51 protein-coding genes and 1 tRNA gene (2 of these 52 cut by a window edge) are annotated in these 56,355 nt (G+C 65.9%); 20 read left to right on the forward strand and 32 right to left on the reverse strand.

Annotated elements, in window-relative coordinates; all coding sequences use genetic code 11:
• The 5 genes in view from M5J20_RS05745 to M5J20_RS05765 are tightly spaced (at most 15 nt apart) and all read right to left on the reverse strand, a layout consistent with a single transcriptional unit that may run on beyond the window.
• Positions 1 to 80 carry the beginning of an HtaA domain-containing protein gene (locus M5J20_RS05745; RefSeq protein WP_253577428.1) on the reverse strand. Its footprint begins 907 nt before the window's first position, so the window shows 80 of its 987 coding nt (coding positions 1–80); the start codon lies at positions 78 to 80; its stop codon lies off the left edge, out of view.
• A 10-nt stretch (positions 81 to 90) separates the two neighbouring features.
• Complete coding sequence (locus M5J20_RS05750) at positions 91 to 906, reverse strand: heme ABC transporter ATP-binding protein (protein WP_253577430.1); 816 nt, start codon at positions 904 to 906, stop codon at positions 91 to 93.
• Between the two features lies 1 nt (position 907).
• On the reverse strand, positions 908 to 1,951 hold the full coding sequence (locus M5J20_RS05755) for a FecCD family ABC transporter permease (RefSeq protein WP_253577431.1): 1,044 nt from the start codon (positions 1,949 to 1,951) through the stop codon (positions 908 to 910).
• Positions 1,944 to 3,047, reverse strand: coding sequence for a heme/hemin ABC transporter substrate-binding protein (locus tag M5J20_RS05760; RefSeq protein WP_253577433.1), 1,104 nt, complete (start codon positions 3,045 to 3,047; stop codon positions 1,944 to 1,946). The genes M5J20_RS05755 and M5J20_RS05760 overlap by 8 nt, the downstream gene beginning before the upstream one ends.
• Positions 3,048 to 3,062: 15 nt before the next feature.
• Complete coding sequence (locus tag M5J20_RS05765; protein ID WP_253577435.1) at positions 3,063 to 4,976, reverse strand: HtaA domain-containing protein; 1,914 nt, start codon at positions 4,974 to 4,976, stop codon at positions 3,063 to 3,065.
• 91 nt (positions 4,977 to 5,067) lie between these two features.
• On the opposite strand from M5J20_RS05765, the gene M5J20_RS05770 reads away from it, so the two are divergent.
• Positions 5,068 to 5,610: a hypothetical protein gene (locus M5J20_RS05770; protein WP_253577437.1), complete on the forward strand. Its 543-nt coding sequence runs from the start codon at positions 5,068 to 5,070 to the stop codon at positions 5,608 to 5,610.
• Here the strand turns inward: M5J20_RS05770 and M5J20_RS05775 are convergent.
• The 4 genes from M5J20_RS05775 to M5J20_RS05790 all read right to left on the reverse strand — a co-directional run bounded on the left by M5J20_RS05775 (position 5,591) and on the right by M5J20_RS05790 (position 9,814).
• Complete coding sequence (locus M5J20_RS05775; RefSeq protein WP_253577439.1) at positions 5,591 to 6,727, reverse strand: glycosyltransferase family 4 protein; 1,137 nt, start codon at positions 6,725 to 6,727, stop codon at positions 5,591 to 5,593. The two genes, M5J20_RS05770 and M5J20_RS05775, sit on opposite strands and share 20 nt — an antisense overlap.
• Entirely contained in the window at positions 6,727 to 7,923 is a 1,197-nt protein-coding gene (locus M5J20_RS05780; RefSeq protein WP_253577441.1) for an NAD-dependent epimerase/dehydratase family protein, read from the reverse strand. The genes M5J20_RS05775 and M5J20_RS05780 overlap by 1 nt, the downstream gene beginning before the upstream one ends.
• 82 nt (positions 7,924 to 8,005) lie before the next feature.
• Positions 8,006 to 8,194 (reverse strand): hypothetical protein, encoded by a 189-nt coding sequence (locus tag M5J20_RS05785; protein ID WP_253577442.1) that lies wholly within the window; start codon positions 8,192 to 8,194, stop codon positions 8,006 to 8,008.
• 24 nt (positions 8,195 to 8,218) lie between these two features.
• Positions 8,219 to 9,814 carry an SWIM zinc finger family protein gene (locus M5J20_RS05790; protein ID WP_253577444.1) on the reverse strand — a complete coding sequence of 532 codons (1,596 nt, stop codon included), beginning with the start codon at positions 9,812 to 9,814 and terminating at the stop codon, positions 8,219 to 8,221.
• A gap of 156 nt (positions 9,815 to 9,970) precedes the next feature.
• Between M5J20_RS05790 and M5J20_RS05795 the strand changes: the two genes are divergently transcribed.
• Both M5J20_RS05795 and M5J20_RS05800 read left to right on the forward strand, forming a co-directional pair.
• Positions 9,971 to 10,192, forward strand: coding sequence for a helix-turn-helix transcriptional regulator (locus M5J20_RS05795; protein ID WP_253577447.1), 222 nt, complete (start codon positions 9,971 to 9,973; stop codon positions 10,190 to 10,192).
• Positions 10,183 to 11,334: a type II toxin-antitoxin system HipA family toxin gene (locus M5J20_RS05800; RefSeq protein WP_253577449.1), complete on the forward strand. Its 1,152-nt coding sequence runs from the start codon at positions 10,183 to 10,185 to the stop codon at positions 11,332 to 11,334. The genes M5J20_RS05795 and M5J20_RS05800 overlap by 10 nt, the downstream gene beginning before the upstream one ends.
• Here the strand turns inward: M5J20_RS05800 and M5J20_RS05805 are convergent.
• Positions 11,331 to 12,035, reverse strand: a complete 705-nt coding sequence (locus M5J20_RS05805) for a hypothetical protein (protein WP_253577452.1) — start codon at positions 12,033 to 12,035, stop codon at positions 11,331 to 11,333. The two genes, M5J20_RS05800 and M5J20_RS05805, sit on opposite strands and share 4 nt — an antisense overlap.
• Before the next feature lie 108 nt (positions 12,036 to 12,143).
• On the opposite strand from M5J20_RS05805, the gene M5J20_RS05810 reads away from it, so the two are divergent.
• The 3 genes from M5J20_RS05810 to M5J20_RS05820 are packed head-to-tail and all read left to right on the forward strand — an operon-like array spanning position 12,144 to position 18,448.
• A complete protein-coding gene (locus M5J20_RS05810) occupies positions 12,144 to 15,293 on the forward strand; it encodes an exonuclease domain-containing protein (RefSeq protein ID WP_253577455.1) in 3,150 nt (1,049 codons plus the stop codon).
• A 9-nt stretch (positions 15,294 to 15,302) separates the two neighbouring features.
• On the forward strand, positions 15,303 to 16,709 hold the full coding sequence (locus tag M5J20_RS05815; protein ID WP_367614897.1) for an ABC transporter transmembrane domain-containing protein: 1,407 nt from the start codon (positions 15,303 to 15,305) through the stop codon (positions 16,707 to 16,709).
• Positions 16,709 to 18,448, forward strand: a complete 1,740-nt coding sequence (locus tag M5J20_RS05820) for an ABC transporter ATP-binding protein (protein ID WP_253577458.1) — start codon at positions 16,709 to 16,711, stop codon at positions 18,446 to 18,448. Before M5J20_RS05815 ends, M5J20_RS05820 begins: the two co-directional genes overlap by 1 nt.
• On the opposite strand, the gene M5J20_RS05825 is transcribed toward M5J20_RS05820, so the two are convergent.
• Positions 18,406 to 18,795 (reverse strand): ASCH domain-containing protein, encoded by a 390-nt coding sequence (locus M5J20_RS05825; protein ID WP_253577461.1) that lies wholly within the window; start codon positions 18,793 to 18,795, stop codon positions 18,406 to 18,408. The two genes, M5J20_RS05820 and M5J20_RS05825, sit on opposite strands and share 43 nt — an antisense overlap.
• Before the next feature lie 85 nt (positions 18,796 to 18,880).
• Here M5J20_RS05825 and M5J20_RS05830 point away from each other — a divergent pair, with 85 nt between their 5' ends.
• On the forward strand, positions 18,881 to 20,389 hold the full coding sequence (locus M5J20_RS05830) for an SLC13 family permease (protein ID WP_253577464.1): 1,509 nt from the start codon (positions 18,881 to 18,883) through the stop codon (positions 20,387 to 20,389).
• Here the strand turns inward: M5J20_RS05830 and M5J20_RS05835 are convergent, their stop codons facing one another.
• On the reverse strand, positions 20,390 to 20,776 hold the full coding sequence (locus tag M5J20_RS05835; protein WP_253577467.1) for a hypothetical protein: 387 nt from the start codon (positions 20,774 to 20,776) through the stop codon (positions 20,390 to 20,392).
• On the opposite strand from M5J20_RS05835, the gene M5J20_RS05840 reads away from it, so the two are divergent.
• Genes M5J20_RS05840 through bioD form a run of 5 tightly spaced genes read left to right on the forward strand, consistent with a single transcriptional unit; the run spans position 20,775 to position 25,034 of the window.
• On the forward strand, positions 20,775 to 21,086 hold the full coding sequence (locus M5J20_RS05840; protein ID WP_253577470.1) for a DUF2200 family protein: 312 nt from the start codon (positions 20,775 to 20,777) through the stop codon (positions 21,084 to 21,086). The two genes, M5J20_RS05835 and M5J20_RS05840, sit on opposite strands and share 2 nt — an antisense overlap.
• A gap of 5 nt (positions 21,087 to 21,091) precedes the next feature.
• Positions 21,092 to 22,228: a YihY/virulence factor BrkB family protein gene (locus M5J20_RS05845; protein ID WP_253577474.1), complete on the forward strand. Its 1,137-nt coding sequence runs from the start codon at positions 21,092 to 21,094 to the stop codon at positions 22,226 to 22,228.
• A gap of 9 nt (positions 22,229 to 22,237) precedes the next feature.
• Positions 22,238 to 23,122 carry an SDR family oxidoreductase gene (locus M5J20_RS05850; protein WP_253577477.1) on the forward strand — a complete coding sequence of 295 codons (885 nt, stop codon included), beginning with the start codon at positions 22,238 to 22,240 and terminating at the stop codon, positions 23,120 to 23,122.
• Positions 23,122 to 24,384: an adenosylmethionine--8-amino-7-oxononanoate transaminase gene (locus tag M5J20_RS05855; RefSeq protein WP_253577480.1), complete on the forward strand. Its 1,263-nt coding sequence runs from the start codon at positions 23,122 to 23,124 to the stop codon at positions 24,382 to 24,384. Before M5J20_RS05850 ends, M5J20_RS05855 begins: the two co-directional genes overlap by 1 nt.
• Entirely contained in the window at positions 24,381 to 25,034 is a 654-nt protein-coding gene (bioD, locus tag M5J20_RS05860) for a dethiobiotin synthase (RefSeq protein WP_253577483.1), read from the forward strand. Before M5J20_RS05855 ends, bioD begins: the two co-directional genes overlap by 4 nt.
• On the opposite strand, the gene M5J20_RS05865 is transcribed toward bioD, so the two are convergent.
• Complete coding sequence (locus tag M5J20_RS05865; RefSeq protein ID WP_253577486.1) at positions 25,031 to 26,617, reverse strand: peptide chain release factor 3; 1,587 nt, start codon at positions 26,615 to 26,617, stop codon at positions 25,031 to 25,033. The genes bioD and M5J20_RS05865 overlap by 4 nt on opposite strands.
• A gap of 131 nt (positions 26,618 to 26,748) precedes the next feature.
• Positions 26,749 to 27,333 (reverse strand): aminoacyl-tRNA hydrolase, encoded by a 585-nt coding sequence (pth, locus tag M5J20_RS05870; RefSeq protein ID WP_437177622.1) that lies wholly within the window; start codon positions 27,331 to 27,333, stop codon positions 26,749 to 26,751.
• Between pth (M5J20_RS05870) and M5J20_RS05875 the strand changes: the two genes are divergently transcribed.
• Complete coding sequence (locus tag M5J20_RS05875; RefSeq protein WP_253577491.1) at positions 27,332 to 28,234, forward strand: NAD(P)H-dependent flavin oxidoreductase; 903 nt, start codon at positions 27,332 to 27,334, stop codon at positions 28,232 to 28,234. The genes pth (M5J20_RS05870) and M5J20_RS05875 overlap by 2 nt on opposite strands.
• Here the strand turns inward: M5J20_RS05875 and M5J20_RS05880 are convergent.
• Entirely contained in the window at positions 28,200 to 29,021 is an 822-nt protein-coding gene (locus M5J20_RS05880; protein ID WP_253577494.1) for a fumarylacetoacetate hydrolase family protein, read from the reverse strand. The genes M5J20_RS05875 and M5J20_RS05880 overlap by 35 nt on opposite strands.
• Before the next feature lie 199 nt (positions 29,022 to 29,220).
• Between M5J20_RS05880 and M5J20_RS05885 the strand changes: the two genes are divergently transcribed.
• Positions 29,221 to 30,732: an HNH endonuclease signature motif containing protein gene (locus M5J20_RS05885; RefSeq protein WP_253577497.1), complete on the forward strand. Its 1,512-nt coding sequence runs from the start codon at positions 29,221 to 29,223 to the stop codon at positions 30,730 to 30,732.
• Here the strand turns inward: M5J20_RS05885 and pth (M5J20_RS05890) are convergent.
• The 3 genes from pth (M5J20_RS05890) to M5J20_RS05900 form a co-directional block, all read right to left on the reverse strand.
• Positions 30,729 to 31,292 carry an aminoacyl-tRNA hydrolase gene (gene pth / locus M5J20_RS05890; protein WP_253577500.1) on the reverse strand — a complete coding sequence of 188 codons (564 nt, stop codon included), beginning with the start codon at positions 31,290 to 31,292 and terminating at the stop codon, positions 30,729 to 30,731. The two genes, M5J20_RS05885 and pth (M5J20_RS05890), sit on opposite strands and share 4 nt — an antisense overlap.
• Before the next feature lie 18 nt (positions 31,293 to 31,310).
• Entirely contained in the window at positions 31,311 to 31,982 is a 672-nt protein-coding gene (locus M5J20_RS05895; protein ID WP_253577502.1) for a 50S ribosomal protein L25/general stress protein Ctc, read from the reverse strand.
• A 167-nt stretch (positions 31,983 to 32,149) separates the two neighbouring features.
• The gene (locus tag M5J20_RS05900) at positions 32,150 to 33,505 is read right to left on the reverse strand and encodes an MFS transporter (protein WP_253577504.1); all 1,356 of its coding nucleotides are present in this window, start codon (positions 33,503 to 33,505) and stop codon (positions 32,150 to 32,152) included.
• A 39-nt stretch (positions 33,506 to 33,544) separates the two neighbouring features.
• Between M5J20_RS05900 and M5J20_RS05905 the strand changes: the two genes are divergently transcribed.
• On the forward strand, positions 33,545 to 35,014 hold the full coding sequence (locus M5J20_RS05905) for an NAD-dependent succinate-semialdehyde dehydrogenase (RefSeq protein WP_253577506.1): 1,470 nt from the start codon (positions 33,545 to 33,547) through the stop codon (positions 35,012 to 35,014).
• On the opposite strand, the gene M5J20_RS05910 is transcribed toward M5J20_RS05905, so the two are convergent.
• The 5 genes from M5J20_RS05910 to M5J20_RS05930 are packed head-to-tail and all read right to left on the reverse strand — an operon-like array spanning position 35,011 to position 41,355.
• The gene (locus M5J20_RS05910; protein WP_253577508.1) at positions 35,011 to 36,651 is read right to left on the reverse strand and encodes an alpha-keto acid decarboxylase family protein; all 1,641 of its coding nucleotides are present in this window, start codon (positions 36,649 to 36,651) and stop codon (positions 35,011 to 35,013) included. The two genes, M5J20_RS05905 and M5J20_RS05910, sit on opposite strands and share 4 nt — an antisense overlap.
• Complete coding sequence (locus M5J20_RS05915; RefSeq protein WP_253577510.1) at positions 36,648 to 37,679, reverse strand: histidinol-phosphate transaminase; 1,032 nt, start codon at positions 37,677 to 37,679, stop codon at positions 36,648 to 36,650. The genes M5J20_RS05910 and M5J20_RS05915 overlap by 4 nt, the downstream gene beginning before the upstream one ends.
• Before the next feature lie 17 nt (positions 37,680 to 37,696).
• Positions 37,697 to 38,674, reverse strand: a complete 978-nt coding sequence (locus tag M5J20_RS05920) for a ribose-phosphate diphosphokinase (protein ID WP_253577512.1) — start codon at positions 38,672 to 38,674, stop codon at positions 37,697 to 37,699.
• A gap of 3 nt (positions 38,675 to 38,677) precedes the next feature.
• Positions 38,678 to 40,117 (reverse strand): bifunctional UDP-N-acetylglucosamine diphosphorylase/glucosamine-1-phosphate N-acetyltransferase GlmU, encoded by a 1,440-nt coding sequence (glmU, locus tag M5J20_RS05925; RefSeq protein ID WP_253577515.1) that lies wholly within the window; start codon positions 40,115 to 40,117, stop codon positions 38,678 to 38,680.
• 17 nt (positions 40,118 to 40,134) lie between these two features.
• The gene (locus M5J20_RS05930; RefSeq protein ID WP_253577517.1) at positions 40,135 to 41,355 is read right to left on the reverse strand and encodes an MFS transporter; all 1,221 of its coding nucleotides are present in this window, start codon (positions 41,353 to 41,355) and stop codon (positions 40,135 to 40,137) included.
• A gap of 95 nt (positions 41,356 to 41,450) precedes the next feature.
• Between M5J20_RS05930 and M5J20_RS05935 the strand changes: the two genes are divergently transcribed.
• Complete coding sequence (locus M5J20_RS05935) at positions 41,451 to 42,878, forward strand: multicopper oxidase family protein (RefSeq protein WP_253577519.1); 1,428 nt, start codon at positions 41,451 to 41,453, stop codon at positions 42,876 to 42,878.
• On the opposite strand, the gene M5J20_RS05940 is transcribed toward M5J20_RS05935, so the two are convergent.
• Positions 42,875 to 43,126 carry a hypothetical protein gene (locus M5J20_RS05940; RefSeq protein WP_253577521.1) on the reverse strand — a complete coding sequence of 84 codons (252 nt, stop codon included), beginning with the start codon at positions 43,124 to 43,126 and terminating at the stop codon, positions 42,875 to 42,877. The two genes, M5J20_RS05935 and M5J20_RS05940, sit on opposite strands and share 4 nt — an antisense overlap.
• Before the next feature lie 226 nt (positions 43,127 to 43,352).
• Between M5J20_RS05940 and M5J20_RS05945 the strand changes: the two genes are divergently transcribed.
• A complete protein-coding gene (locus M5J20_RS05945; RefSeq protein WP_253577523.1) occupies positions 43,353 to 43,988 on the forward strand; it encodes a TetR/AcrR family transcriptional regulator in 636 nt (211 codons plus the stop codon).
• Positions 43,985 to 47,599, forward strand: coding sequence for a transcription-repair coupling factor (mfd, locus tag M5J20_RS05950; RefSeq protein WP_253577525.1), 3,615 nt, complete (start codon positions 43,985 to 43,987; stop codon positions 47,597 to 47,599). Before M5J20_RS05945 ends, mfd begins: the two co-directional genes overlap by 4 nt.
• Here the strand turns inward: mfd and M5J20_RS05955 are convergent, their stop codons facing one another.
• Entirely contained in the window at positions 47,600 to 48,049 is a 450-nt protein-coding gene (locus M5J20_RS05955) for a hypothetical protein (protein ID WP_253577527.1), read from the reverse strand.
• Between the two features lie 19 nt (positions 48,050 to 48,068).
• Complete coding sequence (locus tag M5J20_RS11500) at positions 48,069 to 49,448, reverse strand: HNH endonuclease signature motif containing protein (protein ID WP_253577529.1); 1,380 nt, start codon at positions 49,446 to 49,448, stop codon at positions 48,069 to 48,071.
• A gap of 184 nt (positions 49,449 to 49,632) precedes the next feature.
• On the opposite strand from M5J20_RS11500, the gene M5J20_RS05965 reads away from it, so the two are divergent.
• Positions 49,633 to 49,706 (forward strand) — tRNA-Leu (locus M5J20_RS05965).
• Here M5J20_RS05965 and crtI read toward each other — a convergent pair.
• The 4 genes from crtI to M5J20_RS05985 all read right to left on the reverse strand — a co-directional run bounded on the left by crtI (position 49,666) and on the right by M5J20_RS05985 (position 54,309).
• Positions 49,666 to 51,237 (reverse strand): phytoene desaturase family protein, encoded by a 1,572-nt coding sequence (gene crtI, locus M5J20_RS05970; RefSeq protein ID WP_253577589.1) that lies wholly within the window; start codon positions 51,235 to 51,237, stop codon positions 49,666 to 49,668. The genes M5J20_RS05965 and crtI overlap by 41 nt on opposite strands.
• Entirely contained in the window at positions 51,230 to 52,042 is an 813-nt protein-coding gene (locus M5J20_RS05975; protein ID WP_253577591.1) for a phytoene/squalene synthase family protein, read from the reverse strand. Before M5J20_RS05975 ends, crtI begins: the two co-directional genes overlap by 8 nt.
• Positions 52,043 to 52,141: 99 nt before the next feature.
• Entirely contained in the window at positions 52,142 to 53,314 is a 1,173-nt protein-coding gene (locus M5J20_RS05980; RefSeq protein WP_256478141.1) for a cryptochrome/photolyase family protein, read from the reverse strand.
• 32 nt (positions 53,315 to 53,346) lie between these two features.
• A complete protein-coding gene (locus M5J20_RS05985) occupies positions 53,347 to 54,309 on the reverse strand; it encodes a suppressor of fused domain protein (protein ID WP_253577531.1) in 963 nt (320 codons plus the stop codon).
• A gap of 120 nt (positions 54,310 to 54,429) precedes the next feature.
• Between M5J20_RS05985 and M5J20_RS05990 the strand changes: the two genes are divergently transcribed.
• Positions 54,430 to 55,269 (forward strand): Bax inhibitor-1/YccA family protein, encoded by an 840-nt coding sequence (locus M5J20_RS05990; RefSeq protein ID WP_367614899.1) that lies wholly within the window; start codon positions 54,430 to 54,432, stop codon positions 55,267 to 55,269.
• Positions 55,270 to 55,329: 60 nt separating this feature from the next.
• On the opposite strand, the gene M5J20_RS05995 is transcribed toward M5J20_RS05990, so the two are convergent.
• Together M5J20_RS05995 and greA are read right to left on the reverse strand one after the other, a co-directional pair.
• Positions 55,330 to 55,872, reverse strand: a complete 543-nt coding sequence (locus M5J20_RS05995; RefSeq protein WP_253577535.1) for a hypothetical protein — start codon at positions 55,870 to 55,872, stop codon at positions 55,330 to 55,332.
• A 44-nt stretch (positions 55,873 to 55,916) separates the two neighbouring features.
• Positions 55,917 to 56,355: the 3' portion of a transcription elongation factor GreA gene (gene greA / locus M5J20_RS06000; protein ID WP_253577537.1), read on the reverse strand. It continues 83 nt past the right edge of the window; only the last 439 of its 522 coding nucleotides appear in the window; its start codon lies off the right edge, out of view; it ends in the stop codon at positions 55,917 to 55,919.

The following is a 56,355-nucleotide window of genomic DNA, read 5'->3' on the forward strand; positions in this document are numbered from 1 at the left end:
GCGTGCGTGGCGGGGGTAGCAACCATGCCTGCCGCCAGCACGAAGACCGCGGCGGCGCTGGCGGAACGGATCTGGGACATACTTTTCTCCTTAGGTGCGGACGGGGAAGAGGAGGTCGCGTGCGCGGGCGCCGAGCGCGTCGGCATCGGTGCGCGCGGGGGACACGTGGATGGCGCCGCCGTGGCGGCGGACCTCGAGGGGGTACTCGTACACCGCGGAGAGCGTCTCGCTGGTGAACACTTGCTCAACGGGGCCGCTGGCTGCCACCCGGCCGTGGTTCAGGCAGGTCACCCGGTCGCAGTAATTGGCGGCAGCGTTCAAGTCGTGCAGCACGACGACGACGGTGCTGCCGCTGCGCGCGGCCTGCCGGATGAGCCCGAGTGCCCGCTCCTGGTGCTTCACGTCCAACGCCGCCGTAGGCTCGTCGAAGAATACCACCGGGGTGGTTTGGGCGAGCACGCGGGACATGGCCACGCGGGCGCGCTCGCCGCCCGACAGCGTCACGATTTCGCGCCCAGCCAGGTGGGACACGCCGGTCGCATCGAGGGCGGCATCGATGATTGCGTCGTTCACCTCCGGGCTCGTGATGCCTTCCCACGGGGAGCGGCCCATCGCCACCACATCGCGCACGAGAAACGCGAAGGAGACGGACACGTCCTGCAACATCACAGCGCGTTTCCTCGCCATTTCCTTCGGCTTCGTGTGCCGCGGCTCCACGCCGCCGATCTGCAAGACGCCGGACGCAACCGGGATGTCGCCGGACAACGCAGCCAGGAGCGTCGACTTGCCTGCGCCGTTCGGCCCGATCAGGCCGGTGACGGTGCCCGGTGCGGCGTGGAAGGAGACGTCGGAAAGCAGTTCAGCGTCGCCGATCCGGACTGTTATGTTGTGCGCTTCCACCGTCATGTCAGTGCACCCCCTTGCGCATCATCTGGCGCAGCAGAATGAAGAACGTCGGCCCGCCGACCAGCGCCGTGAAAATGCCGATGGGCATGTCCGCGTAGGCGATGAGGTTGCGCGCCACCACGTCCGCAACCGCGATCAGCGCCGCTCCGCCCAGCGCGGAAGCGGGGATGAGCACGCTATTCGACGGTCCGACTACAGTGCGGATGATGTGGGGAATCACAAGTCCCACGAACCCGATGAGGCCGGCGTAGGAGACAGCGCCAGCGGTGAGCAAGGTTGCGAGCAGTACACTGACGGTGCGCAGCTGCTGCACGTTGACACCGACGTGGGTCGCGGCGGATTCGCCTAGCGCCAGCAAGTCGAGCTTGCGGCCGAGGAACAGCGCGCACGCGATGCCGAACACCGCGATGCAGGCGACCGGCGTCACGTGCTTCCACTGCGCGCCGGCGAGGGTACCCATCTGCCAGAAGATGATCTGCTCACGGGCGGTGGAGGGTGCGAGAAAGACGAGGAAGGAGATGGCCGCGCCGGCGACCGCGTTGACCGCGATGCCCACCAGGATGAGGTTGACCACGGCGGTCTTGCCCCGGTGCCGCGCCAGCGTCCACACGAGGATAGTGGTGGCGACACCGGCGACGAAGGCCCCGAGGGGAATGGTCATGGTGCCGGCGAAACTCGCCCCGCTGACGATGAAGACAGCCGCGCCGACGCCGGCGCCCGAGGTCACCCCCATCACCGAGGGCTCAGCGAGCGGGTTGGCGAAAACCGCCTGCATGAGGGCACCGCCCACGCCGAGCGCAGCGCCGACGAGGATGCCTAGCACCAGGCGCGGGATGCGCACCTGCCAGATGACGGAAGCGTCCATGCCGTCGACGCCAAGCGGCCCGCCGGCGAGGATCCGCGGCAGGTCGCCGAGGCGCACGGTGTACTGGCCGACGCTCAAGGACACGACAAACGTTGCCGCAAGCAGGACGATGAGGCCGATGAACAGCGCGATGCGCCGCCGGTGCCGCCGCGCGAACGCCTGGTTTGAGCGGTTAACCATTCGCGCGCTGCTCGCTCTTCGTGTCCACCGAACCGGTGTATGCGTCCTCGCCGTAGAGCAGCTTCGCGGCGCGCAGCAGCAGCTCGCCGGTCTGCGGCCCGAAGGCCAGCGAGTCGCCGTCGTTCATGGTGATGGCCCGCTGGTTCTGGCCAGCAATCGTCTGCGCCACACCCGGCCGCTGCAGCAGGCCCTCGATGCCGCCGGCGGATTCGAGGCCCTTTGTCATGAGCACGAACATCTCCGGGTTGAGCTCGGCGAGCGCCTCCGGGCTCGCGGGCTTGAGGTCGGTGATGCCCGCCTCAGCCGCCATGTCGCGGCCGCCGAGCGCGGTGATCAGGCTCGTGGATCCGTAATCGTCGCCGATGATGTAGAAAATGCCGCCGGTGCCGCGGAGGTAGAGAAACGCCATGCGCAGCGGCTCGGCCGGCTTGATCTCGTCGATGACGGCGAGTGCCTCCTCGACCTCGCGCACACTGCGCTCGGCGAGCTTCTCGCCCTCCTCGGGGAGGCCGACCACCGACGCGACTAGGCGGATGTCGTCGCCGATGGTCTCCAGGGAGCGCTTGGGGGACATCATGACGGTGGTGATGCCCGCGTTGCGGATCTGCTCGATCACCTCCGGCGGGCCCACCGACTCATCGACAATCACCAGCGTCGGATTCAGCTCGAGGATGGCTTCCGCGTTGAGGTTGTGCCCGCCGACGGTGACCACGGGCCGGTCCGCCAGCGACGGCTCGGTGCTCGACACCGTCCTGCCGACGATATTCTCGTTCAGCCCGAGGCCGGTCAGGGTCTTGGTGTAGGTGCCGTACAGGTCAAGCGCCAGGATGCGGGAAACATCCGTGACCTCCACGTCGAAGCCCTTCGCGTCCACCAGCGAGACCGGGAGGGCTGGTTTCGGGTTCTCGGTCACAGGTTCAACGTCGGCAAGCGAAGGCACAGTTTTCACGCCCTGCGCCGCGCGCGGATCGACCTGGCCCGCCTCGGTGCGCAACTCGCTCGCGAGCTCCGCATTCACATTCGACGTGCCGTCCCAGCTCGCGCACCCGCCCAGGGTGAGCGCGCAGGCGAGCACGGCTGCTACTAGACGCCTCATTGCGGTGGAAGCTCCTTAGATGCTCGGGGCCTTGCGGCCGAAGTTGATGACGCTGCCGCCGCTGATCATCAGCGACGCAAGCAGCGCGAGTACCGACGGCACACTGTTGCCGTCGAGGTTCATGCCCGACGGCGATGCGCCGGAGGACTTGATGTGGAACTGGCTTTCGCCGTCTCCGGACTTTTCCTGGAACCCTCCGAGGGAAGAGTTGTCGCCCAAGCCCTGGGCGGTGCTTTCCGTGGCTGCCGCGCCAGGCGCAGCACCTGCGCGCAGCGCCGCGGCGGCGTCGGAGGGGCTGCTTTTGCCCTGCGCGTCGCCTGTCGACGCTCCGCCCTGCCCCTGCGCGCAGTTCGGCGCGCCGCTGAGGTTGACGGTGAAATCGATCGGATCGAGCGGGTCGCCGGCGGGGTAGAAGTTGGCGAAGGCTTCGGCGCCCACCGGCGTGAGACTCGTGGTCGCGGAGCCGGAAACGGACGAATCGGACACGTTCAGCGAGGTGAACATCAGATTCGCCATCGCGACGCGGCCGTAGTCGCCGGGGTTGCCTTCTACGTCGTTCGATGTGACATCCATGACCAAAAGGCCGGAGTTGCCCTTGAACTGCACTTCGATGTTGGAGAAGCGGGTCTCCAGAATGCCCTTGTGGCCGTAGAATTCGATGGTGCCGGGGAAGAGGATCGAGCCTTCCTTCGTCTGCGGGTTCACGGCACCGCCCTGCGCCTTGAAACGATACTGGCCGTCGGAGTACCCGACGTTGTTGGAGAGGTTCCAGCCGCCCTTCGCGATCTGCCCCTGGATGTACGCGCGGAAGGTGGAGCGCACGCCCCATGCGAAGTCGCCGCTGGTGACGCCTTTCGACGAAGGAGCGGAGCAGATGTCGTTCGAGACCGCCTGCGCCGCGGGGGCGGACCAGGCCGATGCCGACTGGCCGGTGCTCGCCGCGCGGTTCGCAGCGGGTGCTCCCCCAGAAGCGATCGCCCCGGGTAGTGCTGGTGCAGCGGCGCCGCCAGTCACGCCAGCGCCGCCGCCAGAGGTTGCCGCTGTGGCGAACTCGCTGGTATAAGCCGTGCCGCTCGCGCTCGGGGCGGCTGCCTGGGTGGGTGCTCCCCACACCCGGTCGTAGAACTGGCCGGAGTTGTCCATGAGCTTCTCGGTGTTGTCGATCAGCCCGTTGACTTCGATGAGCGTGTCGTTGACCTGGCCTAGCAGTCTCGCGGCACCTTCGGTGGCGTTCGAGCGGGGTGCTGCGCCTGTCGCAGCACCAGTACCAGTACCCGCGCCAGCGCCCATCTTCAACGAGAGGTTGAGCGGGGAGAGGGGCTCGCCGGCGGGGTAGAAGTCGGCGAAAATCTTGCTCGCGCCCTCCGGCGAGACTTTCGTTTCGCCGGAGAGCTGCACGGTGTCCTTTGTAAAGTCCGGCGCAGCGGAAAACGCGACGGTGGCGAGGACGGCGTCTTTGCCGGTGAACAGCGGGCCGACGTTTCCGGGAACGCCGGTGTTCTCGCGGCTTTCATAGTCCACACGGATCTCGCCGCTCGTGCCGTTGACCACCAACTTCATGTTGGTGAGCTTGAGGTCCAGGGTGCCCTTGTGGCCGTAGAAGCGGATGCCGCCGTTGAAGGAGATGGTGCCGGCGCTCGCGCCGGTGATCGCGGAGTTGCCGGCGGGGATGCTGAACACGCCGTTGTTCAGAGTGATCCCGCCGGTCGTCTGCACCTCGCCCTGAGCCACGGGGCCGACGATGTACTTCATGAAGGAATCGCGGATCGACCAATTCAGCTGGCCGGACTGCACCGAACGGTTGGCTTGGGCCTGCGCTGCGGGGGCTGCGATCAGCTCGAATCCCAGCGAGCCGCCGGCAGCCACAAGCGCCCCGGCGAGTGTGAGTGCGGCAATCCTGTGGACTTGGCGATTGGCAGCTTCCCGCATGTTGTGCGCTCCCTCTAGAATTCCATAAAGATTAGGCTACACTAATTTAGCAATGGCTTAGTTTAGAGCACAAGCAGGAGGAGGAAAGTCGATGCGCGACAAGATGGGTGAGGCGTTCGCCATGCTCTACCCGGACGTGGATCCGGGAACGCCGCTGCCCCCGTCAACCTGGGAGCGCGCCGCTATCGCAGTGAGTTCCGGCGTGCTGTTCTTCGGTGTGGCGGCCGGCAATCTCATCGTCGCCGGGGTCGGCCTGTTTATGGTCCTGGCGGCAACGATCATGCCCACCCAGCGCACCGACCGGCGCGTGCGCAACGAGGCGCGCTCCCGCTTCCCGCAGATGGAATGGGCGGAAAAGCAGGTCTCCCGCCAGTATGAATCGACGACGGTAATCGGCGTGACGTGGGCGGCCATCGCGATTGTGGCGGTTCTCGCGCTGTTGCTCGTCCCCGCCAAATTCAGCCTCGTCGCTGCGGGCGTCTGCGGCGTCGCCGCGGCGGCCATCATGTGGTTTGTCCCGGGCATCCATCCGTCCCGGCAGCCGGAGATTGCAGTCTACGAAAACGGGGACGATTCCCTCGATGTCTTACGCGACACCGAGGAAACCGCGACGTTTAGCCGCGTCGAGCAATAGCCTTCTCGTACACCTCGACCACAGCTTCGGTCGAGGTGTGCCAGTTCCAGCGCAACGCCTCGTCGCGGGCGGCGTGGGCCATGCGGGTGTGTAACCCATCGTCGGCAAGCAATTGCTCTAGGCGCGCAGCCCACACGGTCTCCGGTTCTGCGGGGTCGACGAGGAAGCCCGTCTCGCCGTCGGCGACGACGAAGGGCAAGCCGCCCGCGTTCGCCGCCACCACCGGCACGCCCGAAGCGAATGCCTCGAGTGCCGCGAATCCCAAGGTCTCCGTGGTGGAGGGGAAGAGGAGCGCGTCGCCGGAAGCGTAGGCTGCGTGCAGCTCGGCACCGGAGAGGTAGCCGGTGAACGTGATCCACTCGCGGTCGAAGCGGCGCTGCATCTCCTCGAATTGCGGGCCCGCGCCGATGAGCGCGAGGCGGGCGTCGGGGATGCGCTGGCGCAGCGCCTCCATGATCGGCAGCGTGCGCTCGACGGACTTCTCCGCGGAAATGCGGCCGACGAAGATTACCAACGGCGCCTCAGGGTGCCCACCGGTGAGACGTTCGCGCATCTCGCTTGAGCGCGCATCCGGCGTGAAGCTCACCGTGTCCACTGCCTTCGGCCACAGCTCCACGTTCTCGATCCCGTACTGCGCGGCCTTTTCCATCATCGGCCCCGACGTAACCAGGTTGTACTCGCACGCACCGTGGAACGTGCGTAGGCCCCACTCCGAAATCGGCTTTACCCATGGAATGCCCAGGTTGAGGCAGTATTCGGGGATGTCGGTGTGGAACGAACCCACGACGGGGAGGCCCTGCCGCGCCGCGATCAGCGTCGACCACCCAGCCGTCCAGATCGGGTTCACCGCATGCACCACGTCCGGCTCGAACTGCGCAAGCCGCCGCGGCAACTTGGGGCCGAGCAGGCCGAACTTAATCTCGGGGTAGACGGGCCGCAAGCTTAACGACGGCAACTTCACCACCTCAAAGCCCGCATACTCTGCGGGAGCATCGCCGGTGGCAAAGATCAAGACCTCATGGCCCATCTCCGCCAGCTGGTCGAGGTGGCGCGTGGTACGGGTGACAACGCCGTCGATCTTGGGCAGGAAGACCTCGGTGAGCAGCGCGACGCGCACTACTTCTCGCCCTCCGGCACACCCTCGTGTTGCTGCTTCGTCCACAGGGAACGCGCCGGGATCTTGGAGCGGTCCACGCGGTCGGCGTACTTGCGGGCCACGTCCTCCACCTCTTCGAGCAGGCCCTCGGCGAGGAAGGTCGGCTCGAGGCCGAGGCCGATGAAAGTATCGTTGGCTACGTGGAGCTCGTTCTCGGCGGCCTCGTTGCGGGGGTTCGGCACCATCTGCACCTCCGCACCAGAGATCTGGGCGATGAGGTTTGCCAGGTCGCGGACGCGGTGGGTTTCCGTCATTTGGTTGATGATCATGACTCGCTCACCCTTCGCCGGCGGATTCTCCACCGCCAGCTGGATGCACTTCGCCATGTCGCGGATGTGGATGAATGCGCGGGTCTGACCGCCGGTGTCGTGCACCGTCATCGGGTAGCCAACGGCGGCCTGCATGAGGAAGCGGTTGAGCACGGTGCCGTAGTCGCCGTCGTAGTCGAAGCGGTTGATCAGGCGCTCATCCCGCTCAGTTTGCGGCGTGTGGGTGCCCCAGATGATGCCCTGGTGCAGGTCAGTGATGCGCAGCTGGTCGTTCTTGGCAAAGTAGGCGAACATGTTCTGGTCTAGCACCTTGGTCATGTGGTAGACCGAGCCCGGGTTGGTGGGGTAGAGGATCTGCTGCTCCACAATGCCGTTTTCGCCGGCATCCACCTGCACGTCCAGGTAGCCCTCCGGGATCTGCATGCCAGCCGTGCCGTAGCCGTACACGCCCATGGTGCCCAGGTGCACGATGTGGATGTCCAGGCCAGACTCCACCACGGCGACCAGCAGGTTGTGGGTGGCGTTGACGTTGTTGTCCACCGTGTAGCGCTTAGTGCGGTGGTTCTTCATGGAGTACGGCGCGGCGCGCTGCTCGGCGAAGTGGATAATCGTGTCCGGCTGGTACTCGGTGATGAAGGAGTAGAGGCTCTCGTAGTCCTGGGCGACATCGATGTTCTGGAAGCCGATCTCCTTGCCGGAGACTTCCTTCCAGGCAGCGAGGCGGTCCTCGATGGAGGCGATCGGGGTCAGCGACTCAGCACCGAGCTCCTCATCGATCTTGCGGCGGGAGAGGTTGTCCACGATGACCACGTCGTGGCCAATATCCGACAGGTGCAGCGATGCGGGCCAGCCACAGAATCCATCCCCACCCAGTACTGCAATTTTCACGTGAACGCTCCAAGCTCCAAACGACAACAAACTTCCCGAATACGTTACCTGCGCACGCGCACCTCCGCCGGACAAGCGACGTTTAGAAGACCAACATCAATGCGCGCACGAGGGAATCCCACAGACCTGTCACCGAATAGGTCAGGTCGGTCACTGACTGCTGCCACGACGTAGGGAACCACTGCGTGGCCTGCTCGGTCCATGCGAGCCAGCGCACGTCCTGGGCGCCGAGGTGGAAGTTGACGTTCAATGTCGAGCTCAAAGGTGTCATAGTGGCAATGCTAGGCGCACGTGCTCACAGTTCGTGCGCCGCCAACGCCTCGGCCATGAACGGCCACTCGCCGAAATCCGCCTTGAACACCGCAAGCTGCCCCTCCCACTGGGCGAGGCCCTCCGCAGCGAGCAGCGGATCTTTCACATCGAGCAGCAGGCGGGTACGCAGCTGCCGCACTCTGAGCGCGACGTGGGCGGCACTCTCGCGGGTGCGCGGGAGGGGGAGCTCCGGCATGCCGGTCAACCACACCCGAAAGTAGGCATAGAGGCGGCGCACTGCGGTGACCGGGTCGCGCGGAAGCTCCACATCGACCGCCCATCTGCCCACTGCCAGCGAGTTCACGCTGTGATTTTCCACAATGAACAAGCCCTCGTCGTACAGCCCGAATTCCGTAGCGGCGGACAGCTCCCAATTGGGGTCGTTCAGCCCAAGCTCCGCCAGCGTCGTCATCACCTCGTGGTACGTCTGCCCGGGTGCCTCCAGGTACTCAAAGAACGTGCTTGTCGACGGTTGAAACCGCAACTCACGCCGCAGGAATCCGCGAACGGTATCCGCATCCACGTACTGCGCCGCCTGAAAACGAATCAGCGGGGCAGAAAGCTGCACGGGGTCGGCCGGATCGATCGCGCGCCTGAGCAACTCCTCGCACTCGGCATCGAAGTCGTTGCGTTCGAAGTACCAGAACAGCTTGTCGCGGTCGTTAAGAACCGCAGATAGCTGCTCGGCCTCGTACACGTCGTGGCGCGCCAGCGCTACATCGACTGCGACGTTCGCGTACCCCTTGGCGAATGTGCCGGTGGTGCCGCGCGCTGCTGCTGCGGCGAGGACGGCATCAAAGCCGCCGTCGTCAAGCAATGGCTCGTAATCCTCCAGATCGGGGTCGGGCAGGGTGGGCGTGAAATACTGCTTGACCAGGAAATCTGCGAGGTCGTCGACGGGCCGCTCCACCTCGCGCACAAGCTCGCGGTGCTGCTCGAGGAGCCGGGCGATGAGGCTGGTGAAGCGGTCATCGCGAAGAGCGGTCCCGTCTTCGAGCGCGAGGAAACCGATCGCCTGCTCAACCACGGTGAGCATGCTCGCGAGGTTTCCGTCACCCAGCTCGTGGCGCAGCATGCCGGCGGCGCGTTCCCAATCGGCCACCCGGTGCGTGCGGCGGGCCTCGTTCACGGCCACGATGGTGCGCCGGACGCCGCCCGGGTGATCCCGGTCAAACCACTCCGGCACCGCCAGCGTGGTGAGGAGCGGCTCTGCCTGCGGAAATTGGGAACGGAACGCATCGAGGAGCGTGACCAGCTCGGCCGCCGACATTCGGCCAAGCGCGGAGGTGAGCAGTGGATCGCGCCGTGGTGCGAGTTCGGGCAGATGCTTGACGACGGCGACCGCGTGTTTGCACCAGTCCCGTTTCACCGGGCAGGTGCAGCTCACGAACACGTTGACCGGGTCCGCCTTGAACGTGACCAGGTAAGGCTGCGTGCCGACGACCTGGGCGTGCAGCAGAGAGTCTTTCGCCTTCAAGAGGGTGATCGACTCGATAGGAATGGGTGTTACCAAGTCGCGAAAGTGCCGCTCCGCGTATTCCTGCAGCCTGCCGATGATCCACTGCTCGTCGTGTGCCATGCTTCGCACGTTATCGGGGTGCTCCGACATGGCTTGTGAGTTTGTCGAACGCGTAGGCTAGGAACGTACGCTCCGAAATGGTATTCCCTGCGCCATCTGAGTGTGCTAGTTTGGCTAAAAACGGAACGATCGATCTGAAATGAACTGGAATCCCGCATGACTCCCGCACAACTGGGTGAAATTATACGAGCCGAACGGCGAGCTAGGGGGCTCACGCAACTGGATCTCGCCGAACTTGCTGAAGTGTCCGACCGATTTGTTCGCGAATTGGAAAAGGGAAAAGCCACAGCAGAGCTCGGAAAAACCATGGCAGTGTTCGCGGTCTTGGGATTTGATCTGGTGCCGGTAGTACACCAAGGTGAGCGCGCATGGCAGTAGCAGATGTCTACGTGGCGAATGAGTGCGTCGGCTACCTCAAACACCTCGACGGAGGTCGAACAGAATTCGCGTACTTTGCCGGTGCCGCCATGCAGGTGGCGACCTCGCTTCCGATCAGCACTGAGCCAGTGATTTCTCATGGAGGAGCCCTGCCACCCTTTTTCTCGAACTTGCTGCCTGAAGGTCGCAGGCTTTCAACGCTGAAGCGCAGTGTGAAAGCTTCGCTGGATGATGAACTATCCCTGTTGCTCCCAGTTGGTTCGGACACTATCGGGGATGTGAGCGTGGTTCCCGTCGGTGAATCACCTAGCCCACCTCGAGCGAGCATTGACTTGACGGATGATCTCGACTTTTCTTCCGTCCTCTCCGAGGCGGGGGTCGTAGATCCGATTGCTCTGCCGGGTGTGCAAGACAAAGCTTCTGCGCGCACAATTGCGGCACCGGTACGCGGCGAGGAACGGAGTTACATCCTCAAAATCTCTCCGCCGGAATATCCGGCACTTGTGGAGAATGAAGCCGCCTGCCTCGACATTGTTCGCGCCGCTGGGAAAGGGTATCCAGTTGTTGAGTCAAAGCTGGTACGGGACCGGCACGGACGATCTGGGCTCTTAGTTTCCAGATTTGATCGTGTTCGGGGAACAAAGTTGCACGTCGAAGATGCTGCCCAGGTCATGGGGTTATATCCAAGCGAAAAATATGATCCCGCGATGGAAGACCTTGCTAATGCGCTCAGCCGGGTGAGTTCTTCCCCGCTGCTCACTGCTAGGTCCATCGCACTGCAGGTTGCCATAGCCTGGCTCACGGGCAATGGGGATCTGCACGCAAAGAACATTTCGCTCATGTGGGACAGAGGCGTGATTAAAGTTGCCCCTATTTACGACGTGCCTTCCACGATTCCATATGGCGACACCACGCTGGCACTCGCGGTGCAGGGAAAGAAGGACAACCTCAGCGCAAAAATCTTCCGTGCCTTCGCAGCAGACATAGGGTTGCCGCCCAAGGCCACCGAGTCGGTGATGCGCACTGCACTCTCCGCGACGGACGGTGCGGCAGACAAAATCATCGCAACTACGGATTTCGATCCGAGGAGAGCCAGGGACCTTAGGCGCGTGCTGGACTATCGACGCCGCCTGTGGCTCTAAGACGCCTGCTGGGCGGTGTACCGCTCCACCACGTCAATTGCCTGAACTAGCGCGTGGTCGATGCTCACAGCATCGATGGAGGGCAGCCGTTCGGAACGGAACTGTGGCCCCATGTTCTTGAACGGCGAGATCCGCTCGCCGGTGGATTGCGCGTGGGCGATCCGCTTGAAAATGTCGTCTAGGTGGCGGCCGACAATCTTTTGCTGCCTGCGGTTGTAAGTGCGCGGTGCGTGCGGGTTCTCGGGGCCGTAGACGTGGCCGACCAGGCGTCCGATGCGCGGGTCGAACACAAACACAGCGACTGGGAACGTCTCCGTAGTTTTCAGGTTTGGCCGGAACTCAATGGTGAAGGCGGTGTAGAGGAGCGTGTCCCCATCGTCGTTCGCGATCGCGTATGTGGCGGTTGTCATGCTCTCAGCGTCGAAAGGCATACCGCGCTTCAAGGAGAAGGCGGGATCGGTTGGCTCGCGGAACTCGATTGTGTGCTCGTCCGGTGCGTGCAGAATCGCGGCAAGCTGCTCGACCACGCGCTCTGCGTCCTCGCCATCCATCCACGACGGCGCGGACGGCGTTCCGGGCTGGGACAGTGCCAGCTCGACTTCCTGGGTTTCCAGGTCGTGAATGATCACTGCTACCCGCTCCCCATCGTCGGACGTTGAGTAAACGCTGCGGTAGAAGAGCTCATAAGGAACAAAAGTCATGGTGATTTCCCCCAAAATGTCTCGCGGTTTCGCGCGCCCCCTGCGCGCGCCGCTCGGTGGAAACCGTAGCATCGGTCAGTGTTGCGTGCAGGGGATACAGTGAACTGCATGACTGATGCACCCGGGTTCGCCGTACTTGACTTGGAAACGACCGGGTTTGGGGGTACGGATCGCGTCATCGAGATCGGTGTCGTGCACCTCGCGCCAGACTTGTCGGTAGAGCGCACGTGGGAGACTCTGGTGCAGCCGAACCGAGACATTTCCAACACGTTTGTGCACGGCATTTCTGCCACCGACGTGGTGGGTGCGCCGCTGTTTGCGGATATTGCCAATGACCTTGCGGCGCTGCTGCAAGGCAGGATTCCCGTCGCCCACAACGCGCAGTTTGAGCGTCGGTTCCTCACCATCGAGTTCCGTCGCCTGGGTGTGTCTACCGAGTTCACGCAGAGCCCGTGGCTGGACACCATGGAGCTGTCTCAGCGGCTGCTTGGGGTGGGGAAGTTGGAGGACGCGCTCCATCAAGTCGGGTTGAGAAACCGTGCCGCGCACTCCGCCCTCGCGGACGCCGAGGCGACCGCAGCACTCTTGGCTCACCTCGCCGCGCAGCACACCATCACCATCTCGGGTATCCCGCCGGTGGAGATCCCAGACGTCGGGGCGCCGAGCGGTACTGCTGTGGTTCTTCGCGGGGAGCGCAATTCGCAGCGGATCAGCCACCTGGTTCGTGCTACTCCGGCCGCCGCCGAGGCTGATTCCCCTGACCTCAACCACTACCGCGAACTTTTGCGCGAGGCGCTCACCCAACGCACGCTGGACAACCCCGAGCTCGCTGCTTCCGCAGCACGCTTGCCGACGGCGGACATCAACGACCTCCACGAAGAGTTCCTCCGCCAACTCGCCATCGAGGCCTGGATGGACGGCATCATCACCGCAGACGAGCGGGCGGAGATCGTCGCGATTGCTGCACACCTCGGCATCGATCCAACGCTCGTCGAGACGCTCCTCGCCGCCCCCGCCTCAACCCGAGACCTCAAACTCGAAGCCGGCGACGCGGTGGCGTTCACAGGTTCGCTTGATCTCCCCCGCGCGACGTGGGAGGAGCGGGTCCGAGGGTACGGCTTCACGGTCAGCCAGGTGACGAAAACAACCCGTCTCCTCGTGGCTGCCAACGTGGACTCGATGAGCGGGAAGGCAAAACGCGCCCGGAAATACAGCATACCCATCATCACCGAGGCGGAGTTCGCCCAGCTGCTGTGGCGCTTCCACGTTCCGGGGATGGAGATTGTGGCCTCTCAGGACGACCACGATCCGCAGCAGTGGTCTCGGTTTGCGTGGCTTGCTGAGGAGCCTGAAACGGCCACGTTTACCAGTCCCGCCGTGGCAGCCGTCTGGATCAACCGTTACCCCTCCCGGCCGCTGCACCACATCAGTTCAGTGCTGCCGGTGGACACGGTCATTGATCTCTCCAACTCCAGCGCCGAGCGCGCAGCTCGCGCCTGGCTCGATCGTTTCCCCCGCATGTTGGAAGCAACGGTGGAAGATCTCCGCGACTTACCCGGCGTTGGTTCGAAGCGCCTCGCGTCACTTGTAGAGGCGGTTGTTCTCGCTGCACTTGATGCGCAGGAGGTGCTGAGCACCGACGTGTACATGGAGGACACCACGCCTGCGCCCGAGTGGGCGCCGCAGGATGCCGACGCCGACCTGCTCGTCCTTGCTGGGTGGCATGAGCTGCAGACAGGAGCTCCTATCGATCCGCGCCTCAGTGCCGCGTTGCCGCAACTGTCCGCGGCAGTGGCGCAGCGCGACGCCATCGAGGAGCTGTTCAAACGCTGCGTGGACGACCTCGAGCGTGCGTGCGCGAACGATGAGCGCTTCCGCATTATTGCTCGACGACGTTTCTTTGAAGACGCCACCCTCGAAGAAATCGGCCAGGAGTTCGGGGTTACGCGTGAGCGAATCCGCCAACTCGTGCAGCAACTCACCGCATCCTATCGACGCGATAGCGAGCTGACGCAAGCCGTGGCCCAGGTGATCGCAACCAGGATTGGGCCGATGCAACTGCGCTCCCGAATCGAAGCAGAGCTGCCCCAACTCTCGGCCGACGCTGGGTTCGGCGGCTCCTACGGCGATTATTTCCGCCTGGCGAGCGGGCAGTGGGAGGAAAACGGTCAGTGGCTCGGCTCGATTGGTTTTGTCACGCGCGCTGAAGAGACACTCCAGCAGCTGGACAACGGCTACGGCGTGGTGAGCATCCCGGAACTCGCGGATGCCCTCGGGATCCCGCCAGAGGACGCAACACACTGGCTGGCAGAACAACCGAACGTGGCCGCGCTCCCGGGCACTGATGTGGTGGTGCGGGCACGCAGCCACCAAGACCGCGCCGTCGGCGTGCTCGCCTTGGCCGGTACGCCGCTCACGATCGAGGAGATTGCGCAGCGGATCGGGAGCGACGCGCCCGTGCGCTCGATCAGCAACGCGCTGAGCGCGGATGCCAGGGTAGTGAAGGTCAGCACCGCGACGTGGGCACTCAAAGACTGGGGGCTGGCGGAGTTTTCCACCATCTTCGATTGGATCGGCGAGCGCATCGATGCAGGTGGCGGCTCTGTGACGCTGCAGCAACTTCTCGCGGAGGCCCCGGCGCTGCGGATCAGCCCATCCTCCGTCATGGCTTACGCAAATAGCGCCGGCTACCGCGTGGAAGACGGCACGGTCACCCGCGATGCCGCGACAGCTGAGGTCATTGAGGATGACCCTCAGGACTCCCGCGATATGTACTTGCGTGATGGGCAGTGGCATCTTTTACTCACTGTCACCTCTGACCATCTCCGCGGTTCTGGGTTCGCCGTTCCCCGCGGCGTTGCGGGGATCTATCACGTGCCGGTTGATGCCGCGGTGGAGATTCCCAGCCGCCTTGGGCCGCAGTCGGTGCGAGTGAATAAGTTGAAGCAGCCCACCACCGGCACGATCCGCCGCTTCCTCCTCGAGCTTGGAGCGCAGGAAGGGGATCGGGTGTGGCTGCGCTACGACGCTGAGTTCGATGTCATCCCGGCACCGCGCGAGCGGCGATCAGAGACCGGGCTTGGGGTCATCTTGGATCGGATGGGGCTGGATATTGCGCTCGCTGCTGAGCCAGACGCGGCGCTTGCCGCCATCAACACTGCGCTGGGCCTGGCAGCGGATGCCCCGCGGCGCCGCACTGTCGCCGTCTTCGGGCACCGGCGCCAAGACGAGCTCGCCGACATCATCCGTTCGCTCTAAGGATGAAACGTGCAGTACACCCCGCCGAAACTTCCCTCCCCGGACGATCCCCGCTGGCTGATCAAGACGTTGAACAGCCGGTGGCGCTACTCCGTCCCCGCGGCGCTCGGCATCACCCTGATGATGGTCACCAACGCATCCGCGCCTGTGATCGTCGGCAGGGCAATCGATAGCGCCATCGCCACGCAATCCGTCGCCGATCTCAAGCGCTACATTGTTCTCCTCGCCGCCGTCATGCTGCTCGGCGCGATAGGCGGGTGGTTCGGCCGCGGCTGGCTGTCCAAGGCTGTGCTCACCGTCGGCCACGATCTGCGTATGGCCGTCACCGGCCGGATCCTCGATCCGCGAGGCGTGGGCGGCACCCGCTACACCCCGGGTGAGCTGCTCTCCATCGCATCCACCGATGTCAAACGCGTCTCAGAGGCCGTTTTTCTCATGGTCTTCCCGGTGGGGCACCTGCTTACCATCGCGTACGTGGCTTACGTCGTGGGTGCGATCCACCTGCCGCTCGGCATCGCGATCCTGGCCGGCGGGCCGCTGGTTGTCTTCGGCACCATGGCGGCTGGCAAACCACTGCGCCGCACGTCCGGTGCGCGGCAAAGGGCGCTTGCGGATGCCGCCGCCACAGCCACCGATGTCGTCGAGGGCCTGCGCATCATCAAGGGGCTCGGCGCCGTTGATGTGGTGAGTGGCCGCTACAAGCAAGCGTCGGCACGCGCACGCGACACCACGATTCGCGCGAACGCTTCGCACGCGAAGCTCGATGCCACTACCGAGGCCCTGGGCACGCTGTACGTGATCGCCACCTCCCTGCTCGCAGCGGTGTTCACAGTGCGAGGGGTGATCAGCATCGGCGACCTCATCACCATCATCGGCATCACCCAATTCGTGATCACGCCCATGACCTTCCTGGGTAAGCACATCGCCGCGCGTTGGGCCCCGGCTCAGGCGAGCGCCGCGCGCATCACCGAGCTGCTCCTTGCGCCCCCGCTTTTCGACGCTTTCTTCACACCCCCCTCCTTCCCGCCCGGCCTGACAGTAATCGACCAACCGCCACCCGCAGACCTCGCCCAGATTGATCCGGCGAAGGCGCTTGTTGCACCCCACGCCGCCCACATCTTCGAAGGCGGCGTGCTGGACAATGTTGCCGACGACCCGGATGCCGCCCGCGCGGCACTTGACGTTGCGGCGGGCGGCGACATCCTCGGCCCCGGGCTCTCTGGCGGCCAGCGGCAACGCGTGGCTCTCGCCCGCGCCATCGCCGCCGACCCCGACGTGCTCATCCTCCAGGACCCGACCACCGCCGTGGATTCCGTCACTGAGCAGGCCATCGCCGAGAACGTGGCCGCGCACCGCGCCGGGCGCACCACCGTGGTCTATACCTCCTCGCTGGCTTGGAAGGCGGTGGCGGAGTAGTGCGTTTCCCCACCGCAACAGGTGCCGAGGTGCGCCGTGAAGTCTCCCGCCAGCTCAGCGAGCTGCCCCAGGCGCGTGCACGCTTTTGGGCGTCTGTCCTCGTGCTCTCGTTGGGCGCAGCTGCGTCGATGGCGGTGCCGCTGCTTCTTGGCCGGGTGGTGGACGTGGTGCTCGAGGGTGGCAGTGACATTCTCGTCATCGGCCTCCTTGTCTCGCTCGCCGCGGTGGTCAGCGCCAGCCTCAACGCCGCAGGCTTCTACATCCTCTCCACCGTCGCCGAGCGCGCTATCGCCAACCTCCGCGAAGACATGGTGGATACCGCCCTCCACCTGCCGACCCACCAGGTGGAAGAAGCGGGCTCCGGCGACCTGTTGTCACGCTCCACCGATGATGTCGCCGAGCTCTCCAGCTCCATCTCTGAGGCTCTCCCGGCCGTCACCTCCGCCGTGTTTGTGCTGGTGGCAACAGCAATCACGCTGGTCGGCCTCGACCCGTACTACCTCGTCGTCCCCCTCATTGCCGCACCCGCGTATTACCTCAGCTTCCGCCAGTACCTCAAGTCCGCGCCCGAGCGTTACGCCAAGGAACGCGCATCGATGGCGGAGCGCGCAACCAGGGTGCTCGAGTCGATCCAAGGGTTGGAGACGCTGCACGCGTTCCGTCGCGAAGCAAAGGCCCAAGAACGCATCGGGGAGGCCTCTTACCGAGTTGTCGAGAACGGCTACGCCGCGCGGCGCACCATGATGGTCACCCAATCGCAAATGGCCGCGATCGAAGCTGCGATGCTGATCGCCGGCCTCGTCATGAGCTACCTCGCCGTCCGCAACGGCCAGCTCACCATCGGCGAGGTCACCGGCGCGATGATGATCATCATCCGCATCAAACGCCCCATGATGGGCATCATCCACACCCTTGACACCGTCAATTCCGGCTACGCGTCGCTGGCGCGCATCGTCGGCGTCGTGCACAACCCGCCGCCGCGCGTACCCGACAGCGGCGCACCCCAGCCCAGCGGCGAGGCGGACCTTCGCGATGTCAATTTCGCCTACGACGGCGGCTGGGCCGTCCGCGACATCACCTTCCACGTCGCGCCGGGGGAGAAGGTCGCCCTTGTCGGTGCGTCCGGTGCCGGCAAAAGCACGGTCGCCGCGCTGCTCGCGGGTCTACGCGTCCCCGATTCGGGGCACGTGCTTATCGACGCCACCCCCGTCACCACCTTGTCCGATTCCGAACGAGTCGCCCGCCTCGCGCTCGTGTCTCAAGACGTGCACGTGTTCTCGGGGACGTTGCGGGAGGATATGAGCGTCGCCAAGCCTGGTGCGAGCGACACCGAGCTACGCGCGGCGCTGGATGCCGTCGGCGCTGATTGGTTCGCGGACTTGCCCGATGGCCTCGACACCGTCGTCGGGTCTCGCGGCGAACGCCTCGATCCCGTGCAGGCGCAACAGCTCGCGCTTGCCCGCATTTTTCTGATGGACCCAGCAATTGTGGTGATGGACGAGGCAACTGCCGAAGCCGGATCCGCCGGTGCGGGCGAGTTGGAACACGCCGCCCGCGCTATCACCGACGGCCGCTCCAGCGTCGTCATCGCCCACCGTCTCGACCAAGCCGCCGACGCGGACCTCATTCTGGTTATGGACGCAGGCAGAATCGTCGAGCGTGGCACCCACGAAGAGCTCCTCGGCCTCGGCGGGCGCTACGCCAAGCTCTGGGGAGCGTGGTCGCGGGGGAGGGTATAGACCAGCTCAAAGGTCTCGCACTGCACGATTTCGTCTTCGCTGAAACCCGGATCTACCGAGGTGAAGAAGTCCTTGTGCTCGCTCCGCCAGTATTCCAAGGACAGGTCGCCTTCACCTTCCGATGCCGCGAATTCCGCATTCACATCGTTGAACGGCACCTGCTCGACGCGCACGTAGCGAATGACCGCGGCGGGTTCCCCGCGGCCGTCGAGAATCGTGTCCTCGACACCTACCCGCACATCCGGGTCGCAGGGCCAGCTTGTTGTGCCGGTCTTGGCGCCGGACAGCACCAGCGACAGCAACGTGTCCGCCATTTCCGGCGTGTTTCCGAATGCGAATGCAGCCACGAGAATCACATTAGAGCGACCTTCTCGGAGCCTGTGGAAGGGGTTACAGTGAGAAATAGCACTTTAATATTTGAGGAGGTTCTCCGTGAGTACCGCAGTTACCGAAGCCAAGCCGCCAACGCCTGCAAGTACTACTCAGGAGCGCAGCCGAGGCAAAAACATCGCGTTTTTCCTCTCCTTCGCCGCGTTGATCGCGGTGCTCCTCATCCCGATTCCGGGCCTCGACTGGCCGGGCAAGATTGCGCTGGCGATGCTGGCCTTCGCCGTGATCATGTGGGTGTCCGAGGCCGTCTCCTACCCGGTCAGTGCAGTGATGATCATCGGACTGATCTCGCTCATGCTCACCTTCGCGCCCGATCCCGATGATCCGGGCAAGCTGATCGGCGCCAAAACGGCGCTGAGCACCGCAATGGCGGGCTTCTCCTCGTCCGCCGTCGCCCTGGTCGCCGCCGCGCTCGCGCTCGCAACCGCCATGCAGGCCACCGGCCTGCACCGGCGCCTCGCCCTGTACGTGCTCAAGTTTGCGGGCGAGAAGGTGTCGCACATCGTCATCGGCGCGATCGTCATTTCCATCATCCTGGCGTTCTTCGTGCCGTCGGCAACCGCCCGCGCGGGCGCCGTGGTCCCGATTTTGTTGGGCATGGTCGCCGCCTTCGGCCTCCCCACGGACTCAAAGCTTTCGGCACTCCTGATCATCACCGCAACGCAGGCCGTCTCCATCTGGAACGTGGGCATTAAGACCGCGGCCGCTCAAAACCTCGTCGCCGTCGGCTTCATTGAGGATCAGATGGGTCAGACCATTTCCTGGGGCCAGTGGTTCCTGTGGGCCGCCCCGTGGTCGGTCCTGATGTCCATTGCGCTGTACTTCATCATGCGCTGGGCCATCAAGCCGGAGACGGAATCGATTACGGGCGGAAAAGAGCTCGTCGAAAAGCAAATTGCGGAGATGGGCCCGATGTCCGGCGCCGAGAAGCGCCTCACCGCCATCGCTGTGGTCCTGTTGTTCTTCTGGGCCACGGAGGGTGTGCTGCACCCGCTGAGCTCGGAGATCACCACGATTGTCGCGGTGGGCATCATGCTCCTGCCGGGCATCGGTGTCATGACGTGGAAATACGCCCAAGAAAAGATCAACTGGGGCACGCTCATCGTCTTCGCTGCGGGTATCTCGCTCGGCTCGTTCCTGCTGAAAACGGGCGCGGCGACCTGGCTCTCCGAGGTCACGTTCGGCGCCATCGGCCTCGATTCCATGCCGATCTTGGCGACGATTGCGCTGGTCTCCCTCTTCAACATCATCATCCACCTGGGCTTCGCCTCCGCCACCTCGCTGGCATCCGCGCTGATCCCGGTCTTCATCGCGCTCGCCGCGACGCTCAGCGTGCCTAACGACGGCGTCGGCTTCGTGATCATCCAGCAGTTCGTGATCTGCTTCGGCTTCCTGCTGCCGGTTTCCGCGCCGCAGAACATGCTCGCCTACGGTACGGGCGCGTTCACCCCGCAGCAGTTCCTCCGCACCGGTATCCCGCTCACCATCATCGGCTACCTGCTGATCCTGCTGCTCTCCGCAACCTATTGGAACTGGATCGGGTTGGTGTAGCTACTCCAACACCAGCCCGAGGTGGATACTTTCCAGCTCGTGCTCACCCGGCCCCGCGGGTAGCGCCTGCAGCTCGCGGGCGGTGGCGGGGGACACAGGTATGATCCAGCCGTGTTTCGGGTCGAGCACTGGGGCTTCGGCGCTTTTCGACGGCACAAATGTCACCGCGCGTTCGTCATGGGCAACGAATTGCACCGCGCCGCGCATGCCCCGAAGCTCCTCGAGCACGACGGGGGTGGTGGTGAGAATGACAATTTTCTCGTCGGTATCGGGGGAGAGGTTGGCGGTGTGGATGTGCAGCACCGGCACCTCCACGCGCCCATACGAAGTCGGCATTTCCACCAACCGCTCCCGCCCTGAACCCCGCACCCAGTCCATGAAACCCATGCGGGCGAGTGTAATTGCGTACGCTCGCACTCGCGAGGAGCTCGATGACATCCTCGGCTGGTTTTCGGGCCTGACCGCAGACCAGCTCCACGCAGCCGCTGACTCGGAGCAAACACTTGGTGATTTCGTGCGAACTACCGCCCGCATCACCGAAAACGCCGAACTTATCACCGGCAGCATCTGTGGGGTGAAGGTGCAGGAAGTGGAGGACCCGACGATGCGAGCGATTCGCCAGATGGACAAGATCGTCGACGAGCTGGCAAAGGGCAAGGCTTCTGACAAGATCAAACGCTCAGGCCCCCTAGAGTAGGACGCATGTCAGAGCCCGCGCCGCCTCCAGAATCCACCTCCTACCGCGCCGAGCTGATCATGCCCTACGGCGTCGGCGAGGTGGACCTCGTGCCGCCAGACGCCAAACATGTCGATCCCCTGGCTCGGAGCAATCGGCTTACCAAACCCGGCTGGAAGCTGGTGTTCAAGCGCGTCATCGCCGACTGGGGTGCGGACGCCATGGTGGACCGCGGGGCGACGCTGACGTACTACTCGGTGCTCTCGGTCGCGCCGATGCTACTTGCCGCCTATTCCATTGCGTCCCTGCTGTTGCGCCGCCAAGAGGACGTGGCGAACTCGCTCATGGCCGATGTCATCCACACCTACGTGCCGACAGAGCTCCAACCCCAGGCGTTCAACCTGCTTTCTAGCATCATTGGCACGGCGGCCCAGAGCACGGTCGCGCTGACCATCTCGCTCATCATCTCGCTGCTGTCAGCCTCGGCGTACGTGCGCTCTTTTTCCCGCAACGCGAACCTGATCTACGGCCGCACGGAGGGCCGCAACATTTTCGTCACGTGGATCACCATGTGGATCATCACGCTGGTGATGGTTGCCGGCGGCGTCATCATCGTCCTCGGCGCGCTGCTCACCGACTCGATTGTCCAGGCAGTCCTCGGCCCGATCGCGAAACCGCTCAAGCTCGAGGGCACCCTTGAGTACCTCACCAGTATTTTCCTGCCCGTCTGGTCCTACCTGCGCGGGCCGGTCATCCTAATCACCGCGATTGCCTTGGTGAGCATCCTGTACTACCTCGCCCCCAACGTGAAGCCGGGGCGGTTCCGCCTGCTCACACTGGGCTCAACGCTGGCGCTCACCGTGGTCATCCTCATCTGGGTCGCATTCACGTGGTACCTGAGCAATATCGGCATCCGCACCACTTACGGTGCCTTCGGTACCGTGCTGGTCATCCTCGGTCTCATCTGGGTGATGAACATCGTGCTGCTTGAGGGCGTAAAGATCGACGCGGAGGTCTTGCGCGCCAAAGAGATCCAAGTCGGCATCGATTCCTCCCGCGTCATCCACGCCGCGCCCCGCTCGAACGCGGGTGCCGCGTGGCGCTTGCAGCTGGAACGCTGGATTGACAAATCAGTGGCGGAGATCGAGGCGCAGCGCGAGTAGGGTGGCCGCATGGCACTCATTGATCCCCGCACGAAGTACCCGTCCCAGTTCCCCAAGGAGGGGCGCCAAGAAAATCCCGGTCTTGACGTGGCCATGACCACCGAGCCGGATCTCGGCCTGTCCACGTACAAGGGCTCCGGCAAGCTGGAGGGCCGCCGCGCGCTGATCACCGGCGGCGATTCCGGCATCGGCGCGGCCACGGCAATCGCGTTCGCGCGCGAGGGTGCCGATGTTGCCATCGCGTACCTCCCGGAGGAGCAGGAGGACGCGGACCGCATCATCGCCGCGATCGAAGATGCTGGCCAGAAGGCTGTCGGCATCCCGGGTGATCTGACTGACCGCGAGACCTGCACCGCGACCGTCGAAAAGGCGGTGGAGGCACTCGGCAGCCTCGACATTTTGGTCAACAACGCCTCCCGCCAGGTCTACAACGAGGGCCTCCTCGATATTTCGGACGAGGACTTCGACGCAACGATGAAGACCAACATCTACTCCGCCTTTTACATCACGAAGCAAGCGGTGCCGCACATGCCGCCGGGATCCTCCATTATCTTCTCCACCTCCATCCAGGCGTACGACCCCTCCCAGCCGCTCCTTGATTACGCCATTACAAAGGCCGCGTTCAACAATTTCGCCAAGGGGCTGTCTCAGGAGCTGCTGAAGGAGCGAGGCATCCGTGTCAACGCCGTCGCGCCGGGCCCGATTTGGACCGTGATCCAGCCCGCCGAAGGCCAGCCCGAGGAGAAGGTGGACACCTTCGGCCAGGACTCGGACATGGGCCGCCCGGGCCAGCCGGCGGAGTTGGCCGGCGCGTACGTCTTCCTCGCTTCCGAGGACGCGTCGTACATTTCCGGCGAGACCCTGGCAGTCACGGGCGGCCGCCTCACCCCGTAATGGAGCACGTCGACACCGCCGCCATCGACGCGGCCCACATTTGGCACCCCTACGCGGAACCCGGCCTGTTCGCGTATCCCGTCGCGTCTGCGCGCGGCACCCGCATCACACTCGAGGACGGCCGCGAGCTCATCGACGCCATGAGCTCCTGGTGGGCCGTCATCCACGGCCACTCCAACCCGCGCTTGGTCGCCGCCGCAAAAGCCCAGATCGACCAGATGAGCCACGTCATGTTCGGCGGGCTCACCCACGCGCCGGCAGCGCGCCTCACCAAGCGCTTGCTTTCGCTTACCGACGGCACCTTCAACCAAGTCTTCTTCTCTGACTCAGGCTCCGTCGCCGTCGAAGTCGCCATGAAAATGGCGCTGCAGTACGCGCGAGGCTGCGGCCACCCGGAACGCACAACCTTCCTCACTTGGCGCTCCGGCTACCACGGCGACACATTCGCGACGATGAGCGTGTGCGATCCCGAGGGCGGCATGCACTCCTTCTGGGGTAACGCCCTCAAGCGGCAGGTGTTTGCGCCTGCGCCGCCGGTGATGGGGGCGTCGGCAAGCGAGCGCTCCGCCTACCTCGAGCAGTTCGCGGCGCTGATCACCGCGGACATCACCGGCGTGATCATCGAGCCCGTGGTGCAGGGTGCCGGCGGCATGCGCTTCCACGACCCCGAGCTGGTCGCCGGGGTGCGGATGCTTTGCGACGATTTCGGGATCCCCCTCATCGCCGACGAAATCGCGACCGGTTTCGGGCGCTCGGGGGTGCTGTTCACCACGTTGTCGAATGGCGTTGTGCCCGACATTATGTGCGTGGGCAAGGCGCTGACCGGCGGGTTCATGTCGCTGGCCGCAACCCTCGCCACGCAGAAGATCGCCACCGGCATGGAGCCGCGGGCGCTCATGCACGGCCCGACGTTCATGGGCAACCCGCTCGCGTGTGCGGTGGCGGCGGAATCGCTGGCGATCATCGAGGAAGGCGGCTGGCGCGAACAAGTGCCGGCAATCGAAAGGGGCCTCCGCGAGGGGCTCGAGCCACTGCGCAGCAAACCCGGCGTCGCCGACGTGCGCGTCCTCGGCGCGATCGGCGTGGTGGAGATGGAGCACAACGTGCCGATGCGCGAGGTCACCGAGGCTGCGATGGCAGAGGGTGTGTGGATCCGCCCCTTCGGTCGCCTCATCTACACCATGCCGCCGTACGTCTGTACCGAGGCCGAAGTGCATCAGATTTGCCGCGGCATCGCGGCGGGAGTGGAGGAGTTCTCATGATCATCGCCGTGACCGGCACGAACACGGACGTGGGCAAGACCGTGGCCACCGCCGCGCTCGCCAGCGTGCTTGCGCAGCGCGGCCAAGATGTCGTCGCCGTCAAGCCGATCCAGACTGGCGAAGCACCCGGAGAGGGCGACGCGTCCACGGTGGCGAAGCTCGCCGGCATCGAGACGTTCGAGCGCTGGCGCTACCCCGAACCGCTTGCCCCGAACCTCGCCGCGCGCCGCGCCGGCATCGAAACTCCCAGTGTCGAGGAGGTCGCCGAGTGGGTGCGCAGCCTCGACGCACCCGACCGCACCGTGCTCGTGGAAGGTGCCGGCGGCTTGCTCGTCCGGCTTGCCGACGATTACACCCTCGTCGACCTCGCCACAGCTCTCAGCGCACCGCTTGTGGTAGTGACGTCGCTGGGCCTCGGCAGCCTCAATCTCGCCGAACTTACCTGTGTCCAGGCCCGCGCCCACGGCCTCGAGGTGCTCGGCCTGATCGGCGGGAGCATGCCGGAGCACCCCGACCTGGCGACGAGACTGAACGTTCAGGAACTGCCCGTCGTCACGCAGGCGCCCTATTGGGGCCACCTCCCAGCCGGCGCAGGCCAGCTCACCCGCGAGGCATTCGCGCAGGTCGCGCTGGAATCGCTGCGCTTTTAGTCCGCGACCAGCGGCTCCATGGTGAGCTCCGGGTGCTCCTTCTCCACGAACGCGAGCTTCCACTTATCGCCGAAGAGCGCGATAAGCTCGCCGTCGGAGCGGGTGAAGATTTCCACGCCGCGCTGCCTGCCAAGCTCCGGCGCACTCGCCGCGTCGGTGCGGCGTGCCACGGAGTACGGCACCGGCTCGGTGACGGTCTCCACGTTGTACTCGACATCCATGCGGGCCTGCATGACCTCGAACTGCATCGGGCCGACCGCCGCCATGACCGGAGCTGCGTCGCCGCGGAGATCGTTGCGCAGAATCTGCACCACGCCCTCCGCGTCCAGCTGTTCCAAGCCCTTGCGGAACTGCTTGTACTTGCCAAGCGACTTCGCGCGCAGGGTGCGGAAGTGCTCCGGGGCGAACTGCGGCATCGGCGCGAACTGCACCTTCTTGCCTGCGTAGATGGTGTCGCCCGGTGCCAGCGAGCCGGCGTTGACCAGGCCGATGATGTCGCCCGGGTACGCCGTCTCCACCGTGTCGCGGTTGCGGCCGAACACGGTCAGGGCGTACTTCGTCGAGAACGTGCGCCCCGACTGCGCGTGCGTGACCTGCATGCCGCGGTCAAATTCGCCACTCACCACGCGCATGAATGCGAGGGTGTCGCGGTGGTTGCGGTCCATGCCTGCTTGGACTTTGAACACGACGCCGGAGAAAGCGTCGTCTAGCTCTCGCTCCTCCTTGCCCTCAGGGGAGGGAGCAATGGCGCAGAGCGTGTCCAGGATCTGGTGCACGCCGAAGTTCAGCATCGCGGAGGCGAAGATGATGGGGGAGGTGACGCACTGCTCGAAAAGCTGCTGGTCGTGCACGGCGCCGTCGTCGAGCAGGAGCGCGGCCTCCTCGACGGCGGTCTCCCACGCGTCGCCCTCCTTGGCTTCGGCCTCACCGGGGGAGTAGTGCTCCTCCGGCGCGATGGTCGAGCCGCCGGCGGTGCGGATGAAGTGCACGTAGCCGTCGATTTCGCCGTCTTCGGACACGTGCGCGAGGCCGCGGAAATCGCCCGCCTCGCCGACCGGCCAGTACAGCGGAGTGGGCTGCAGGTCGATTTCAGTGACGATTTCGTCGACCAGTTCGAGCGGCTCGCGGCCGACGCGGTCCCACTTGTTCACCACCGTGACAATCGGCAGGCCTCGCGCTTTGCACACGCGGAAGAGCTTGAGGGTTTGCGGCTCGAGGCCCTTGGCGGCGTCGATGAGCATCACCGCGGCGTCGACGGCGGAGAGCACGCGGTAGGTGTCCTCCGAGAAGTCGGCGTGACCCGGCGTGTCCACGAGGTTGATCACGTACGGCTCGCCCTCGTGGCCCTCGGGCGAGTATTCGAATTGGAGCGCCGACGACGCGATGGAAATGCCGCGGTCCTTCTCCATCTCCATCCAGTCCGACACCGTGGACTTGCGCCCCGCCTTGCCGTGCACCGCACCCGCCTCCGAAATCACGTGCGCGTGCAGGGCCAGCGCCTCCGTCAGCGTCGACTTACCGGCGTCCGGGTGGGCGATGACGGCGAATGTGCGACGGCGCTTGGCTTCGGCGAGGGTGCTCATAGCCTTGCGATTCTACGTACTATCGGCCGCATGACTGTTATCGGTGTATTCCTGGGTTCCGTCCGCGAGGGCCGTTTCGGCCAGCACCCCGCGCTGGACAAAATGCTCGGCGACTTGGAACTGCAGCTGCGCTAGCGCGCTGCGTGGATCACGTTCTGGGCCTGGGGGAGGCCCTTTCCCACGATGAGCTGCACCGCCTCGGCCGCGAGGGCAACGTTCTCCTCCCCGCCAATCGGTGCTAGCACCCAATCCGGCACCGCGACACCCTGCGGCGGCCGCCCGATGCCTACGCGTACCCGCACGTAATCGCGCGTGCCCAGGTGCTCCGTCAGCGACTTCAGCCCGTTGTGGCCGTTCTCGTTCCCGCCGAGCTTCACACGCACTTTCCCCGGCGGTAGGTCCAGCTCATCGTGCACCACGATGATCCGCTCGGGCGCGATCCCCAGCGGCGCCACCGCCTCGCCGGACGTGTTCATGTACGTCGTCGACCGCGCGTAGGCCACGCCATCTCGCACCGCGACCCGCACCGGCACGCCGCGCACCGGTTCAAGCGGCACACCATCCAGCAGCTCGTCGACCACCATGTAGCCCACATTGTGCCTGGTGGCCTCGTACTTCGCGCCGGGGTTGCCGAGGCCCACCACCAGCCACTCCGCCTCGATCGTCTGGGGCCTGCGCCGCCGCAAGAATCCGAACACGCCCCATAATGTACCCATGGATCTGCCCCGCATCGTCGCCGCACCCATGGCCGGCGGCCCCACCACGCCCGCGCTCGTCAACGCCGTCACCTTCGGCTTCCTCGCGCTCGGCACCTGCTCCGCCGCCGACGCCCGCGAGTGGCTGGCCGCCTGCCGCGCCCCGTTCGGCGCAAACCTCTTCCTGCCGCAGCCGGAGCCTTCGCTTGCCGACGTCCATTCCCTCGCCGCCCAGCTCAACACCAGCGTTCCGGAAGTTGACGTGACCTCCGGCTTCGACGAAAAGTTCGCGCTCGTCCTCGAGGCCGCCCCAGCCATCGTGTCCTCCACGTTCGGCTGCTTCACGCAAGCGCAGATCGCAGAGCTTCACGATGCCGGCTCCGAGGCGTGGGCGACCGTGACCAGCGTTGCAGAAGCCGAAACCGCCGTCGCCCGCGGTGTCGACGGCCTCATCGTCCAAGGCCCTCTCGCCGGCGGGCACCGCGGCACCTGGGACCAGCACGACGAACCCGGCGCGGAGAGCCTCGAGGACCTGCTGGTCGCGATAGTCCCGCTCGGGAAACCGGTGATCGCGGCGGGCGGGGTGAGGACGAAATCGGACGTCGACAAGCTCCTTGCTCTGGGTGCGGAGAGCATCGCGTGCGGGACTGCCTTCCTGCTCGCCGACGAGGCCGGGACTTCCGAGCGGAACCGCGTGTTGTTGCGCAGCGCGCGCCCCGACGTGCTGAGCAGGGCATTTTCCGGCCGCTACGCGCGCGGCATCGAAACCGAGTTCACGCGCGCGCACCCGGATCTGCCGCCGGCGTACCCGTATGTGCGGCCGATGACCTCGGGAAACGATTACTGCCTCGTCGGCGCGAACCGCGGAGAACTCATGGAAGCGCCGGCTAGCGAGATTGAACGCGCGTTGTGTTCTCGATAGCGCCGAGACCCTCGATCTCCACGCGCACCGCCTCGCCGTTCTGGATGTAGCGCTTCGGGTCGCGCGCGTGCCCGACGCCGTCCGGCGTGCCCGTCGCAATCACGTCGCCCGGCTCCAACGGGTAGATGTGCGAGATGAACTCGATCAACTTCGCGGGGCTAAACACCAAGTCGTCGGTGGGGGAGTGCTGCATGACGGTGCCTTCGAGCGTCGTCGTAATCGCCGGCCCCGGCCGCCACTCCGTGTCCAGCCAAGGCCCGAACCCAGCCGTCTTCTCCAGCGACTTGCCCTGGTGCCACTGCTGCGTGCGCTTCTGGTATTCGCGCTGCGTGTAGTCGTTGATCACCGCGTAGCCCGCGATGTACTCCGCCGCGTGCGCCTCCTGCACGTGCCGCGCCCGCTTGCCGACGATCACAGCCAGCTCGCCCTCAAAGTCCAGCGTCTCCGCGTTGAACGTCGGCACCTCCACGTCGTCGTACGCCCCGATGAGCGCCTCGGGGAATTTGATGAACAGCGTCGGCACGTCGGGCCTCTCGTGCCCCATCTCGTCGATGTGCTTCGCGTAATTCAGCCCGACGCAGATGATCTTGCCGGGCCGCAGAATGACCGGCGCGAAATGATCTTTCTCGGGGTTAAGCACTGCGCCGTCGGCAAGCGCGAGCTCCTCCCACCCGTCCTGCGCAAGCAGCGTGCCGACGTCCGGATAATCAAGCGCGATCGCCGTTGCGTCGCTGGTCATGCGGGCGGCCGTAGTGCCGGTTTCAGTGCGAAGTGTTGCGAGTCTCATGCGTTCCAAGGGTAGCAACCCTGTTCGAATCGCACGGGCGCTTGCAGGAGGGGGCCGTTATTGTTGTGCGGTGCCGGAGCGGGGGCGTAGCGCAACTGCATCGCACATAAGAACTAATTTATACTAAAAATATCTGGCAAAACTCTTGCGTGTCGAAGACGTATTCTATAGACTTTGTGTTAACGGAGAGGGGGAGAACATGACCACCGCAGTGAAGCCAGCGCCGTACTTCCGCACGCAGCGCCCCGGCGATATCGAGTGCGCCGCTGGCCAAGCCGCGCGCGAGGCGCACTGGTTGGCGTTCTCCCGCTACGCCGAACCTGGCACCCAGGTCGTCGATATGGAGGTGGAAGTCACCCGCCTCATCGCCGCAACCCGCTGGGGCAAGGGTTTCATCGAGCACGGCATTTTCGCCCACGCGCGCCTCCAGCAGCTACCGGGCCTGCGAGAACTGCAGGCTGAGACGAAATTGCTGGATTACAGCCACCTGTGCGCCATCGACGATGTGCTCAACGAGCTCGGCCCCGACGTCACCCCCGAAGCGCTCGAAGAGTTCGACGCCATGCTCGTGCGCACCTTCACCCCCAAGCGCGTCGACCAGGAAATGCCCCACCGCGCAACGGTGACGAAGCGGATGCGCGACATCATTAAGCGCCTCGATCCTTCACGTTCCTACGACCCGAAGCGCCGCAAGGAACGCACCGGCGAGGTGGCCGACAAAGTCACCGTCGAAACTGCCATGGCTGGCGGCACCGAGACCGGCATGGTGCAGCTGCTGACCAACACCGTCAACGCCTTCCGCATCAAGCACCACTTGGTGGCAACAGCCCGCGAGCACGGCATCTCCATGGCCGACGCCGCCGTGAAGCTGTTGACCGGTGAAATTGCGCCGTCGTCACGCGCGGTGTTCAACATCTTCGCGCCCCGCGACCGCAAACCCGGCGAGCCCGCCTACCTGCCCGGGTTCGGGTGGACAGGCCCGGCCGACACCGTGGCGCTCGATGAATGGCTCGAAAACGTAGAACCCAAGATCGTCGACCTCGACACCGCCGCGGAGCAGACCACCGAGGCGTATAAACCAACCCCTGCGATGCGCAATGCCGTCATCGCCCGCGACGGAACCTGCATTTTCCCTGGCTGTGAACGCGCCGCCGCCAGTTGCCAACTCGATCACCGCATCCCGTTTGACGAAGGCAGGCCGACGACCGTCTCGAACCTCTTCGCCTTGTGTGCGCGGCACCATAATGTGAAGACCGATCGTCGTGCGTTCTATGTGCCGGACCCGGAAACGGGCGATATTGTGTGGCTTTTCGCCGACGGCACCTACGAAATCGTCACGCCCGAGGGCATCCTCGGCGAGCAAGTCACCCCGACATGCCCCCGCTGGCGCACCAGCCTCGAAGGAGCCCGCCGCAACCGCGCCCTTTCCGCAGAATTCCACGCAAAGGGCCACGCGATCCTCGACGATTTTGACAAGGATCTCGACCTCGAGCGTGCCGACGCCCGCATCGCGGACCTTGAAAAGGAATACGGCATGGAATTCCCGGTCAAGGCCGTGCTGCCGGAGGTTCCGCCGATCCAGGAAGAGCCGGATTTCTCAGAACCCGCGTACCCGGACTTCGCCGACACCCATATCTATATCGAAGGCCAGTACACGGCACTGGAGGAAAGTCTGCTCCGCCTGCTGTACCGGCCTGGCAGCGCGGCCTAACCGCCAATCGCCCGCAACAGTTCGTCGGCGGCATCCGCGGCGGCGATCGCAACCTCGATGCGTTCTTTCGCTGAAAACGGCTTCAACACGTAGTCCGCGGGCGCCATCCGCCCCGGCGGCCGCCCGATCCCCACGGCCATCTTGTTGTACGGCGCCCCGCCGACCGCCTTGGTCACCGACTTCAACCCGTTATGCCCGTGGTCCCCGCCGCCAACGCGCAGCTTCATCTCGCCGAGGCCCAGATCTAGCTCGTCGTACACCACATACAGGTCGGCTGGTTTCACGCGAAAGTAGTCCATGAGCGCCTTCACCGGCCCGCCGGACAGATTCATGAACGCCCGGGTGCGCGCCACCACCACCTGCCGCCCAGGCACGAGCCTTCCCCCGGCGAGCTCCGCGACCTCGGTGTTGGTGCGCTTGTGCACAGACAGCTGCGCCGGCATCGGGGTGGCGCGTTCGAGGATTTCCTCAACCACCGCGATGCCGGCGTTGTGCCGTGTGGCCTCATACTGCGGCCCGGGGTTGCCCAGGCCGACGATCAGGGCGGGGGAGTCAGACATGGCTCCCCATGCTAGCGCTTACTCGGAAGCGCCCTCGTCGCCCTCGCCGCCGTCAGCGACCTCGACGGTCTCGTCGGCGTCTGCGCCAGCCTCAGCGCCGCCTTCCTCAGCCTCAGCCGCGGCAGCCTCGAGCTCCTCGTCAACCTGCTCGAAGGTGACGTTGACCAGCAGGGTCTCCGGGTCGGAGAGCAGCTCTGCGCCGGCCGGCAGGGTGATGTCGGAAGCGAAGATCTGGTCGCCGATCTCCTTGCCCTCGATGGACACGGTGATCTCGTCCGGAATCTGCAGTGCGTCGACCTCGATCTCGAGCTCGGTAGCCTCCTGCAGAACCACAGCGTCCTGCGCAGCCTCGCCCTCGGTGACAACCGGGACGGACACGGTGACCTTCTCGCCGCGCTTGATGCCCAGGAGGTCGATGTGGTCGATCTCGAGGGTGAGCACGTTCTGGTCGATGTTCTTGACCATGGAGAGGAGCTTGTTGCCCTCAACCTCGAGCTCCAGGATGGCGTTGGTGCCGTCGTTACGCACGAGCGCGGTCATCTCGATGCGGTCCACGGCGAAGTGGACGTTCTCGACACCGGATTCGTACAGAACGCCCGGGATCTTGCCGTCGCGGCGCAGGCGGCGGGCGGAACCCTTGCCGAACTCTTCGCGCTTCTCAGCCTTAATGACCGGAGGGGTGGTTGCCATGATGGTCTCCTTCTTGCTTGGGAAGGGCCGCGCGCTTTACGACGAAAGCCTGCGACCACTTAACGGTTCATGTGCTCGTCGAGTGATCGCAGGCCTGAAAATACACAAGTCTGTGATGCAAAAATCGCGCCGATAACGGCCCAAAACCAGGGCCCTCGCCGAGACCGCTACAGACTACCAGCGCGGGGCTGCCACACAAAATGCCCCGTTGCCTGCGCAGACTCGTGTTCGTAGCCGAGCGGGATGCCCTTGCGCTCGCGCAGCGTGAGCGACACGACGAGGCCGATCGCCGTCATGATGAGGAGGTAAATCGTGATGGCGCGGGTGCTGCCCGTCGCCTCGTAGAGGCTCGCAGCAATCGTCGGGGCGAAAGCGCCGCCGAGGATCGCGCCGAGGGCGTAGCTGATCGACGCACCCGAAGCGCGCACGGACGCGGGGAAGAACTCCGCGTAGAGCGCCGCGATCTGGCCGTAGGACAGGCCGAGGCCGAGGGACAGGAAGATCAGCGCAAAGTAGATCTTGCTCAGCTCGCCGGTGTTAACCAGCGGGAAGAGCATGAGCACGCCGGCCGCCTGCACGATGAAGCCGAGCGTGAGCGTGCGGGTGCGGCCCACATAGTCCGACAGCCAGCCGGCGAACGCGGTGCTGAGCATCCACACCGCGGCGGAGGCGGTCACAGCCCACAGGATGTCGCCCCGCGGGATGGCGAGCCCGTCCGGGTTGGTCACGTAGTTCTGCACGTAGCCGCCCGTCGTCATGTAGCCAACCGCGTTGTTCGCCGCGAACGCGAGCGCGGCGGCGAGCACCAGCGGGAAGTAGCGGCCGAACAGCACGCCGATCGGGCTGGCCACCTCGTGGGAGCGGTCCCGCGCCATCTCGGCGTAGACGGGGGATTCGTCGACACCCGTGCGGATCCACCAGCCCAGCAGCATGAGCACGAAGGAGAACAGGAACGGTACGCGCCAGCCCCATTCCATGAAGGCATCGCCGGGCGCGATCATGTTCATCAGCGCCAGCGCGCCGGAAGACAGCAGCAGACCGGCGGGCGCGCCCACTTGAGGCCCGGCACCGTAGAGCCCACGCTTATCGACGGGCGCATGCTCCACCGACATGAGCACAGCCGACCCCCACTCGCCGCCGGCCGAGATGCCCTGGACGATGCGGAGGAACACCAGCGCGGCCGGAGCGAGCCAGCCGATCTGCGCGTGGGTGGGTAACAGGCCGATGAGCGTCGTGGCCAAACCCATGGAAAACAGGGTGATCATGAGCACCGTGCGGCGGCCGATCCTGTCGGCGAAGTGCCCGGCGAGCACGGCGCCGAGCGGGCGGAACAGGAAGGACAGGCCGACGGTGAGGAAGCTGACGATGGTCGCGGAGGCGGAGCCGAGCGGCGCGAACATCACCGTCTTGAAGACGAGACCCGCGGTGGCGGCGTAGAGGAAGAAGTCGTACCACTCGATGGCGGTGCCGATGGTGGTCGCGGCAATTACGCGGCGCCGTTCTTGCGGCGTACTCGTAGTCATGCAAAACATTATGCGCGCGAGCGCTGGTAGAACGGAAGAATGAATACGCAGCAACTCTTGGACAAGGTAGAAAAGCGCCTCTTCATCGGCGGTGAGTGGGTCGACGGTGCCGCAGGCGAGACGTACGAAGTGCACAACCCGGCGACCGGGGAACTGCTCGTCGAGATGGCTTCCGGCACGAAGGACGACGCGATTCGCGCGCTCGACGCCGCGCACGCCGCCCGCCGCGAGTGGGAGCGCACTGCCCCGCGCACCCGCGCCGAGATCCTGCGCAAGGGCTACGACTTGGTCAAGGAGCGCAAGGACGAATTCGCCGCGCTGATGACGCTGGAGATGGGCAAGTCCCTTACCGAGGCAAAGGGCGAGGTGGATTACGGCGCCGATTACCTCCTCTGGTTCTCCGAGGAAGCGAACCACTTCTACGGCGACACCAACCACTACCCGGCGAAGCCGAACCGCATGCTCACCGTTCGCAAGCCGGTCGGGCCGTGCCTGCTGATTACCCCGTGGAACTTCCCGCTCTCCATGGCCACCCGCAAGATCGCCCCGGCGCTCGCCGCGGGCAACACGGTGGTGATCAAGCCTGCGAAGCTCACCCCGCTGACCATGCAATACTTCGTGCAGACGATGGTGGAGGCAGGAGTGCCGGACGGCGTCATCAACATCGTCTCCGCGAAGTCCGCCTCCGACGTCTCGGGCCCGATCATGTCGGACCCGCGCTGCCGCAAGGTGTCGTTCACCGGCTCGACCCCGGTAGGCTCCACGCTGATGGAGCAGGCCGCGGAGCACATTCTGCGCATTTCGCTGGAGCTCGGCGGCAACGCCCCGGCAATCGTGTTCGCCGACGCTGACATCGACCTCGCTGTCGAGGGCGTGAAGGCGGCCAAGATGCGCAACATCGGCGAGGCCTGCACCGCCGCGAACCGGATCTTGGTGCACGAGTCGGTCGTCGACGAGTTCGCTGAGAAGTTCGCCGCCGCGGTCAGCGCGATGAAGGTGGGCAACGGGCTTGACGACGGTGTCGAGGTCGGCCCGCTCGTCGAACCCAGCGCCGTCGACCGCATGGAGGAGTTGGTCGCGGACGCGGTGGCGAAGGGCGGCGAGATCCTCACCGGCGGCAAGCGCATCGACGGGCCCGGCAACTTCTTCGAGCCGACGGTGATCCGCGGCGCCTCCCGCGACGCGCGCGTGTTCACCGAGGAAATCTTTGGCCCCATCGCGCCGATCTTCACCTTCGCCACCGAAGAGGAGGCGTGGGAGATGGCGAACGACACCGAGTACGGCCTCGCCTCGTACGTGTTCTCCGAGGACCCGGACATGCTGTGGCGCGCCTCGGACAACCTGGAGTTCGGCCTGCTCGGCTTCAACTCGGGCGTGGTGTCGGACGCGTCGGTGCCGTTCGGCGGCGTGAAGGCGTCGGGCATGGGCCGCGAGGGCTCCCGCGACGGCATGCTCGAATACACCGAGGTGCAGATGATCGGTGTCCGGGACCCGTACACCAAAAACTAGGGGTTGCGGGGCCCGCGCGGGCCGAAATCGAACTCGGCCGTCGCGGGCCCGAAGGCCTTGAGGCCGGCGGGCGCGTCGAAGGGGTCGAGGTGCAGTTCGATGAAGGCTGCGCCGTCGACGTCGGCAAGCACCTGCGCGAGCTCGCCCTCGGTGCGCGCCTGGTAGGTGCGCATGGAGGAGCCGGGGCTAAACACCTCGACGAGGTCGGCGTAGCGCCAGTTCGCCACGTCGTTGTATTCGCGCTCCATACCCAGGATGTAGCGCTCGATGGTGTAGCCGCGGTTGTTCACCAGAAAAATGATGGGTTTGAGGCCCTCGCGCAGGATGGTGGAGAGCTCCTGGGCGGTGAGCTGGAACGAGCCGTCGCCGATGAACAGCAGGTGCCTGCGCTCCGGCGCCGCCATCTGGCTGCCGAGGAGCGCCGGCAGCGTGAAGCCGATCGAGCCCCAAATCGGGGAGTTGATGTACTGCACCCCGTCCGGCATGCGGATCGGGCCGAGGCCGATGTTCGACGTGCCGGCCTCCGCGATCACCACGTCGCCCTCACGGATGAACTCGCCGATCTGCGGCCACAGCCGGGCCTGCGTCAGCGGCGCGTCCGCGTCCGGTTCGAAGGGCCCGGGGCTGTACCGCGTGCCGACGCTTCCTCGCTCCGGCAACGCCGCCGCCACATCTGCGAGGACTTCGAGCGAGTTGATGCCCACGTAGAATTCGCCGTCCATGCTGATGTGCTGGTCGCCGATGTTCACCACGTGCTCTTCCGGCAGGTTGTGGGTGAAGCTGCCGGAGTTCGCCTCGATGAAGCGCGGGTTGAAGGTGATGAGCAGGTCGGACGCCTCCACGCGCTCGCGCACGCCGGGGCTCGACGCCTCGCCGTTGTAGGTGCCGAGGCATAGGGGGTGGCGTTCGTCGAGAAGCGCCTTGCCCGAGGCCATGTGCGCATACGGGATGCCGAACTCGCGCAGGAGCGGCAGGAAGCCGTGCCGGTCCGCGTCCTGGTCGAGGAGCAGGATGGGGTCCTCGGCCGCCTCGAACAGGTTGAGGATCTTGCGCACCGCAGCTTGCCGACGCTCGCTATCGCTGCCCGGCAGTTCCGCATCGAACGGGGGCGCCTCGATCTCGAGGTGGGTGATGTCGGAGGGGATCTGGATGTGCACCGGGCGTTTCTCGCGCAGGCAGGCGCGCAGCGCCCGGTCTATTTCCTCGACGGCGTTCATGGGGAAGATGCGCGTGGCCACCTCGGTGAACGGGCGGATCGCGTCGAGCATGTTGGTGTAATCGCCGTTGGCCAGCGAGTGGTGCAGGTTCCAGCGGTACTCGGTGGCGTACTGCGGGGGTGCGCCGGCGATGGAGACGACGGGCACGTGCTCCGCGCGCGAGCCAGCGATGCCGTTGATCGCCGAAAGCTCGCCAACGCCGTAGGTAGTGAGCAAGGCGCCGACGCCGCGCTGGCGGGCGTAGCCGTCGGCGGCGTAGGCGGCGTTGAGCTCGTTGCAGGCGCCGACGAAGCGGATGCCGTCCGCGGCCTCGATCTGCTCGAGCCAGCTCAGGTTGAAATCGCCCGGCACGCCGATGATCTCGGTGATCCCGATGGCCTTGAGGCGGTCGATGAGGAATTCGCCGATCGTCGTTTTCATCGCACCTGCTCCCATGCCGCGATGCAGGCGTCGGCCTCGGCCGCGTCGGTGACGGTGATGCGGATGCCTTCGTCGAAGGCGCGCACGAGGAGGTCGGCGTCCGCGAGCTTGGCCGCGAACTCCTGCGGGGTAACAGGGAGGGCGTCTGCCGGCACCCACACGAAGTTCGCCTCGGAGTGCGGGGAATCGAAGTAGCGCTCAAGGCGGTCCCGCTGGGTGCGGGTGGCGGCGACGCGCTCGGCGAGGGCATCGGCGAGTTCGAGCGACGCGAGCGCGCCCGCCTGGGCGACGGAGCTGACCGAGAACGGTACGGCGACCTTGTTCAGCGCCGCGATGATCGGTTCGGGCCCGAACGCGTACCCCACGCGCGCGCCGGCGAGGCCGTACGCCTTGGAGAAAGTGCGCAAACCCACGACGTTGGGGTAGCGGGTGATCTCCTGCGTGGCGACGGGCGTGTCCTCCGCCTGGTTGTACTCGAAGTACGCCTCGTCGAGGGCGACGAGCACGTCAGCGGGGACCTGTGAGATGAACGCTTCCCACTCGGCGGCGGTGATGGTGGTGCCGGTGGGGTTGTTCGGATTGCAGACGAAGACGACGCGGGTGCGCTCCGTGATCGCGGCGGCCATGGCATCCAGGTCGAGGCGGTGCTCCGCGGTGAGCGGGACCGGGACCGGGGTGGCGCCGGCGATGCGGGTGAAGATGGGGTAGGCCTCGAAGGAGCGCCAAGGGAACACGACTTCGTCTCTGGGGCCGGCCGCGGCGGTCACTAGCTGCTGGCACAGGGCCGAGGAGCCGGTGCCGACGGCGACCTGCTCGACCGTGACACCAAGATGCTCTGCGAGCGCGGCGCGAAGCTCGCTCGCGCCCATGTCCGGATAGCGGTTGACGCCGCTCAAAGCGTCGGCCATCGCTTGGGTGACGGTGGGCAGCGGGGCCTCCGCGGATTCGTTGGAGGAGAGCTTCACGGCGCGCTCGTTGCGCGCGCCGGGCACGTAGGCGGGGAGCTGGTCGAGGTCGGGGCGAATCATGCGCCCCATCGTAGGCGCTACGCCTGGCCCTCAAACAGCGTGGTTACAGAACCGTTCTCGAAGATCTCGCGGATCGTCTTGGCCAACAGCGGAGCGATGGAGAGCACGGTGAGGTTCTTCCAGCCCTCGGTGTTCTGCGGCAGGGTGTCGGTGGTGATGACTTCCTCGGCGCCGCAGTCGCTCAGGCGCTCGCGCGCAGGGTCGGAGAACACGCCGTGGGTGCAGGCGATGACGACGGACTTGGCGCCCGCCTCCTTGAGCACGCCGACGGCGCCGGAGATGGTGCCGCCGGTGTCGATCATGTCGTCCATGAGGATGCAGTCCTTGCCCTCGACCTCGCCGACGACGCGGTTGGACACGACCTTGTTGGCCGCGTCGATGTCGCGGGTCTTGTGCACGAACGCCATCGGGGCGTCACCCAGCGAGTTCGCCCACTTCTCGGCGGACTTCACGCGGCCGGCATCCGGGGAGACCACCACGAGGTTGTCCAGCGGGTACTTGGACTTGATGTAATCCACCAGGATCGGCATCGCGTGCATGTGGTCGACCGGGCCGTCGAAGAAGCCCTGGATTTGGTCGGTGTGCAGGTCCACGGACACAATGCGGTCCGCGCCGGCCGCGGTGAGCAGGTCCGCGATGAGGCGGGCGGAAATCGGCTCGCGGCCGCGGTGCTTCTTATCCTGGCGGGCGTACGGGTAGAAGGGGAGGATCGCCGTGATGCGCTTCGCGGAGCCGCGCTTGAGCGCGTCGATCATGATCAGCTGCTCAACCAGCCATTTGTTCAGCGGCTGGGCGTGGGACTGCATGACAAAGCAGTCGGAGCCGCGGACGGACTCCTCGAAGCGGATGAAGATCTCGCCGTTGGCGAAGTCGCGCGCCGTCGTCGGCACCAGCTCGATGCCGAGCTCCTGCGCAACCGCCTCCGCGAGCGCCGGGTGGGCGCGGCCCGAGAAGACCTTGAGATCCTTGTGGCTTTCCGTCGAGTAACCAGTCATGTCCTAACTTTCTCGTGCGTGTTTCGCGGCTTCGGCCGCGTCGGTGCCGGGGCGGTTAGCCTCCACCCAGCCTTCAATGTTGCGCTGGCGGCCCTCCTTGATTGCGAGCGCTCCCGGCGGAACATCATTGACCACCACTGTACCCGCGCCGGTGTACGCGCCATCACCCACGGTCACGGGGGCGACGAACATAGTGTCCGAGCCGGTGCGGCAGTGATCGCCGATGACGGTGTGGTGCTTCTTCACACCGTCGTAGTTCGCGAACACGCTGGAGGCGCCGATGTTGGTGCCCACGCCGATGGTGGCATCGCCGACGTAAGTGAGGTGCGGGACCTTGGAGTCCGCGCCGATCTTCGCGTTCTTGGACTCGACGAAGCCGCCGAGCTTGCCGCGTGCGCCGAGCTCCGTGCCGGGGCGGATGTAGGTGAAGGGGCCGACGGTGGCATCCTCGCCGATCACGCCGAGCTCGCCTTGGGTGCGCACAACGCTCGCGCGCGGGCCGACCTCCATGTCGGTCAGCGTGGTGTCCGGGCCGATCACGGCGCCGTCGCCGATCACGGTGGAACCCCACAGCTGGGTGTTCGGGTGGATGACCACGTCGCGGCCGATCTCTACCTCGACGCCGATCCAGGTGGTGTCCGGGTCGATGACGGTGGCGCCGGCGCGCATCGCGCGCTCCACGAGGCGGCGGTTAAGTTCCTTGCCGGCAGCGGCGAGCTGCACGCGGTCGTTGACGCCGGCCAACTCGCGCGCGTCGGGGGCGGTGAAGGCGGCGACCTTCTTGCCGTCGGCACGCGCGATGCCCAGCACGTCGGTGATGTAGAGCTCGCCCTGGGCGTTGTCCGTGGTGATGCGTGTCAGCGCGTCGCGCAGCACGGCGCCGTCGAAAGCGAAGACGCCGGAGTTGACCTCGCGCACGCGGCGCTGCTCCTCGCTCGCGTCCTTTTCCTCGACGATCTCGAGCACGTTGCCGTCCGCGTCGCGGATAATGCGGCCGTAGCCGGTGGGGTTGGAGAATTCGAGGGAGAGCACCGTCACCGCGGCGTCCTCGCGCTCGTGCGTATCGACGAGCGCCTGAATCGTCTCCGGTTGCAGCAGCGGCACGTCGGCATTGGTGACCACCACGGTGCCCTGGAACTCCGGAATCGCGGTCAAGCCGATCTGCACGGCGTGGCCGGTGCCGTTCTGCTCCTCCTGCACGGCCTGCAGGATGGTGACCTGCATTTCCTCCGCAATCGTGTCTACGGCGGGGGAGACCTGGTCGCGCTGGTGGCCCACCACAGCCACGAGGTAGTTCGGGTGAACCCCGGCCGCGGCGTGCAGCGAGTGGGACAGCAGGCTGCGGCCGCCGATCTCGTGGAGCGTCTTCTGGCGGTCCGACTTCATGCGGGTTCCGGCGCCCGCCGCAAGCACGACGACGGCGCGTTCAGCGTGTGTAGGCATGGGCCCAAGCATAACGCTTAAGAAGCGTCAGCCGAGACGTCCTTCAGGCGTGCCGCGCCCACCACGCCGGCGAAACCGATCGCGGCGAGGAAGATGAGCGCGGCCTGCGGGCCGAGCACGGAGACCAGCGACGATACGGCGCCGACCACCAGCAGCACCACACCCATGACGGTGTTCGAGGCGCCGGTGATGACGGTGCGGCGATCGCCCTCCGCCATGTCCACCAGGTAGGTCTTGCGGCTCACGCGCCCGGCGGTGTGCGCGAGGTTGACCAGGAAGAACCCGAGCGGCATCACCCACGCGTTCACGCCCTCCGGGGCGAGCCGCGCGCTGAGCACCAGAAGGACCAGCACCGTCGAGGCGACACCCGCGGCCCAGGCCATGGTGCTTTTCGACGATCGGTCAGACCACAGCCCCGAAATCCGCCCACCCAGCAAGGACGCGCCGCCGGAGGCGATGATGAAGGCGCCCAGCCCGGTCAGGTCCGCGCCCTCTTGGCTGGCCAGCACGACGATGAACGGGGTGGACAACGCGGTGACCAGCATCAGCGAGCGCACGAGGAGGAAGCGCTGCAGGTCCCGGTCGCTCTTCACCAGCGCCCACATGTCGCGCAGGCTGGTGCCGTCGTGGTCCTTGTCCACGTCCGCCTCCGGCTCCTCGATGCCGCTAAACACCAGGGATGCGAACGCCCACGTGGACGCGCCGCCGGCGAGCAGCGCTGCCGACGCCCACTGCGGCAGCTCGTTGGGCAAGAAGGTCAGTGCGAGGCCGATCGCCAGGGTGAACGCACCGGCGAGCGCGGTGGCGCGGCCGGTGATGTCGCCGCGGTGGCTCTTCGAGATGGTCCGGCCCTGGACGTCCTTGCCCGCAATCGAGCACAGCGCGCGGAAGACGGCCAACACTGCGAGGAGGATGAGGACGGCGAGGCCGAGCACGATGCCGTCGAGAAGCAGGGCGCTCACGGCGATGCCCGCGGCGGCTGCGGCCTGCCCCCAGGAGCCGATGAGCCACATGCGCTTGCGCGAGGCGTGGGAGGTGACCCACGGCGTGAGCGCGGCCTGGGGAAGCATCGAACCGGCCTCGCGGATGGGGACGAGGAAGGAGGTGAAGATGGCTGGGACGCCGGCGGCGCTGAACAGCCACGGCAGCACGGTTTTCGGCGCCACAATCTGGTCGCCGATGTTCTGCAGGCCGTTCGACCAGATGAACCGGCGGGCGTTCGCTTCCTCGTTGCGCATGGTTCTGGATAGTAGGGTCGACCACAAATCAACAACGGGATAAGCATTGGCTTAGCAGGAGGTTCGAGGTGGCGGCGTTCAGTAGGCGGACATTCGTGAAGGGAGCAGTGCTCACCGCCGCGGCGGTACTCGCCGGCTGCGCGGCGCCGACGCGCTCCTTCGACCAGGCCCGCGCCCTGCCCATCCCGCCGCTGGACGAGGGCGAGCTCGACGGCACGACGCGCCGATTCGAACTCACCGCGCAGTCCGGCGAGTACGAAATCCAGCCAGGCACCATGACGCCGACCTGGGGATTCAACGGCGCGTGGCTCGGCCCCACCTTGTACATGCGCCGCGGCGAACGCATCGAGATGCGGGTGCACAACGGGGTGGACGAGCCGACGGTGGTGCACTGGCACGGCCTGCACCTGCCCGCCGCCGCGGATGGCGGCCCGGCGCTCACCTTCGACCCCGGCGAGACCTGGGAGCCCGCCTGGGATGTCGACCAGCCAGCGGCGACCTGCTGGTACCACCCGCACCCGCACGAGGTCTCCGCGCTGCACGCGTACCGCGGTCTCGCCGGCGGCATCGTCATCGCGGACGACGAGTCCGACGCGCTCGGGCTGCCCCAGGAATACGGCGTGGACGACATCCCCGTCATCATCACCGACGCGAAGTTCACCGCGGACGGCCACCTCGACGAGACCATCGACCCCACCTACGGGCTGCTCGGCGACACGCCGCTGGTCAACGGCATCACCCAGCCCCGCTTTGAGGCAACGACCCGCCGGCTGCGCTTGCGGCTGGTTAACGGCGCGACGATGCGCTTCCACAACCTCTCACTCGGCGTGCCCTTCCACGTCATCGCCACCGACCAGAGTCTGCTGTCCGCGCCGGTGGAGGTCGACGAAATCCTGCTCAGCCCCGGCGAGCGCGCCGAGATCATCGTGGATCTCGCGCCCGGCGCGCAGCTCATGCTGCGCAGCACCGGCATTCCGCGCCGCGGCGGCTTGCCCAAGGAGGCGGCGCAGGGCTTCGGTTTCGAGGACACCTTCGACCTGCTGGAGATCGCAGCGCCTGCCGACGGCGCGGACCCGGCCCCGCTGCCGGAGGGCCTCAGTGCTGCCGTCGATACGCTCGACGGCCCCGTCGCGGAGCGCGAGCTGCGCCTGAACGGGTTCCAAATCAACGAGCAGTCGATGGACATGCACCGCGTGGACATCGTGGTCGACCACGCGGGCCGCGAGCTGTGGCACGTGACCAACGAGAATGACGATTGGCCCCACAACTTCCACATCCACAACGCGCGCTTCCAGGTCGCGGAGGTGAAAGACGGGGCCATCGCGTTTGCGGACGGGTGGCACGACACGATCTCCATCCCGCCGCTGGCTACGGTGTCGCTGCTCGTGGAGTTCGGGTATTACCCGGACCCGACGCTGGCGTACATGTTCCACTGCCACATGCTCTTCCACGAGGATCAGGGCATGATGGGGCAGTTTGTGGTGGTAGAGCCGGGGCAGGAACCCCGGCTCGGCGGCCACTAGTTGGCGGTGGTTGCGGCGGTCTCGCCCGCGGTTGCCGTCACCTCGGCGGTCGGGGAGGTGGGCTGCTCCTGATCGCCGCCGCTGCAGGAGCGGAAGCCGAAGAAGAGCAGGATCGCGGCGAGGAGGAGGCCGACCCACCAGAGCCAGCCCTTGCCGGCACCGCCGGTGGTCTGGGCGGGTTCGGCGGCGTGGGTCTCGTCGGCGGGCTCGTTCGGGTTCTGGTTCGGGTTCGGAACTGCGGTGGTCACGGGCGTGGTCCTTTCACTGAAAATGCGGTGCGGTGGCACTTACCACGCTAGTGATTTTTCATGCAAAAGGGGTGCAAAAAGCTTCCCCACATGGACTCGAACCATGAATGACGGTACCAAAAACCGTAGTGTTGCCAATTACACCATGGGGAAAGACAGTGATGAAGTTTAACCTATGGCCCGGGGAACCCAAAGCAGCCCTCTGGTCGCACGTAATGTACTGGGTATGGCTCGTCAACGTATGACCGGCAAGCAGCGCCGCGACCAACTCATCCTCATCGGGCGCGCCGCGTTTGCCGAGCGCGGCTATGAGGGCACCACCGTCGAGGAGATCGCCAATCGGGCAGGCGTGTCCAAACCGGTGGTGTACGAGCACTTCGGGGGCAAGGAAGGCCTTTACCGCGCCGTGGTGGAGCGCGAGATGGAGCTGCTGCACGACGCGATCTTCGACGTGGTCAAGGACGGGCGCTGGCGCGACCGCATCGAGCAGGCCGTGTATGCCCTGCTCACCTACGTGGAGGAAGAGACGGACGGGTTCATCATCCTGGCGCACGGGCAGCTGCCGGGGGAGGAGCGCACCTATTCCACGATCCTGAACATGGTCACGGCGCAGGTGTCCTATCTGCTGGCGCAGGCATTTCGCCACCGCGGGTTGGATGGGGACGCGGCCACGCTGTACGGTCAAGCCCTCGTCGGCACCGTGTCCAACACTGCGCTGTGGTGGCTGGACGTGCGCACCCCGGATAAGGCGTCGGCGGCGCGGCACATCGCTAACCTGTGCTGGAACGGCCTGCGCGGCCTCGAGGCGCTGCCGCACATCGGCGAGGCGGACGACGACAACGACACCGAGAAGGACGCATGACCACACCCACCCCCGAACTCCCGGCACTCGCAGGTTTGCTGACTACGGCGCAGGCGGACCCGAAGCTTTCAGGCCTGCGCGCCCGCATCGGCGACGATTCGCTGCACATCACCTCCATTGATCAGGCGCGCGCGTGGGTCGCGGGCACGATCGCGCGCGAGACGCCGCTGGTGCTGGTCACCCCGACGAGCCACGAGGCGGAGGACCTCGCCGCGGAGTTGTGCGCCATTGTGGGAGAAGACAACGTCGGGCACTTCCCCGCGATTGAGACGCTGCCGCACGAGCGCCTCTCGCCGGCGGCGGACGTGGTGGGCCGCCGCGCGAAGGTGCTGTGGGAGCTGCCGCGCGTCATCGTCGCGCCGGCGCGCGCCGTGTGCCAGCCGTCGCTGCCCGCGGTGGAGCCGATCATGGTCGCCCTCGACGAGGAGCACGATTTCGAGGCGCTGGTGCGCCGCATCGAGCACTTCGCCTACGAGCACGTGGACATGGTGGCCAAGCGCGGCGAGTTCGCCACCCGCGGCGGCATCGTCGACGTCTTCCCGACGACCGCGAACAACCCCGTGCGCATCGAGTTCTGGGGCGACGAAGTCACCGACATCCGCACCTTCGCGGTCGCCGACCAGCGCACCATCGAGGACATCGCCGAGGTGGAGCTGTACCCCGCGCGGCAATTGCTTATCGACGATTCTGTCGCCGCCCGCGCCGACGAGCTCGCCCGCACGTACCCCACCAACCCGACGCTGACAAGCCTGCTCAGCCGGGTTGCAGACAGGATCCACGTCGACGGCGAAGAGGCGCTGCTGCCTGCGCTCACCGACGCGCCCTGGTCCGTCCTGCCGGAGCTCATGCCCAAGGGCTCGGTCGTGCTGGTCACCGCGCCGGAGAAGGTGCGCGCCCGTATCGAGGATCTGCAGGCCACCGACCGCGAGTTCCTCGAGGCCGGCTGGGAGGCCGCCGCGATGGGCGCAGAGGGGCCGGTTGCAGTGGAGGGCCTCGACGTATCCGCGTCGTCGTACCGCTCCTACGAATCGCTCGAGGTTTCGGCGCGCAAGGCCGGCAACGCCTGGTGGACGTTCGCGCCCCCGGGCATGTTCGTCGCCGACGACGCCGAGACGCTGCCCCTCGAGTTCGATGCCGCCCCAGCCCCGAAGGGCGAGCCGACGGCGATCGAGCAGCTTTATGCCACGCTCAAACTGCACGTGCAGCGCAACCACGGCAAGGTCGCGTTCGTCGCGCCGGCGAAGGGCACGATCGAGCGCACCGCGGAGCGCCTGCGCGAGCACGGCATCTCGGCGCGCATCGCCACCCCGGGTCTCGAGCCCGTCGAGGGCGCGGTCACCCTCTACCAGGCGCTGTCCCACGGCGGCATCGTCTTCGGCGGCCCGAACCTCGTGGTGGTCACCGAAACAGACGTGACCGGCAACCGCGTCGGCGACATCGCGGGCGCGAAGCGCCGCGCCCCGCGCCGCCGCAACCGCGTCGACCCGCTGGCGCTCACGCCGGGCGATTACGTCGTGCACGAGACGCACGGCATCGGCAAGTTCGTGAAGATGGCCGAGCGCACCATCGCGGATTCGCGCCGCGAATACATCGTGCTCGAGTACCAGCCCGCGAAGCGCGGCCAGCCCGGCGACCAGCTCTGGGTCCCCATGGAATCGCTGGACTTGCTGTCGAAGTACACGGGTGGGGAGCAGCCGTCGTTAAGCAAAATGGGCGGCAGCGACTGGAAGAACACCAAGCGCAAGGCCCGCGCCGCGGTGCGCGAGATCGCCGGCGAGCTCGTCGAGCTGTACGCGAAGCGGCAGGCCGCGCCGGGCCACGCGTTCGCCCCGGACACGCCGTGGCAGCACGAGATGGAGGACGCGTTCCCGTTCGTGGAGACGGAGGACCAGCTCGCCGCCATCGAGGCGGTCAAGGAGGACATGGAGAAGCCGGTGCCGATGGACCGCGTGATCGTGGGTGACGTGGGCTTCGGCAAGACCGAGGTCGCGGTGCGCGCCGCGTTCAAGGCGGTCCAGGACGGCAAACAGGTCGCGGTGCTCGTGCCGACCACGCTTCTTGCGCAACAGCACTTTTCGACGTTCTCCGAGCGCATGGACGGCTTCGGGGTGACCGTCAAGGAGCTTTCCCGCTTCACGACGGCGAAGGATTCCAAGGAGATCATCACAGGGCTCGCGGATGGCTCCGTCGACGTCGTGATTGGCACCCACCGGCTGCTGGCGACTGGCGTGCAGTGGAAGAATCTCGGCCTCATCGTGGTGGATGAGGAGCAGCGTTTCGGCGTGGAGCACAAGGAGCACATCAAGGCGCTGAAGAGCCACGTCGACGTGCTCACTATGACCGCGACGCCGATCCCGCGCACCCTCGAGATGAGTCTGACGGGCATCCGCGAGATGACCTCGATTACCACCCCGCCCGAGGACCGCCACCCGGTGCTGACGTACGTCGGCCCGTTCGAGGAGAAGCAGGTCGCCGCCGCGATCCGCCGCGAGCTTTTGCGCGACGGCCAGGTGTTCTACATCCACAACAAGGTCTCCGACATTGAGAAAACTGCGCGCCAGCTGCGCGAGATGGTGCCGGAGGCGCGCGTGGTGGTAGCGCACGGCCAGATGAGCGAGCAGGTGCTCGAGCAGACGGTGCAGGGCTTCTGGGACCGCGAGTACGACGTGCTGGTGTGCACCACAATTGTGGAGACCGGACTGGACATCGCGAACGCGAACACGCTCATCGTGGAGAACGCCCAGAACATGGGCCTCAGCCAACTGCACCAGCTGCGCGGCCGCGTGGGCCGATCCCGCGAGCGCGCCTACGCATACTTCCTGTACCCGAAGGACAAGACGCTCACCGAGACGAGCTACGACCGCCTCGCCACGATCGCCCAGAACAACGACCTCGGCGCCGGCATCGCCGTCGCTCAGAAGGATCTCGAGATGCGCGGCGCCGGCAACGTGCTGGGCGCGGAGCAGTCGGGCCACATCGCGGGCGTGGGCTTCGACATGTACGTGCGCCTCGTCGGCGAGGCAGTGGAGACCTACAAGGCGCTCATGCAGGGCACGCTTGTCGACGCCACCGATCAAGCCCCGAAGGAAATCCGCATCGACCTGCCCGTCGACGCCCACATTCCCGAGGCCTACATCGGGGCGGAGCGGCTGCGCTTGGAGGTCTACCGCAAGCTCGCCGAGGCGCGCAGCGAGGAAGACCTGCAGAAGGTCGCCGACGAGATGGTGGACCGCTTCGGCCCGCTGCCGCGCGAGGTTGAGTTCCTCATGGCGGTGGCCCGCCTGCGCCACCAAGCCCGCGCGGTCGGCGTGGCCGACGTGCTCTCCCAAGGCACCCGCATCAAGTTCCACCCGGTAGAGCTGCCGGACTCGAAGCAGGTGCGCCTGAAGCGCCTCTACCCGGGTGCGACCTTCCGCGCCGCGGCGAAGACGCTTCAGGTGCCGATGCCCCGCGAGTCCAAAGCCCTCAACAGCCCGAACCTGCGCGACATGGAGCTGGTGCAGTGGGTGGCCGATTTCCTCTCAGATATGCTCGACGCCCCCGCCGTGACCGTCAGCGGTTCGACGGCCGTCGGCGAGGGCGGCGGGAAGGTGTTCAGCTTCAGCGAGTAGTTACTCCTGGGGGGAGCCCATGTTCAGCACGGCGTTCTGCCAGAGCTGAAACTCCTCCGGGTTGTCCTCGCGGAAGTGGCGCACCGCACGGATGGCCTGCTTGATCTGCTCCACGATATCGTCGTCAATGCTCTTGCCCTCCCGGGCCAGGAAGATCACCGGGCCGGAGATGGCGGAGGCCGGGTCGGTGAGGAAGTCCGGGTTCTCGGTCGCCGCGGTGTTCAGCGCCATGGACGCGAGCGGGTTCGGCAGCGCGCGGTTGTCGCGGGCCTCGGGGGAGTAGATGGCATCGAACTGGTTGCCCTGCTGCACGAAGGCGACGTGCACCGTCTCGTGGACGACTGGGCCGAGGAACTGGTTGGCGTTGTCGGCGTTGAAGATAATGCGGCGGTAGGTCAGGTCCGGGTTGACCAGGAAGCCAAACCGTTCGCGATCATTGCGGGTACTCATGAGCACCACGGTAGCCGTTTTAGAACGGCACGGCAGTGTCCCAATACGGGTCATCTTCGTCGGGGCCTTCGGGCCAATACTCGAATTTCCTGCCGAACTCCTTTTCCAGGGCCTCGAGTTCCTTCCAGCACTCCCAAATGTCGGGGAAGCGCTCATACTTATCGACGGCTGCGTGACACCGCGCTTCGAATTCGAAATCGTCGGCAAGCTTTTGCCTGCGCTGGGCCAGGGTGGTGACCCACCTCGGTGAAGTGGGCGCGGTGAAGCGATCGAGGATGCCGTCGGGGCGGGTGGTGGTGTAGGTGCCGTCAGCGAAAAGCCAGACGATGTCGCCGGTAGCTGGATCGGGCAGGTAGAACGCCCGTTTATCGGTTTTGACGTTGTGGTGTTTCGGGCAGAGGCAGAACAGGTTCGAAGCTGTGGTCGGGCCGCCGTCGTCGAACGGAATTCTGTGGTCGAGTTGGCACTTGACGGCGGGTTTGTCGCAGTTCGGGTACACACAGTGTCCGTCGCGGGCTTGGACGAACGCCTTGATCGGTGCGGTGGGGGTGTAGGACTCCGTGGTGGCCTCTGCTGCTGCGTCGAGGTCGACGATCTTGGGCGGGTTGTCCTCCATCAGCTCGTCAAGCGCGGCAGTGCCGGCGGCGTCGGTCCAGCCGAAGTTTGGCAGGTAGTAGGAGGAGCGATCGTCCTTGGCGGCGAAGACGTTCAGCACGATCTTCGGTGCGGGACCGCCCCTGCCGGTGAGTACCACCTTCGCCGCCTCGGCGAGGGGCAGGTTGAGAACCTTGGCGACGTCGGTGATGTGGGCCCGCACTTCCTCCAACGTGGCTGCGTCGCTGTTGAACATCATGGATGCCTGCAGCTCGTTGAGTCCGAAGAAGTCGACCGTGCTCGTAGGCGCCTGGCGTTCCTTCTCCTCCTTGCGCTCTTTCTTGCGGCGGAGGCTGGGAGCCAGCGCAGCGTCGATGCGGCGCAGGCGCATGTTGAGACGGCGGCGAATCGCGGTTGGGGAGGGCAGTGGTTGCGCCTCTTTGGTGGGGGTGAACATCCCGACGAGGACCTCGTCGAATTCCTGCCAAATCTCCGGTTCGTTGAGGTTGAGCAGGACGAGCGCGGTTTCGGAGATCGCGTCGATGCGAGGCATGTCGAGGCGGCGGGTTTCGCCTTGGAGGTCAACCAGACGAGGGAAGATCTGGAGCGAGTGGTACGCCATAATGCACCCCTCCGCCCAGCGGGTGGAGCGGCCGAGGGCGGTGGCGACGTGGAGGGCTTCCTGCTCGAGGTCGGCGAGCTCGCACCCCGGCTCGGCGAAGCGGCCGAACACTGCGAACTCGGCATCGCGCATGGCTTGGCCGACCTTGCAGAGGTCGTTGTCGAATTCGGTAGTAAAGTGCACGGTAACCCTCCTTTCGTCTGTATCGAGTGGTGTCAGTAGATAGTGTATTCGAACCGTGAGCCTTTGTAAAGGGGTAAACCAAGAAAAAGGGATAAGACTTTCGATATATAAGCATCGTATAATGTGAATGGCTTTAGGTCGTGGGTGTGCCGTATGCTGCATGGAGTTTCGTCGTTAAGCGAAAGCCCCTATAGCCCAATTGGCAGAGGCAGCGGACTTAAAATCCGCGCAGTGTCGGTTCGAGTCCGACTGGGGGCACAGGTCCGGGGGAGCGGTCGCCGCGCAGGCGTTTGAGCACGTTCTCGGCGGAGATGAGGCACATGGGCACGCCGACGCCCGGCACCGTAGTGGCGCCGGCGTAGTAGAGGTTCTTCAGCTTCCTCGAGCGGTTTGAACCGCGGAGGAACGCGGACTGGCGCAGGGTGTGTGCAGGTCCGATCGAGCCGCCGGACCAGGCGTGGTAGCGCTCGGCGAAGTCGGCCGGGCCGAGGGTGCGGCGCACCACGATGCGCTCGGCGAGGTCGTCGATGCCGCACCACTCGCCGATCTGTGCGACGGCGGCGTCGGCGATGCGCTCGACGGCTTCGGAACCCGCGCCGCGGTACATGTCTCCGTGGCCGAGGGATTCGGCCGCTGCTACCGGAACCAGCACGAACAGGTTCTCGTGACCGGCAGGGGCGGTCGAGGTGTCGGTCGCGGAGGGCTTTGACACGTAGATCGAGCGAGACGCGCCGAGCGGGCGGGCAGCGGCCGGCGCGTTGAACACCGCGTCGAAGTCGTCCTCCCAATCTTCGCTGAACAGCAGGTTGTGGTGCTCGAGTTGGGGGAGTCCGCCCTCGACCCCCAGCATCACCAGCACTGTGCCGAGGCCCGGGTCGCGGGGCGCGAAGTAGGACTCGTCGTAGGTGCGCTTCGACTTCGGCAGCAGGCGCGTCTCGGTGAAGTGCAGGTCGGCGCAGGACACGACGACGTCGGCACGAAGCTCCTCGCCGCTGCTGAGGCGCACGCCGGTGGCAACGCTGCCGTAGTACGTAATGGCGGTGACGTCGGCGCCGCAGCGGATCTGCGCGCCGTTCGCCACCGCGAGCCGGTGCAGTGCGTCCATCACAGCGGCGAATCCGCCCTGCGGGTACTGCACGCCCTGGGTGAGGTCGGTGTGGCTCATCAGGTGGTACATCGACGGCGTGCGCGACGGCCGCGACGACAAAAACACCGCAGGATACGTCAGCATCTGCCGCAGGCGCGTGTCCGCGAAACGCTCCGCCACGAAGCGGTCCAGGGGCATGGTGAGGAACTTCGCCAGATCTGCGTACCGGGGGAGCATTCGCTTATCGACGAACGGTTTCACGCTGTCGAAGTTCGTATACAAGAAGCGCTCGACGGCCATGTCGTAGGTGTCGGCGGCGGAGTCGAGGTAATCGGCGAGGGCTGCTCCGGCGCCCGGCTCGATCGATTCGAACAGTGCCTCGGCGGCGCCGCGGCCGGAGGGGACGTCGAGAGGTGCGTGGTGCTCGGGGAAGAGCCGATAGGCGGGGGTGAGGTCGACCAAGTCGAGCTCAGCGGCGGTGGAGGTGCCCATGAGCTCGAAGAAATGGTCGAAGGCGTCGGGCATGAGGTACCAGGACGGGCCGGTGTCGAAGCGGAAACCGTCGACCGTCTCCTCGCCGGCGCGGCCGCCGATGGTGTCGAGTCGCTCGCACACAGTGACGTCGTAGCCGTCGCGGGCGAGCAGACCTGCGGTGGCGAGTCCCGCAGCTCCGGCGCCGATCACGATCACGGTCTTAGACATGGGTTCCTTTCCTCGCCACGGCGCGGGCTGTGACTGCGAGCTTGCGGTGGGCGGGCACGCTGATGCGCGTGGTGGCGAGCTCTGCGGCGGGGGTGCGTTCGGCGGTGTCGGTCAGTTCGGCGAAGAGTGCGGCGGCCGCTGCGACACCGGCGCGCGCAGAACGCGGCAGCAGGGGGATGGCACTGTCTGCCTGCGCGAGTTCCGCGCGGATCTCGGCGACGACGGCGTCCTTGGTGGCGTCGTCGAGATCGTAGTAGCGGCGGCCGAGGGTGTCGCGGTCCTCGCCGTAGTCGCGCAGGAAGTTGATCTTCTGGAACGCGGAGCCGAGAGCGCGGGCGCCTGCTTCCATCTCGGCGCGGTCGGCGGGGGAGGTGTCTCGGCCTGTGAGGAAGATCCCCAGGCAGAGCAGGCCAATCACCTCGGCGGAGCCGTACACGTAGGCCTCGAGCTCGTCCGCGGCGTAGTCGGTGTGGGTGAGGTCGCGGCGCATCGTCGTAAAGAATGCCCGCACATGTTCCTGGTCGAACCCGCAGCGCCGCGCGGTGGCCGCGTAGGCGTGGAGGACTGGATCGGTGTGGAAGCGCTGCGCCGGCGCGGCGAGCACCTGCGCCTCGTACGCGCCGAGCGCGTCGGCGGGGTTGACGCCTGCGGCTGAGGCGGTGCCGTCCACGATCTCGTCCGCGATGCGGACCATCGCGTACAGGTTGGCGATGTCGCGCCGGACTCGCGGCGCGAGGAACTTCGACGCCAGCGAGAAGCTGGTGGAGTACCCCGCGATCACTTGAGCGGCCGCGTGGTCGCACATGCGATCGTAGCGCTGCAGGTAGTCGGCGGTCACTGGGCTACTTACATCGAGCCGGCGGCGATGGTGCGGGGCAGACCTGGGAATTGCATACGGACGAACCTACATGCTGCTGCGCACTTCCTGGTAACTTTCCAAGGCGCGTTTGCGGGATTCTTTCACGTCCACCATCGGCTCCGGGTAGAGCGGCGTGAACGCCTCCGGCACCCAGCGCTGCACGTACGAGCCGCCCGGATCGAACTTCTCCTGCTGCAGCAGCGGGTTGAAGATGCGGAAGTAGGGCGCTGCGTCGTCGCCCGAGCCTGCGACCCACTGCCAGTTGAAGGGGTTGGAGGCGACGTCGGCGTCGACAAGCGTGTCCCAGAACCACTCCTCGCCGTGGCGCCAGTGGATGCCCAGGTTCTTGGTCAGCCAGCTCGCCGCGACCATGCGCACGCGGTTGTGCATGGTGCCGGTGGCCCACAGCTCACGCATGCCGGCATCCACCAGCGGCACGCCGGTCTCGCCGCGCTGCCATAATGCCAGGTCGGCGAGGTGGTCGGTGTCGCCGGCCCAGGACCACTCGAAGCGGTCGAATTGCTCGCGGACGTTGCGCGTCGTCATGTCCGGCACGTGGAAGTAGCGGTGCCAGGCAAAATCGCGCCAGATCACCTGCCGCAGCATCGCCCACACGCCGGGGGCGTCGAGGGCGGACGCCTCGGCCCAGATGTAGCCGGGCGAGATCTCGCCGAAGCGCAGATGGGGGCTGAGCCCGGTGGTGGAATGGCCGCTCAAGTCGTCATTGTCGTACCCGCCGCCGTCCGCCAGGTGCTCCAAGAAATTGTGGAAACGCTCCAGCGCCGCGTCCTCACCTGGGGTGCAGTGCGTGGCGAGCGTATCGGAAGCCCAGAACGGCTCCGGCTCTGCGGCGCGGTCCGAAAACTCCGCGGTGTCGATGTCCAGCGGGGTGATATCGGGTGCGGGAAGCGGCTGCGGGGGAGCGTCGGATAGCGCTGCCTGCACCGCTTTCGAAAACGGCGTGAACACTTTGTAGGGCTTGCCCGCCCAGGGCTCGGTGAGCAGGAACCCGGGGTGGCTGGTGGCGCCGGTTGCCTCCTTGACCTGCGCGTCGACGTCCGTGAGGTGGTAGCGGCGGTTCCACGTCACCTCCGCGCCCAGCTCGGCGGCGATGCGCGGCACGATCTCCCGCGGGTCGCCCGTCGCGCGGATCAGCGGGAGCTTTCCGCTTAACGACGCTTCACTTCTTCCCCTCCACCAGCGCGCAGCCGCCCCCAGCGGCCGGCCGACGGTTTAGAGGGTGGGGCGGGTCATCTGTCCGTGTCTACCACGTGAATCTCAACTGGCACGGTGCGCAGGCGATACACGCCGGGGGTCGCGTCGAAGGTGGCGACGAGTTCGTCGATGAGCTTCCGGGATGCGGGCAGCTGCACGTGTGACTCGGTCGCCTCGAACGTCGCGTCGGGGCTGATGCGAAGCCACGTCTCACCGCGCACGAGGGCGAAGGAATGCCCGCGCCCGAGGCGGAACCGAGCCGCGCGCAGCAGCGCCTGGGCCGCGAGCGGGTCGAGGTCGATGCGCCCGCTCGGGTCCACGTCGAGCAGCTTGGCTTGCGCCGCGCTTACCGACGATCCGTCCCTCAGCGTGCCCTCCTTCACCCGCGCTCGGACCTCCGGGATAGCGAGGATGTCGGCGCGCGCCGGGTCAGTGATGCCGAGCGGAACGAAATCTCCGAGGACGCCAGTGAACTTCATGGGGTCCCAGCTCAGCGCGGCGTCGAGCTCGCGCAGGGTCAACCCGACGGCGTAGGTGAAGCGCACCATGCCGGTGGGGGTGTCGATAACGCCGAGGATCGGGTCGGTGACGAAGGTAAAGGCCTGAATCTCGGCGTCGTCAAGCACTGCCTCCTTCAAGCGCATGTGGTGGCCGGGCGCGATCTCGTTGCCGGTGCGGCGCACGAGCTTGACCATGGCGGCGAGCTGCTCGGCGGGCCACGCATAGGGAACAGGGGTGTCCGCCGGGACGCGCAGCGTGAGCTCCGTCTGCGTGCCAGCGACCGGCACCGTGGAGTTCACGCGGGAGAAGCCGAACGTGGTGTAGAGGAGGTGGGGGAGCGGCTCGTCGACGTGGTGGGCGTGCACCTCGAACTCGTCGAACCGGAAGATGAAGGGGTCCGTGGAAGCCACGAACTGGGAGAGGTGTTCGCGCACGGCATCCCCACCCACGCGCGGGCCGCGCCGCAGGCGGGAGGCGTAACCACTGAGCCACCGCATGCCCCACAATGTACCGCAGCAACGAATCGAACCATTTTCAAATTAATGGGAACTAAACGGGGGGAAGGTACGTTGGAACCGGTGTATACACACTCCGACATTGAAAGGAACTAGGGCAACGTGAGAAGCAATAACCCTGTTTTGAAGAATTTGCCGGGAGCCGACAACCAAGCCGTCCGGATGCCCCAGGGCTACGGTTACCAGCAGCCTGGCTTTGAGCAGGGCTACGGTGCGCCGATGGCACCGCCGCACGGTGCTCAGGTTTCGCGCCCGATGACTATCGACGATGTGACTGCGAAGACCGGCATTACCCTGGCCGTGATCATCGTGTCCGCGATCGTCTCCTTCATGATGTGGGCCGGCGGCGTCCAGCCGGTCGCCGCCATCCTGACTTTCGGCGGCGCCATCGCGGCGTTCATCACCGTGCTGGTCCACTCCTTCGGCAAGAAGTTCGGCTCGCCGACCGTAACCCTCCTCTACGCCGTGTTCGAGGGCCTGTTCCTCGGCGGCTTCTCCTTCGCCGTCACCGGCGCGTTCACCGTGGGCGGCGCCGATGCCGGCGCGATGATCGGCCAGGCCATCCTGGGCACCATCGGCGTCTTCGTCGGCATGCTGGTTGTCTACCGCACCGGCGCGATCCGCGTCACTGCGCGTTTCAACCGCATCCTCACCGGCATGATTTTCGGCGTCTTCTTCATGGCGCTCGGCAACTTCCTGCTGTACCTGTTCACCGGCATGTCCCCGCTGCGCGGCGGCGGCACCATGGGCATCATCTTCGGTGTCGTCTGCATCGTGCTCGCAGCGCTCGCGTTCCTGCAGGACTTCGATCTGGCAGACAAGCTGGTGCGCACCAACGCGCCGCAGGAGGCCGCGTGGGGCGTCGCCCTCGGATTGGCCGTGACCCTGGTGTGGCTCTACACCGAGATCCTGCGCCTGCTGTCCTACGTCAGCGACCGCTAGAAACGATCGTCGAAAAAATGCCCCGCACAATTGCGGGGCATTTCTCATGAACTGAGCGGATTAGTAGTTCGACTCCGGGTTGATGGAGTTGCCGTCGACCGAGATCACGGTGAAGACCAGCTTGCCGTCAACCTCCTGCGGGGAGCCCAGGGTCACCTGCGCACCCTCGACAACGCGGTCGGGGTTCACGGTGATGCGGGTAGCGGTACCCTTTGCGCCGTTGGCATCCCAGGAATCCCAGACGATGTCCTCGAGGCGCTCCTTGCCGCCCTTGCAGTCCAGGTTCAGGGAGGTCGGGCGCTCCAAGCCGAGGTCGCCGCAGTTGTTCAGCAGCGGGGTGCCGTCGGCAGCCTGCTGGGCGGTCGCGGTCGCGGATGCCGTGTTGGATGCCCGGACAGCGGACGCCTCGGCAACGTTGGTGGCGGAAGCAGCAGCGGTCGCGCCCGTCTTGCCGGAAGAGGCGAGGGAATCCGGGTTCTGGCTCGTGGCGGTGTCGATCTTCTGGTCGGAGTCGATCTGGTGCGGCGGGGAGCACGCTGCGATGGCCAGTGTTGCGAGCGCCGCGATGGCGGCGGAGGCTTTGCGTGCGTGGGAGGAGGTCACGGGTTTACATCCTTCAATCGTCGATACGTGCAAAATGAGCGGGGTTACTTCGCGCGCGGAGTAGAGGCCTTATCCGAATCATAGGGCTCCGCGGAGATGACCGTCACCGAAATCTCGCGGCCATTCGGCGCGGTGTAGGTGCGGGTCTCACCCTCGGCGGCACCGACCACGGCGGCGCCCAGCGGGGAGTTCTCGGAGTAGGTCTCCAGATCCTTGTTGTCGGTGGAGGCTGCGCGGGTACCGATGAGGAAGGTCTCTCGGTCGTTCTCGTCGCCGTCGTAGTACACGTGGACCACGGAACCGACGTGCGCGACACCCTCGATGACGCCGGTGCGCTCGGTGGTGGAGTTCGCCAGGATCTCGGAAATCTGCTTGATGCGGGCTTCTTCCTGGTCCTGCTGCTCGCGGGCGGCGTCGTAGCCGGCGTTCTCCTTGAGGTCGCCCTCCTCGCGGCGCTCGTTGATCTCGGCCGCGATAACGGGG

The sequence above is a fragment of the Corynebacterium stercoris genome (assembly GCF_024160105.1).
In the GTDB taxonomy this organism is placed as follows: domain Bacteria; phylum Actinomycetota; class Actinomycetes; order Mycobacteriales; family Mycobacteriaceae; genus Corynebacterium; species Corynebacterium stercoris.

Excerpts from the sequence above, each read along its gene's own strand:
- M5J20_RS05840 (WP_253577470.1), top strand. The coding sequence starts at position 20,775 with ATGCGGGCGAGTGTAATTGCGTACGCTCGCACTCGCGAGGAGCTCGAT.
- M5J20_RS05915 (WP_253577510.1), bottom strand. The coding sequence starts at position 37,679 with ATGATTCGCCCCGACCTCGACCAGCTCCCCGCCTACGTGCCCGGCGCG.
- M5J20_RS05885 (WP_253577497.1), top strand. The coding sequence starts at position 29,221 with ATGACCACCGCAGTGAAGCCAGCGCCGTACTTCCGCACGCAGCGCCCC.
- M5J20_RS05770 (WP_253577437.1), top strand. The coding sequence starts at position 5,068 with ATGCGCGACAAGATGGGTGAGGCGTTCGCCATGCTCTACCCGGACGTG.
- M5J20_RS05760 (WP_253577433.1), bottom strand. The coding sequence starts at position 3,047 with ATGAGGCGTCTAGTAGCAGCCGTGCTCGCCTGCGCGCTCACCCTGGGC.
- M5J20_RS05785 (WP_253577442.1), bottom strand. The coding sequence starts at position 8,194 with ATGACACCTTTGAGCTCGACATTGAACGTCAACTTCCACCTCGGCGCC.
- M5J20_RS05795 (WP_253577447.1), top strand. The coding sequence starts at position 9,971 with ATGACTCCCGCACAACTGGGTGAAATTATACGAGCCGAACGGCGAGCT.
- M5J20_RS05805 (WP_253577452.1), bottom strand. The coding sequence starts at position 12,035 with ATGACTTTTGTTCCTTATGAGCTCTTCTACCGCAGCGTTTACTCAACG.
- bioD (WP_253577483.1), top strand. The coding sequence starts at position 24,381 with ATGATCATCGCCGTGACCGGCACGAACACGGACGTGGGCAAGACCGTG.
- M5J20_RS05800 (WP_253577449.1), top strand. The coding sequence starts at position 10,183 with ATGGCAGTAGCAGATGTCTACGTGGCGAATGAGTGCGTCGGCTACCTC.
- M5J20_RS05910 (WP_253577508.1), bottom strand. The coding sequence starts at position 36,651 with ATGAAAACGACGATCGGCGAATTCCTCATCGACCGCCTCAAGGCCATC.
- M5J20_RS05765 (WP_253577435.1), bottom strand. The coding sequence starts at position 4,976 with ATGCGGGAAGCTGCCAATCGCCAAGTCCACAGGATTGCCGCACTCACA.
- M5J20_RS05920 (WP_253577512.1), bottom strand. The coding sequence starts at position 38,674 with ATGACTGGTTACTCGACGGAAAGCCACAAGGATCTCAAGGTCTTCTCG.
- M5J20_RS05900 (WP_253577504.1), bottom strand. The coding sequence starts at position 33,505 with ATGACTACGAGTACGCCGCAAGAACGGCGCCGCGTAATTGCCGCGACC.
- M5J20_RS05810 (WP_253577455.1), top strand. The coding sequence starts at position 12,144 with ATGACTGATGCACCCGGGTTCGCCGTACTTGACTTGGAAACGACCGGG.
- M5J20_RS05895 (WP_253577502.1), bottom strand. The coding sequence starts at position 31,982 with ATGGCAACCACCCCTCCGGTCATTAAGGCTGAGAAGCGCGAAGAGTTC.
- M5J20_RS05985 (WP_253577531.1), bottom strand. The coding sequence starts at position 54,309 with ATGCGGTGGCTCAGTGGTTACGCCTCCCGCCTGCGGCGCGGCCCGCGC.
- M5J20_RS05945 (WP_253577523.1), top strand. The coding sequence starts at position 43,353 with ATGGCTCGTCAACGTATGACCGGCAAGCAGCGCCGCGACCAACTCATC.
- M5J20_RS05750 (WP_253577430.1), bottom strand. The coding sequence starts at position 906 with ATGACGGTGGAAGCGCACAACATAACAGTCCGGATCGGCGACGCTGAA.
- M5J20_RS05930 (WP_253577517.1), bottom strand. The coding sequence starts at position 41,355 with ATGCGCAACGAGGAAGCGAACGCCCGCCGGTTCATCTGGTCGAACGGC.
- M5J20_RS05865 (WP_253577486.1), bottom strand. The coding sequence starts at position 26,617 with ATGAGCACCCTCGCCGAAGCCAAGCGCCGTCGCACATTCGCCGTCATC.
- M5J20_RS05875 (WP_253577491.1), top strand. The coding sequence starts at position 27,332 with ATGGATCTGCCCCGCATCGTCGCCGCACCCATGGCCGGCGGCCCCACC.
- M5J20_RS05855 (WP_253577480.1), top strand. The coding sequence starts at position 23,122 with ATGGAGCACGTCGACACCGCCGCCATCGACGCGGCCCACATTTGGCAC.
- M5J20_RS05850 (WP_253577477.1), top strand. The coding sequence starts at position 22,238 with ATGGCACTCATTGATCCCCGCACGAAGTACCCGTCCCAGTTCCCCAAG.
- pth (WP_437177622.1), bottom strand. The coding sequence starts at position 27,333 with ATGGGTACATTATGGGGCGTGTTCGGATTCTTGCGGCGGCGCAGGCCC.
- mfd (WP_253577525.1), top strand. The coding sequence starts at position 43,985 with ATGACCACACCCACCCCCGAACTCCCGGCACTCGCAGGTTTGCTGACT.
- M5J20_RS05975 (WP_253577591.1), bottom strand. The coding sequence starts at position 52,042 with ATGTGCGACCACGCGGCCGCTCAAGTGATCGCGGGGTACTCCACCAGC.
- M5J20_RS05755 (WP_253577431.1), bottom strand. The coding sequence starts at position 1,951 with ATGGTTAACCGCTCAAACCAGGCGTTCGCGCGGCGGCACCGGCGGCGC.
- pth (WP_253577500.1), bottom strand. The coding sequence starts at position 31,292 with ATGTCTGACTCCCCCGCCCTGATCGTCGGCCTGGGCAACCCCGGGCCG.
- M5J20_RS05955 (WP_253577527.1), bottom strand. The coding sequence starts at position 48,049 with ATGAGTACCCGCAATGATCGCGAACGGTTTGGCTTCCTGGTCAACCCG.
- M5J20_RS05790 (WP_253577444.1), bottom strand. The coding sequence starts at position 9,814 with ATGGCACACGACGAGCAGTGGATCATCGGCAGGCTGCAGGAATACGCG.
- M5J20_RS05880 (WP_253577494.1), bottom strand. The coding sequence starts at position 29,021 with ATGAGACTCGCAACACTTCGCACTGAAACCGGCACTACGGCCGCCCGC.
- M5J20_RS05835 (WP_253577467.1), bottom strand. The coding sequence starts at position 20,776 with ATGGGTTTCATGGACTGGGTGCGGGGTTCAGGGCGGGAGCGGTTGGTG.
- M5J20_RS05845 (WP_253577474.1), top strand. The coding sequence starts at position 21,092 with ATGTCAGAGCCCGCGCCGCCTCCAGAATCCACCTCCTACCGCGCCGAG.
- M5J20_RS05905 (WP_253577506.1), top strand. The coding sequence starts at position 33,545 with ATGAATACGCAGCAACTCTTGGACAAGGTAGAAAAGCGCCTCTTCATC.
- glmU (WP_253577515.1), bottom strand. The coding sequence starts at position 40,117 with ATGCCTACACACGCTGAACGCGCCGTCGTCGTGCTTGCGGCGGGCGCC.
- crtI (WP_253577589.1), bottom strand. The coding sequence starts at position 51,237 with ATGTCTAAGACCGTGATCGTGATCGGCGCCGGAGCTGCGGGACTCGCC.